This window comes from Coprococcus sp. TM115-187 (assembly GCF_027679115.1).
Classification (GTDB): domain Bacteria; phylum Bacillota; class Clostridia; order Lachnospirales; family Lachnospiraceae; genus Allocoprococcus; species Allocoprococcus comes.
Window position 1 is genome coordinate 1 of the sequence record NZ_JAQEKS010000010.1, and the last position, 57671, is coordinate 57671.

55 protein-coding genes and 6 tRNA genes are annotated in these 57671 nt (G+C 43.3%); 52 read left to right on the top strand and 9 right to left on the bottom strand.

Translation table 11 applies throughout. The features are described 5' to 3' along the window. The first annotated feature begins 100 nt into the window (after nt 1-100). The 13 genes from PGW42_RS08430 to PGW42_RS08490 all read left to right on the top strand — a co-directional run bounded on the left by PGW42_RS08430 (nt 101) and on the right by PGW42_RS08490 (nt 12312). Nucleotides 101-173, top strand: a tRNA-Val gene (locus PGW42_RS08430). Between the two features lie 7 nt (nt 174-180). After that, nucleotides 181-253, top strand: a tRNA-Thr gene (locus PGW42_RS08435). A gap of 55 nt (nt 254-308) precedes the next feature. Then, nucleotides 309-390: transfer RNA gene (locus PGW42_RS08440), tRNA-Tyr, on the top strand. A gap of 39 nt (nt 391-429) precedes the next feature. Next, nucleotides 430-503 (top strand) — tRNA-Met (locus PGW42_RS08445). Nucleotides 504-522: 19 nt separating this feature from the next. Next, nucleotides 523-595 (top strand) — tRNA-Phe (locus PGW42_RS08450). A 34-nt stretch (nt 596-629) separates the two neighbouring features. Continuing rightward, nucleotides 630-702: transfer RNA gene (locus PGW42_RS08455), tRNA-Lys, on the top strand. Between the two features lie 207 nt (nt 703-909). Continuing rightward, nucleotides 910-2622: an ABC-ATPase domain-containing protein gene (locus tag PGW42_RS08460; RefSeq protein WP_270203223.1), complete on the top strand. Its 1713-nt coding sequence runs from the start codon at nt 910-912 to the stop codon at nt 2620-2622. 27 nt (nt 2623-2649) lie between these two features. Further along, entirely contained in the window at nt 2650-4113 is a 1464-nt protein-coding gene (locus PGW42_RS08465; protein ID WP_117824582.1) for a D-alanyl-D-alanine carboxypeptidase family protein, read from the top strand. Nucleotides 4114-4578: 465 nt separating this feature from the next. Further along, complete coding sequence (gene ileS / locus PGW42_RS08470; RefSeq protein WP_118219792.1) at nt 4579-7740, top strand: isoleucine--tRNA ligase; 3162 nt, start codon at nt 4579-4581, stop codon at nt 7738-7740. Nucleotides 7741-7778: 38 nt separating this feature from the next. Next, a complete protein-coding gene (locus tag PGW42_RS08475) occupies nt 7779-10247 on the top strand; it encodes a glycogen/starch/alpha-glucan phosphorylase (RefSeq protein ID WP_008375560.1) in 2469 nt (822 codons plus the stop codon). Between the two features lie 42 nt (nt 10248-10289). Continuing rightward, entirely contained in the window at nt 10290-11189 is a 900-nt protein-coding gene (locus PGW42_RS08480; RefSeq protein WP_270203222.1) for a SpoIID/LytB domain-containing protein, read from the top strand. A gap of 43 nt (nt 11190-11232) precedes the next feature. Next, nucleotides 11233-12009, top strand: a complete 777-nt coding sequence (locus tag PGW42_RS08485) for a M23 family metallopeptidase (protein ID WP_270203221.1) — start codon at nt 11233-11235, stop codon at nt 12007-12009. Between the two features lie 45 nt (nt 12010-12054). Beyond that, complete coding sequence (locus PGW42_RS08490; protein ID WP_173689179.1) at nt 12055-12312, top strand: GIY-YIG nuclease family protein; 258 nt, start codon at nt 12055-12057, stop codon at nt 12310-12312. Nucleotides 12313-12427: 115 nt separating this feature from the next. On the opposite strand, the gene trhA is transcribed toward PGW42_RS08490, so the two are convergent. Further along, complete coding sequence (gene trhA, locus PGW42_RS08495) at nt 12428-13081, bottom strand: PAQR family membrane homeostasis protein TrhA (RefSeq protein ID WP_117824587.1); 654 nt, start codon at nt 13079-13081, stop codon at nt 12428-12430. A gap of 329 nt (nt 13082-13410) precedes the next feature. Between trhA and PGW42_RS08500 the strand changes: the two genes are divergently transcribed. Further along, on the top strand, nt 13411-15006 hold the full coding sequence (locus PGW42_RS08500; protein ID WP_270203220.1) for a DEAD/DEAH box helicase: 1596 nt from the start codon (nt 13411-13413) through the stop codon (nt 15004-15006). A gap of 141 nt (nt 15007-15147) precedes the next feature. On the opposite strand, the gene PGW42_RS08505 is transcribed toward PGW42_RS08500, so the two are convergent. Next, nucleotides 15148-15693 (bottom strand): NADH peroxidase, encoded by a 546-nt coding sequence (locus tag PGW42_RS08505; protein ID WP_008375550.1) that lies wholly within the window; start codon nt 15691-15693, stop codon nt 15148-15150. Nucleotides 15694-15848: 155 nt separating this feature from the next. After that, a complete protein-coding gene (locus tag PGW42_RS08510) occupies nt 15849-16238 on the bottom strand; it encodes a Fur family transcriptional regulator (RefSeq protein ID WP_117559496.1) in 390 nt (129 codons plus the stop codon). Between the two features lie 315 nt (nt 16239-16553). Here PGW42_RS08510 and PGW42_RS08515 point away from each other — a divergent pair, with 315 nt between their 5' ends. Both PGW42_RS08515 and PGW42_RS08520 read left to right on the top strand, forming a co-directional pair. Continuing rightward, nucleotides 16554-17474 (top strand): C40 family peptidase, encoded by a 921-nt coding sequence (locus PGW42_RS08515; protein WP_270203219.1) that lies wholly within the window; start codon nt 16554-16556, stop codon nt 17472-17474. A 233-nt stretch (nt 17475-17707) separates the two neighbouring features. Continuing rightward, nucleotides 17708-17917 (top strand): DUF1858 domain-containing protein, encoded by a 210-nt coding sequence (locus tag PGW42_RS08520; RefSeq protein WP_270203218.1) that lies wholly within the window; start codon nt 17708-17710, stop codon nt 17915-17917. A gap of 99 nt (nt 17918-18016) precedes the next feature. On the opposite strand, the gene PGW42_RS08525 is transcribed toward PGW42_RS08520, so the two are convergent. Next, entirely contained in the window at nt 18017-18811 is a 795-nt protein-coding gene (locus tag PGW42_RS08525) for an adaptor protein MecA (RefSeq protein ID WP_008375545.1), read from the bottom strand. Nucleotides 18812-19197: 386 nt separating this feature from the next. Here PGW42_RS08525 and PGW42_RS08530 point away from each other — a divergent pair, with 386 nt between their 5' ends. From PGW42_RS08530 to PGW42_RS08615, 18 genes are all read left to right on the top strand, one after another. Next, the gene (locus PGW42_RS08530; protein WP_117559053.1) at nt 19198-19431 is read left to right on the top strand and encodes a hypothetical protein; all 234 of its coding nucleotides are present in this window, start codon (nt 19198-19200) and stop codon (nt 19429-19431) included. A gap of 174 nt (nt 19432-19605) precedes the next feature. Further along, nucleotides 19606-21465 (top strand): glycosyl hydrolase family 18 protein, encoded by a 1860-nt coding sequence (locus PGW42_RS08535; protein ID WP_117559099.1) that lies wholly within the window; start codon nt 19606-19608, stop codon nt 21463-21465. Nucleotides 21466-21540: 75 nt separating this feature from the next. Next, nucleotides 21541-22284 (top strand): N-acetylmuramoyl-L-alanine amidase family protein, encoded by a 744-nt coding sequence (locus tag PGW42_RS08540; RefSeq protein WP_243034401.1) that lies wholly within the window; start codon nt 21541-21543, stop codon nt 22282-22284. 38 nt (nt 22285-22322) lie between these two features. Beyond that, nucleotides 22323-23861 (top strand): L-threonylcarbamoyladenylate synthase, encoded by a 1539-nt coding sequence (locus PGW42_RS08545; protein ID WP_270203224.1) that lies wholly within the window; start codon nt 22323-22325, stop codon nt 23859-23861. Then, nucleotides 23843-24472, top strand: a complete 630-nt coding sequence (upp, locus tag PGW42_RS08550) for a uracil phosphoribosyltransferase (RefSeq protein ID WP_022220333.1) — start codon at nt 23843-23845, stop codon at nt 24470-24472. Before PGW42_RS08545 ends, upp begins: the two co-directional genes overlap by 19 nt. Nucleotides 24473-24483: 11 nt before the next feature. Further along, nucleotides 24484-24972, top strand: coding sequence for a deoxycytidylate deaminase (locus PGW42_RS08555; protein ID WP_008375533.1), 489 nt, complete (start codon nt 24484-24486; stop codon nt 24970-24972). Between the two features lie 133 nt (nt 24973-25105). Next, nucleotides 25106-25312, top strand: coding sequence for a pro-sigmaK processing inhibitor BofA family protein (locus PGW42_RS08560; protein WP_008375529.1), 207 nt, complete (start codon nt 25106-25108; stop codon nt 25310-25312). A gap of 205 nt (nt 25313-25517) precedes the next feature. Further along, nucleotides 25518-26558, top strand: coding sequence for a hypothetical protein (locus PGW42_RS08565; RefSeq protein WP_182438623.1), 1041 nt, complete (start codon nt 25518-25520; stop codon nt 26556-26558). Further along, nucleotides 26533-27903: a CpaF family protein gene (locus PGW42_RS08570; protein WP_270203217.1), complete on the top strand. Its 1371-nt coding sequence runs from the start codon at nt 26533-26535 to the stop codon at nt 27901-27903. The genes PGW42_RS08565 and PGW42_RS08570 overlap by 26 nt, the downstream gene beginning before the upstream one ends. Beyond that, a complete protein-coding gene (locus PGW42_RS08575) occupies nt 27875-28447 on the top strand; it encodes a type II secretion system F family protein (RefSeq protein ID WP_055248076.1) in 573 nt (190 codons plus the stop codon). The genes PGW42_RS08570 and PGW42_RS08575 overlap by 29 nt, the downstream gene beginning before the upstream one ends. A 46-nt stretch (nt 28448-28493) precedes the next feature. Continuing rightward, nucleotides 28494-28631 carry a hypothetical protein gene (locus PGW42_RS08580; RefSeq protein WP_270203216.1) on the top strand — a complete coding sequence of 46 codons (138 nt, stop codon included), beginning with the start codon at nt 28494-28496 and terminating at the stop codon, nt 28629-28631. A 4-nt stretch (nt 28632-28635) separates the two neighbouring features. Further along, on the top strand, nt 28636-29763 hold the full coding sequence (locus tag PGW42_RS08585; RefSeq protein ID WP_270203215.1) for a hypothetical protein: 1128 nt from the start codon (nt 28636-28638) through the stop codon (nt 29761-29763). A gap of 11 nt (nt 29764-29774) precedes the next feature. Beyond that, nucleotides 29775-29975 carry a Flp1 family type IVb pilin gene (locus PGW42_RS08590; RefSeq protein WP_022220442.1) on the top strand — a complete coding sequence of 67 codons (201 nt, stop codon included), beginning with the start codon at nt 29775-29777 and terminating at the stop codon, nt 29973-29975. A gap of 37 nt (nt 29976-30012) precedes the next feature. After that, on the top strand, nt 30013-31380 hold the full coding sequence (locus PGW42_RS08595; protein ID WP_195548900.1) for a DUF5702 domain-containing protein: 1368 nt from the start codon (nt 30013-30015) through the stop codon (nt 31378-31380). A 32-nt stretch (nt 31381-31412) separates the two neighbouring features. Beyond that, a complete protein-coding gene (locus PGW42_RS08600) occupies nt 31413-32321 on the top strand; it encodes a pilus assembly protein (RefSeq protein WP_270203214.1) in 909 nt (302 codons plus the stop codon). Continuing rightward, entirely contained in the window at nt 32306-32731 is a 426-nt protein-coding gene (locus tag PGW42_RS08605) for a prepilin peptidase (protein WP_270203213.1), read from the top strand. Before PGW42_RS08600 ends, PGW42_RS08605 begins: the two co-directional genes overlap by 16 nt. Then, entirely contained in the window at nt 32725-33141 is a 417-nt protein-coding gene (locus PGW42_RS08610) for a TadE family protein (RefSeq protein ID WP_055261909.1), read from the top strand. The genes PGW42_RS08605 and PGW42_RS08610 overlap by 7 nt, the downstream gene beginning before the upstream one ends. Next, the gene (locus tag PGW42_RS08615) at nt 33138-33890 is read left to right on the top strand and encodes a DUF6382 domain-containing protein (protein WP_173826387.1); all 753 of its coding nucleotides are present in this window, start codon (nt 33138-33140) and stop codon (nt 33888-33890) included. The genes PGW42_RS08610 and PGW42_RS08615 overlap by 4 nt, the downstream gene beginning before the upstream one ends. Before the next feature lie 94 nt (nt 33891-33984). Here PGW42_RS08615 and PGW42_RS08620 read toward each other — a convergent pair whose 3' ends face one another. Continuing rightward, complete coding sequence (locus tag PGW42_RS08620) at nt 33985-34716, bottom strand: ATP-binding protein (RefSeq protein WP_243268052.1); 732 nt, start codon at nt 34714-34716, stop codon at nt 33985-33987. A 111-nt stretch (nt 34717-34827) separates the two neighbouring features. Between PGW42_RS08620 and PGW42_RS08625 the strand changes: the two genes are divergently transcribed. Both PGW42_RS08625 and PGW42_RS08630 read left to right on the top strand, forming a co-directional pair. Next, the gene (locus PGW42_RS08625; RefSeq protein WP_008374196.1) at nt 34828-35241 is read left to right on the top strand and encodes an HIT family protein; all 414 of its coding nucleotides are present in this window, start codon (nt 34828-34830) and stop codon (nt 35239-35241) included. A 17-nt stretch (nt 35242-35258) separates the two neighbouring features. Next, nucleotides 35259-35813 (top strand): RNA polymerase sigma factor, encoded by a 555-nt coding sequence (locus tag PGW42_RS08630; protein WP_173686103.1) that lies wholly within the window; start codon nt 35259-35261, stop codon nt 35811-35813. A 78-nt stretch (nt 35814-35891) separates the two neighbouring features. On the opposite strand, the gene PGW42_RS08635 is transcribed toward PGW42_RS08630, so the two are convergent. Continuing rightward, on the bottom strand, nt 35892-36959 hold the full coding sequence (locus PGW42_RS08635; protein WP_055155710.1) for an undecaprenyldiphospho-muramoylpentapeptide beta-N-acetylglucosaminyltransferase: 1068 nt from the start codon (nt 36957-36959) through the stop codon (nt 35892-35894). Nucleotides 36960-37102: 143 nt separating this feature from the next. On the opposite strand from PGW42_RS08635, the gene PGW42_RS08640 reads away from it, so the two are divergent. Next, the gene (locus PGW42_RS08640; protein ID WP_270203212.1) at nt 37103-38089 is read left to right on the top strand and encodes a DUF4367 domain-containing protein; all 987 of its coding nucleotides are present in this window, start codon (nt 37103-37105) and stop codon (nt 38087-38089) included. Between the two features lie 58 nt (nt 38090-38147). Then, nucleotides 38148-38618: a DUF6147 family protein gene (locus tag PGW42_RS08645; RefSeq protein WP_173692082.1), complete on the top strand. Its 471-nt coding sequence runs from the start codon at nt 38148-38150 to the stop codon at nt 38616-38618. A 450-nt stretch (nt 38619-39068) separates the two neighbouring features. Here the strand turns inward: PGW42_RS08645 and PGW42_RS08650 are convergent, their stop codons facing one another. Further along, entirely contained in the window at nt 39069-39320 is a 252-nt protein-coding gene (locus PGW42_RS08650; RefSeq protein WP_055261919.1) for a TIGR03905 family TSCPD domain-containing protein, read from the bottom strand. 190 nt (nt 39321-39510) lie between these two features. Between PGW42_RS08650 and PGW42_RS08655 the strand changes: the two genes are divergently transcribed. From PGW42_RS08655 to PGW42_RS08695, 9 genes are all read left to right on the top strand, one after another. Further along, on the top strand, nt 39511-40203 hold the full coding sequence (locus PGW42_RS08655; protein ID WP_117835348.1) for a 5'-methylthioadenosine/adenosylhomocysteine nucleosidase: 693 nt from the start codon (nt 39511-39513) through the stop codon (nt 40201-40203). Between the two features lie 138 nt (nt 40204-40341). Next, entirely contained in the window at nt 40342-41247 is a 906-nt protein-coding gene (locus tag PGW42_RS08660; protein WP_270203211.1) for a hypothetical protein, read from the top strand. Nucleotides 41248-41518: 271 nt separating this feature from the next. Beyond that, nucleotides 41519-42640 (top strand): ABC transporter ATP-binding protein, encoded by a 1122-nt coding sequence (locus PGW42_RS08665; protein WP_270203210.1) that lies wholly within the window; start codon nt 41519-41521, stop codon nt 42638-42640. After that, a complete protein-coding gene (locus PGW42_RS08670; protein WP_270203209.1) occupies nt 42624-43490 on the top strand; it encodes an ABC transporter permease in 867 nt (288 codons plus the stop codon). The genes PGW42_RS08665 and PGW42_RS08670 overlap by 17 nt, the downstream gene beginning before the upstream one ends. Nucleotides 43491-43502: 12 nt before the next feature. Continuing rightward, a complete protein-coding gene (locus PGW42_RS08675; RefSeq protein WP_270203208.1) occupies nt 43503-44957 on the top strand; it encodes a Gldg family protein in 1455 nt (484 codons plus the stop codon). A gap of 18 nt (nt 44958-44975) precedes the next feature. Continuing rightward, entirely contained in the window at nt 44976-45917 is a 942-nt protein-coding gene (locus PGW42_RS08680; protein ID WP_270203207.1) for a DUF4340 domain-containing protein, read from the top strand. 203 nt (nt 45918-46120) lie between these two features. Then, the gene (locus PGW42_RS08685) at nt 46121-48343 is read left to right on the top strand and encodes an alpha-galactosidase (RefSeq protein WP_270203206.1); all 2223 of its coding nucleotides are present in this window, start codon (nt 46121-46123) and stop codon (nt 48341-48343) included. A 103-nt stretch (nt 48344-48446) separates the two neighbouring features. Beyond that, the gene (locus PGW42_RS08690) at nt 48447-49862 is read left to right on the top strand and encodes an aminotransferase class I/II-fold pyridoxal phosphate-dependent enzyme (RefSeq protein WP_270203205.1); all 1416 of its coding nucleotides are present in this window, start codon (nt 48447-48449) and stop codon (nt 49860-49862) included. Next, nucleotides 49855-50442, top strand: a complete 588-nt coding sequence (locus PGW42_RS08695; RefSeq protein ID WP_270203204.1) for a guanylate kinase — start codon at nt 49855-49857, stop codon at nt 50440-50442. Before PGW42_RS08690 ends, PGW42_RS08695 begins: the two co-directional genes overlap by 8 nt. Nucleotides 50443-50737: 295 nt before the next feature. Here the strand turns inward: PGW42_RS08695 and PGW42_RS08700 are convergent, their stop codons facing one another. Both PGW42_RS08700 and PGW42_RS08705 read right to left on the bottom strand, forming a co-directional pair. After that, nucleotides 50738-51664 (bottom strand): SufB/SufD family protein, encoded by a 927-nt coding sequence (locus tag PGW42_RS08700; RefSeq protein ID WP_270203203.1) that lies wholly within the window; start codon nt 51662-51664, stop codon nt 50738-50740. Nucleotides 51665-51681: 17 nt separating this feature from the next. After that, nucleotides 51682-52407, bottom strand: a complete 726-nt coding sequence (locus PGW42_RS08705; RefSeq protein WP_022220430.1) for an ABC transporter ATP-binding protein — start codon at nt 52405-52407, stop codon at nt 51682-51684. 334 nt (nt 52408-52741) lie between these two features. On the opposite strand from PGW42_RS08705, the gene holB reads away from it, so the two are divergent. From holB to PGW42_RS08730, 5 genes are all read left to right on the top strand, one after another. Beyond that, a complete protein-coding gene (gene holB / locus PGW42_RS08710) occupies nt 52742-53731 on the top strand; it encodes a DNA polymerase III subunit delta' (protein WP_008374157.1) in 990 nt (329 codons plus the stop codon). A gap of 3 nt (nt 53732-53734) precedes the next feature. Beyond that, nucleotides 53735-54646, top strand: a complete 912-nt coding sequence (locus PGW42_RS08715; protein WP_117558723.1) for a PSP1 domain-containing protein — start codon at nt 53735-53737, stop codon at nt 54644-54646. After that, nucleotides 54636-55391 carry a tRNA1(Val) (adenine(37)-N6)-methyltransferase gene (locus PGW42_RS08720; protein WP_270203202.1) on the top strand — a complete coding sequence of 252 codons (756 nt, stop codon included), beginning with the start codon at nt 54636-54638 and terminating at the stop codon, nt 55389-55391. Before PGW42_RS08715 ends, PGW42_RS08720 begins: the two co-directional genes overlap by 11 nt. Nucleotides 55392-55393: 2 nt before the next feature. Beyond that, a complete protein-coding gene (rsmI, locus tag PGW42_RS08725) occupies nt 55394-56233 on the top strand; it encodes a 16S rRNA (cytidine(1402)-2'-O)-methyltransferase (protein WP_270203201.1) in 840 nt (279 codons plus the stop codon). A gap of 148 nt (nt 56234-56381) precedes the next feature. Then, nucleotides 56382-57494 (top strand): ABC transporter ATP-binding protein, encoded by a 1113-nt coding sequence (locus PGW42_RS08730; protein WP_117558729.1) that lies wholly within the window; start codon nt 56382-56384, stop codon nt 57492-57494. The last annotated feature ends 177 nt before the right edge of the window (nt 57495-57671 follow it).

Sequence of the window (57671 nt, forward strand, 5' to 3'; positions counted from 1 at the left end):
GTTAGAGCGCCGCCCTGTCACGGCGGAGGTCGTGGGTTCGAGTCCCATTCGGGTCGCTTGCAGGAAACACTTAGTGTTGATTGCTTAATTAAATTATCATGGGATCATAGCTCAGCTGGGAGAGCATCTGCCTTACAAGCAGAGGGTCATAGGTTCGAGCCCTATTGGTCCCATTGATATGCCGATGTGGCTCAATTGGCAGAGCAGCTGATTTGTAATCAGCAGGTTATCGGTTCGAGTCCGATCATCGGCTTGCATCAGACAGTTAATCTGAATGATGTCTGTTGGAAGACAGTAAAACTTCATATGGGTGGATTCCCGAGTGGCCAAAGGGGACAGACTGTAAATCTGCTGCAATTTGCTTCGGTGGTTCGAATCCACCTCCGCCCATTGCATATTTAGAAAAAATGTGCTATAATGAGATATCATCGCGGGATGGAGCAGTCTGGTAGCTCGTCGGGCTCATAACCCGAAGGTCGTAGGTTCAAATCCTGCTCCCGCAACTCACACATTAGTGTGTATGCCCAGATAGCTCAGTCGGTAGAGCAGAGGACTGAAAATCCTCGTGTCACTGGTTCGATTCCGGTTCTGGGCATTGTCTTCGAAAGAAGGCAAGCTGTATAACAGATGGAGCATTAGCTCAGGTGGTAGAGCACTTGACTTTTAATCAAGTTGTCCGGGGTTCGAATCCCCGATGCTTCATGATTTAGAAGATGTAAATCCTGTATAAATTGGGTTTACATCTTTTTTCGTTTTATAGAAAATTTAATATGCACCAAGTAAATTTTTGCTAGTAAAATAGAATGATACCAGGGTCAAAAGGTCAGAAAGCCGAAGCAAGCTTGCCTGCAAGAGGATTTTTGACCTCTTGACTCCAACATCATAGAATTTGATAAGAGGGAGCAGGATATGAAATCAGCAGCAGAATTAGAAAAAAATTTGATGAGTATCAATCGAAGAAGCTATCCAGCTTACAAAGATTTGAGAGGAAGCTATCAGTTTCAGGGATACCAGCTCAATATTGATCATGTACAAGGAGATCCATTTGCTTCTCCGTCAAAGCTGAGTATTCAGGTGAAGAAAATCCAGGCGAGATTTCCAGAAGAATATTATAAAGAAGAACACAGAAGAATTGCGCTTCAGGATTATCTGACAAGACAATTCGGAAAAGCTGTTTCCAAATTTATTTTCCAGGCAAAGGGTTCCGGAAAAAGTGGATTGATTGGGATAAGCCGCTGTGGACAGGAGGTTCTGGACAGGACTGCATTTGAAATTAAGGATGGAGATCTTCTGGTACGGTTTGAAGTTGGATTTCCGGCAAATGGACGGACGATCAATGCATTTGAACTGAGGAAGATTTTGTTTGAGTATCTTCCGGAAATAGCTGACAGATCTTTATATTATAAGAACCTGAATCAGCAGGAAGTGAAAAAGTGTATAGAACTTGCGGAAGATCAACATTATATAAGAAGAGAACTGACAAAGCGGAGACTTATTGCATTTGTGGCAAATGGTTCTATACTGCCAAGAGAAAGCGGTGTATCACAGAAGCCTATGAAAGGTGCAATTGCTTTTGAAGCACCGGAAAGTATGGAAGTAGAGATGGAACTTCCACACCGGGGTAAAATAAAAGGAATGGGAATCCCGGAAGGAATTACTTTGATCGTGGGTGGAGGATATCATGGGAAATCAACACTTCTGAAGGCACTCGAACAGGGAATTTACAATCACGTCGCCGGAGATGGAAGAGAATACGTGATTACTTCGGATACTGCGATGAAGATCCGGGCCGAGGATGGAAGATGTGTATCCCATATCAATATTTCACCGTTTATCAATGATCTGCCGAATAAGAAAGATACAGTAAATTTTTCCACAGAGGATGCCAGTGGTTCGACTTCGCAGGCTGCAAATGTGGTAGAAGCGGTACAGTCAGGTGCAAAATGTCTTTTGATCGATGAAGACACCTGTGCGACGAACTTTATGGTCAGGGATGAGCTGATGCAGGCTGTCGTATCCGGCGAACAGGAACCGATTACACCATTTACTCTTCAGGCAGGTAACCTGTATCAAAAGCAGGGAATTTCTATTATTCTGGTGGCCGGAAGTTCTGGATCTTATTTTTACATTGCTGATCATGTGTTGCAGATGGATAATTACCGAACGTACGATATCACAGAAAAAGTGAAAACGGTGATTGGTGAAAAAAGTGAGACCGGAGAGAAAAAGGTTCCGGTTGATGTAGCTGTCTTATTTGATAAAGATCATCACAGAAGCTTAAAGGCCGGAAAAATGGAAAAGAAGAGAGATCAGGTGAAGATAAAACAGTTTGGTAAAGATTCATTTTCTATTGGAAGAGAAAATGTGGATCTGAAATATGTAGAACAAATCCTGGATGCAGAACAGACAACGGCATTAGCGTACTGCCTAGAGAATCTTCTGGAAGAAATGGAACGGAAGGAACAGGATGTTGATCTTTGTGTGGAAAAGCTCTGGAGTCAGATTAAGAAGCAGGGTCTGGCATCCCTTTGCAAAGGAAGTTATCTTTCTGTATCAATGGCACAGATCCGTAAACAGGATATTTACGCATGCCTGAACAGATATCGGGGATTTATCGGATAAGATTAAAGAATTTGGAGGAGAAGATCCGTGAGGAGATGGAAGAAAATTTTAAGTGCATCGTTGGTGGCAGTGATGGTTGGAAGTCTTGGAATGACCGCATTTGCAGAAGATACGTCAGCAAATGAACCAATTGATACAACGGTCAGCAATTATAATCTGACAGAGGAAGAAACTTCCGGAAAAAATCAAGAAGAAATTAAAGCCCTGCAGCAGCAGAAAATCGATGAAGTAACACAGCAGGCATATGATATGAAGATTGCCAGCAATGAGCTGGAGAACTGGCCGGAAGGACCGGCTACTTACGGAGAGGCTGGGATTGTCATGGAGGCAAAAAGCGGTGCGATCCTTTATGCGAAAAACATTGACGGAAAGGCTTATCCTGCCAGTATTACAAAGATTTTAACGGCACTTGTCGCATTGGAAAACGGCAATCTTGATGACAAGATCACGATTACACAGAATAGTGTGGATTGTGTAGCAGAGGGGGATGCTTATATAGGAATGATCGCGGGGGAGGAAATTTCTTTAAATGATGCGCTTCACGCACTTCTGATGGCATCTGCAAATGAAGTTGCTTATGCGATTGCTGAAAATGTGGGTGGTTTAGGATATGATGGCTTTATTGCAAAGATGAATGAACGCGCAAAAGAGCTGGGAGCAGTAAATTCTGATTTTGAAAATCCGAATGGGCTGAATGCGCAGAACCATTATACGACGGCACGTGATATGGCACTTATTACACAGGAACTGCTTGAAAATCATGAAGAATTCAAGACGATTGCCCAGACACAGCAGTATACGATCGGTGCAACCAATCTGGTAAATCAGGCGAGAACCTTTCAGCAGAGTGATCTGATGTTTTACGAGGGAAACGACTATTATTATCCAAAGACAATAGCCGGAAAAACCGGTTATACAGATGAAGCACTCAACACGTTGGTATCCTGTGCGGCAGATGATAATCTGGAGCTGATCAGTGTTGTCTTGAAGACACATGGGAAAAATGTATACCCAGACTCCATCAATTTATTGGAGTATGGATTTAATAATTTCGCAAAATATACGATTGCGGATTATGAAGACTCCGCAGATTTTAAAGAAATTGATCCGAATGCATATGTTGTACTTCCGGAAAATGTAAATTTCCAAAGCCTGGATTACGAAATTACGCAGGATGACACGAACAGCAGCACCGGAACAGTAACTTATACTTATCAGGGCAACCCGGTCGGAAAAGCAGCTGTGACATTAAGTGATGAATATCTGCAGAAGGATAACACAGAAAATGAAGCACAGGTGTCCGGCGATAAGTCAGACAGTGAAACACAAAAGCAGGCTCAGAGTACAATACCACGAGAGGTAATCCTTGTAATCTGTGTGATTGCAGCAGTACTCATTCTTATTATTGTATGGAGGGCTGTTCTGAAACACTTGAGAAAGAAGAAAGTGGAAACAAACAGAAAGCGCAGAAGAGAAGTTGACAAAGATTAACGTCTGGTCAGTCAAATATAAGGAAAGAATCACGAAATCCCGCAGAACCCCTTGACGAAGCAAGGGGTTCTTTATTATAATAACCTAGAAATGGTGAAAAAAGATCAAAAGACATTGACGAAGACAGTAAGGTTTATTTGAAAGGTAAAGCGAACCGGAGATGGTGGAAGACCGGTGCAAGTAGGGTAGATCTGAACATCACTTCCGAGTTGCAGTAACTGAAAGTAATCTGGCGAGTAAGTTCTGACGGTTATTTCCCCCGTTACAGGAAACTCATATGCTGGTATGCAGTAACAGGTGGTTAACGATGTACAGACTTTCGTCCTTTTACGGGTGAAAGCCTTTTTTAATTTTACAGGAAATTCCAAATACTTCTTGCAAAATTAAGGGCACTACGTGCCGGGGCACATTTTTCTATATACCCAAAAATGCATACAAAGTCATTGATTCAGAAAGGAGCTTATCATGGCTAAGTACAAAAAAGTGGATACAGACCTGAAGTTTGTAGACAGAGAAAAAGAAGTTGAAAAATTCTGGAATGAAGAAGATATTTTCAAGAAAAGTATGGAGAACCGTAAAGAAGGAGAAACTTATACTTTCTACGATGGACCTCCGACAGCAAATGGAAAACCGCATATCGGACACGTTCTTACCCGTGTAATCAAAGATATGATCCCGAGATACCGTACAATGAAGGGCTACATGGTTCCGCGTAAGGCAGGATGGGATACTCACGGACTGCCGGTAGAGCTGGAAGTAGAAAAGCTGCTCGGCCTTGATGGAAAAGATCAGATTGAAAAATATGGTGTAGAACCATTTATCAATAAATGTAAAGAAAGTGTCTGGAAATACAAAGGAATGTGGGAAGATTTCTCTTCTACAGTAGGTTTCTGGGCAGATATGGAAAATCCATATGTTACTTATGATAATAACTTTATCGAGTCTGAATGGTGGGCTCTGAAGAAAATCTGGGATAAGGGACTCCTTTACAAAGGATTTAAGATCGTTCCGTATTGTCCACGTTGTGGAACACCACTTTCAGCACAGGAAGTTGCACAGGGATATAAGGACGTCAAAGAACGTTCTGCTATCGTTCGTTTCAAAGTGAAAGACGAAGATGCATACATCCTTGCATGGACAACCACACCTTGGACTCTTCCGTCTAATATCGCACTCTGCGTAAACCCGGAAGAAGATTACGCCAAAGTAAAATGTGCAGACGGATATACTTATTATATGGCATGCGCTCTGCTTGACACCATTCTTGGGAAATTTGCAGAAGAAGACAAACCGGCATACGAAGTTCTGGAAACTTACAAAGGAAAAGATCTGGAATACAAAGAATATGAACCGCTTTACCAGTGTGCATATGACTGCGCAGCAAAACAGAAAAAGAAAGCATTCTTTGTTACCTGTGATGATTATGTAACCCTGACAGATGGTACTGGTGTTGTTCATCTGGCACCAGCATTTGGTGAAGATGATGCGAAAGTAGGACGCAAATATGACCTTCCATTCGTACAGCTCGTTGACGAGAAAGGGGATATGGGCGAAACAACTCCATTTGCAGGACTTTTCGTAAAGAAAGCAGATCCGGAAGTACTTAAAGATCTGGATGCTCGTGGACTGCTCTTCGATGCTCCGAAGTTTGAACACAGTTATCCACACTGCTGGAGATGTGATACTCCACTGATCTACTATGCAAGAGAATCATGGTTCATCAAGATGACAGAAGTTAAAGATGACCTGATCGCAAATAACAATACTATCAACTGGATCCCGGAAAGCATTGGTAAAGGCCGTTTTGGTGACTGGCTTGAAAATGTTCAGGACTGGGGTATCAGCCGTAACCGTTACTGGGGAACTCCACTGAATATCTGGGAATGCGAATGCGGATGCCAGCACTCGATCGGAAGCATTGAAGAACTGAAATCCATGTCAGACAACTGCCCGGATGATATCGAGCTTCACCGTCCATATATTGATGATGTAACAATCAAGTGTCCGAAGTGTGGAAAACAGATGCACCGTGTACCGGAAGTTATCGACTGCTGGTTCGACAGCGGATCCATGCCGTTTGCACAGCATCACTATCCATTTGAAAATAAAGAAGTATTTGAACAGCAGTTCCCGGCGCAGTTCATTTCTGAAGCCGTTGACCAGACAAGAGGATGGTTCTATTCTCTGCTGGCAATTTCAACCCTGATCTTCAACAAAGCACCATACCAGAACGTAATCGTTCTCGGACATGTACAGGATGAAAATGGTCAGAAGATGAGTAAATCCAAAGGAAATGCGGTTGATCCGTTTGATGCTCTGGAAACATACGGTGCAGATGCGATCCGCTGGTATTTCTATGTAAACAGTGCACCGTGGCTGCCGAACCGTTTTCATGGAAAAGCGGTTATGGAAGGACAGAGAAAGTTCATGGGAACACTCTGGAACACCTATGCATTCTTCGTATTGTATGCCAATATTGATGATTTTGATGCAACAAAATATGCACTTGAATATGACAAATTATCTGTAATGGATAAATGGCTCTTATCAAAACTGAATACACTGATCAAGACAGTAGATAATCATCTTGCAAATTACCGGATTCCGGAAGCTGCAAGAGCACTTCAGGACTTCGTAGATGATATGAGTAACTGGTATGTAAGACGAAGCCGCGAACGTTTCTGGGCAAAAGGAATGGAACAGGATAAGATCAATGCTTACATGACTCTTTATACAGCACTCGTTACTGTATCAAAGGTTGCAGCACCGATGATCCCGTTCATGACCGAAGAAATTTATCAGAACCTGGTAAGAAGCGTAGATGAAAGCGCTCCGGAAAGTATCCACCTTTGTGATTATCCGGTTGCAAATGAAGCTTATATCGATAAGACTCTGGAAGAGAACATGGATGAAGTCCTGAAGATCGTTGTAATGGGACGTGCATGCCGTAATACAGCCAACATCAAGAATCGTCAGCCGATTGGAAAGATGTTCGTAAAAGGTGCTTCCGATCTGCCAGAGTTCTATCAGGATATCGTGACAGATGAGCTGAATGTAAAAGAAATCGAACTTACAGATGATGTTCGTGCATTTACTTCTTATACATTTAAACCACAATTAAAGACAGTTGGACCAAAATATGGTAAATTGTTAGGTGGAATCAAGAATGAACTCAGCAATTTGGACGGAAATGCTGCTATGGACGAACTGAATGCGACAGGTGTTCTGAAGCTTCAGGTAAATGGACAGGAAATTGAACTTGCAAAAGAAGACCTTCTGATCGACATGGCACAGATGGAAGGATATGTATCTGAGAGTGACTATGGTATCACCGTTGTACTGGATACAAACCTGACAGAAGAACTTCTGACAGAAGGATTTGTACGTGAGATCATCAGCAAGATCCAGACTATGCGTAAGGAAGCCGGATTTGAAGTTATGGATAAGATCAAGGTAACTTACGACGGAAGCGAAAAGGCAGAAAAAGTATTTGCAGAGTATGCAGAGCAGATCGGACAGGAGACACTTGCGGTAGCAGTTGAAAAGGCTGAACCTGCAGGCTATGTGAAAGACTGGAAGATCAACGGTGAAGCTGTAAATATGGGCGTAGAAAAGCAGGGAGAATAATCCCTGCCGCTGCGCAAAAATGAGAAGGGAATATAGGCATGTACAGTAAAAGATTTGAAAAAGAAACTTTTAAAAATGATGTGAAAGAAAATGTGCGGACACTGTATCGTAAAGAGATTGAAGAAGCAACTCCGCAGCAGATTTTCCAGGCAGTATCTTATGCAGTAAAAGAAGCAATTGTAGATGACTGGCTTGCGACACAGAAAACATACGAAAAAGAAGATCCAAAGACCGTATATTATATGTCAATGGAATTTCTTATGGGACGTGCACTTGGCAACAACCTGATCAACATGACTGCATATAAAGAAGTAAAAGAAGCCCTTGATGAGATGGGCATTGATCTGAATGTGGTAGAAGATCAGGAACCGGATGCGGCACTTGGTAATGGTGGTCTTGGACGTCTTGCAGCTTGCTTCCTGGATTCACTTGCATCTCTTGGATACGCAGCTTACGGCTGTGGAATCCGTTACCGCTACGGTATGTTCAAACAGAAGATCAAAGATGGCTATCAGGTAGAAGTACCGGATAACTGGCTCAAAGATGGCAATCCGTTTGAAATCCGTCGTGACGAGTATGCAAAGGAAGTCCGTTTTGGTGGTACCATTCGTGTACAGTATAATGAACAGACCAAGAAAGAAGATTTCATCCAGGAAAATTATGAATCCGTACTTGCTATTCCATATGATATGCCGATCGTAGGATATGGCAACCACGTAGTTAACACACTGCGTATCTGGGATGCACAGGCAATCACAGACTTTAAACTGGATGCATTTGACAGAGGAGAATATCATAAAGCGATCGAGCAGGAAAACCTTGCAAAAACGATCGTCGAGGTTCTTTATCCAAATGACAACCACTATGCAGGAAAAGAGCTTCGTCTGAAACAGCAGTATTTCTTTGTATCTGCCAGTCTTCAGGTTATGCTTGATAAATATAAAAAGAAACACAAAGATGTGCGCAAACTGTATGAAAAAGTTACGATCCAGATGAACGATACTCACCCGACTGTAGCAGTTGCAGAGTTGATGCGTCTGCTCATTGACCAGGAAGGTCTTGGATGGGATGAAGCATGGGAAGTAACAACGAAGACGGTTGCTTACACCAACCATACGATCATGTCAGAAGCACTTGAAAAATGGCCGATCGACCTGTTCTCAAGACTGCTTCCGCGTGTATACCAGATTGTACAGGAAATTAACCGCCGTTTTGTAGAACAGGTTCGCCGTATGTATCCGGGCAATGAAGATAAAGTCCGTAAGATGGCTATCCTGATGGACGGTCAGGTAAGAATGGCACATATGGCTATTATTGCAGGCTACTCCGTAAATGGTGTTGCAAGACTTCATACAGAGATTCTGAAACATCAGGAATTAAAAGATTTCTACGAAATGATGCCGGAGAAATTCAACAACAAGACCAATGGTATCACACAGAGAAGATTCCTTCTTCATGGAAACCCGCTGCTTGCAGACTGGGTAACAGACCACATCGGAGACGGCTGGATCACAGATCTGTCCCAGATGTCAAAATTAAAACCGCTTGCGGATGATCCGAAGGCAAGAGCAGAATTTATGGATATCAAATACAAGAACAAAGAACGTCTTGCAAAATATATTCTGGAACACAATGGAGTAGAGATCGATCCGAGATCTATTTATGATGTACAGGTTAAGCGTCTTCATGAATATAAGAGACAGCTTCTTAATATTCTGCATGTAATGTATCTGTACAACCAGATCAAAGAACATCCGGAGATGTCCTTCTATCCGAGAACATTTATCTTTGGTGCAAAAGCTTCCGCAGGATATGTCCGTGCAAAAGAGATCATCAAACTGATCAACTCTGTAGCAGATGTGGTAAATAATGACCTGAGCATCAATGGAAAGCTGAAAGTCGTATTTATCGAAGATTACCGCGTATCCAACGCAGAATGGATCTTCGCGGCAGCAGATGTCAGCGAACAGATTTCTACCGCTTCCAAAGAAGCTTCCGGAACAGGTAACATGAAGTTTATGCTGAACGGTGCACCGACACTTGGAACTATGGATGGAGCCAATGTAGAGATCGTAGAAGAAGTTGGAATTGAAAATGCATTTATTTTTGGCCTCAGTTCTGACGAAGTTATCAACTATGAGAATAATGGCGGATATAACCCGCAGGAGATCTACTTCAATGACTGGGATATTAAGAGAGTCGTTGACCAGTTGATGGATGGAACTTATTCACATGGTGACCATGAGATGTTCCGCGACCTGTATAATTCACTTCTGAATACACAGGGTGGAGACAGACCGGACAGATACTTTATCTTGAAAGACTTCCGCTCTTATGCAGAAGCACAGAAGAAAGTGGAAGAAGCTTACAAAGATCCGGATCGTTGGGCTAAGATGGCACTTCTGAATACAGCAAGCTGTGGTAAATTTACTTCAGACAGAACCATTCAGGAATATGTTGATAATATCTGGAAACTGGATTATGTTACAGTTAAACCAGAAGCATAATCAGTCAAAACCTCTCATACAGTGGTATGGGAGGTTTTATTTATGCGAAAATACTTCAGACAGGCAGGCTATTTTGCTGCCATTCTTATATTACTTCCGTATGTGGTTACGATTCTGCTGAATGGCAGAAGCAGTTTGGCGCAGGACAATGGGACGAGCCCGTATGTGACCGTAAAAAGTGACGAAAAGAGCAGAAAAATTTCACTGGATGAATATGGGATCGGGATTCTGGCTAAAGAAATTGAGGGAGATGCGGAGGAGGAAGCGTTAAAGGCACAGGCAGTGTTGATCCGGACCAGCATTTACAAAAGCATCCAGGATGAGGGCACCAGCACTGTCCTGACGAAGGAATACTGGACCAGGCAGCAGATGGAGAGCAACTGGGGAGCAGATCATTATGGAGAATATTATGAGAAGATGAAAGCTGCGTGGGATGAGACGAGGGGACAGGTTCTGATGTATGACGGAAAGCTGATTCTGACCCCGTATCACCGGTTAAGCAACGGAAAAACAAGGTCTGGAAATGAAGTGTTTGGTTCGGAAGAGTATCCGTATCTTCAGAGCAGGGAATGTCCCGAAGATGTGGAGGCAAAAGAGGAGATGACAGTGTCCATGATCCAGGGAAGCGACATGGAAGTGACAGGAACAGACAGTGCCGGGTATGTGACAGAGGTCCGTTGTGGCAGTGAAACAGTAAATGGTGAAGAATTCCGGAGAACCTACCATCTTGCCTCGTCATGTTTTGCGCTTCAGGATTATGACGGGCAGACAAGGGTTACGGCGAAGGGAATCGGGCACGGTCTTGGGATGAGCCAGTACACGGCAGAGAAGATGGCAGAGGAAGGGAAAACCTGTGAAGAAATCCTGCAATATTTTTTCACTGATGTCAGTCTGGAAGAGGTCACGGATATTGTGATCGAAAAAAACGAAAAGGGAGAATAAGTTGGTCATTTTCTGGCAAAAATATTGTCAGAGGTGATAAAATATGAATAAAAAGCAGCAGTCCTCTAATAAGAGGAGAAAAAGAGCGTCGATCGGTCTTGCGGTCTGCTTTGCCGCTGCTATTGTGCTTACAGGAGCCTATACATGGAGAAATTACCGGGCAAATGTGAAGGATGAGCAGGCAAAGATCGAGGAAGAACAGCAGGCGAAAGAGGAAGAAATCAAAAGAAATGCGGAAGAGACAAGCAGTATTGCAAAGAAAGCGCTGGAAGATGAAGAGCCTGTGACAAAAGAGGACAGCCAGGCTGCAAATACGGCAGCAGATGGAAGTACAGAGAACCGGATGGATACTTGGGAAACGGACAGCACGCAGACCGCAGGAACGGCAATGAACCTGAATTTCGGGGAGGACAGCCAGCTTCTGTGGCCGGTGGACGGCAATGTGCTGATGAGCTACAGTATGGATAAAACCGTATATTTTTCTACATTGGACCAGTACCGATATAATCCGGCGATGATCATATCCGGTGCGGTGAACGATAACGTGATCGCAGCAGCACCAGGTATTGTCAAATCCATTGATACCTTTGCGCAGACGGGAATCACGGTGACACTGGATATGGGAAATGGCTACGAGTGCGTGTATGGACAGCTCAAAGAAGTGCAGGTGAAAGTCGGTGATTATCTGGAAGCGGGAAATGTGATCGGATATCTGGAGATTCCGACCAAGTATTACAGTCTGGAAGGCTGCAATCTGTATTTCGAGATGTTAAAAGATGGTCAGCCGGTCAATCCGATGGACTATCTGGCTGAAGAATAAGAGCAGAAGAAAGGAAGAGGGGCTTTTTAGTCCCTCTTTGAAGCGATGAATTATACATATATTTTAAAATGCAAGGATGAAACATTATACACCGGGTGGACGAATGATATTGAGAAGCGTCTGGAAGCGCATAATGCCGGGAAAGGCGCAAAATACACCAGATCCCGGAGACCGGTAGAGCTGGTGTATCTGGAACAGTTTGAGACGAAGGAAGAGGCGATGCGGCGGGAGTATGCGATCAAGCATATGACGCGGAGGGCGAAGCTTGGACTGGTGATGAACTATAAAGAGACGGGGCAGTAAGGCATGAAACAGGAGAAGCAGATTAGCTTCTCCTGTTGGCATTTTGTGCAGAATAAAAAATTACTTTCGCAGCTTTAGTGGGGCGAGATTTCTGGATTTTTCGAGGATGCAAGGTTTACAATAAAGAATACATTACAACAAAGTGGCATGCACTTCCGCCCATCACGAAGAGGTGGAAGATTTCGTGGCTGCCGAAATTCTTATGCTTACTGTTGAAAATCGGAAGCTTCAGTGCATAGATCACACCGCCGATTGTGTAAATGATTCCGCCGGCGAGAAGCCATCCGAATTCTGTACGTGTCAGATTGTTGAGGATCTGACTGAATGCGAGGACACAGATCCATCCCATACTAATGTAGAGGACGGAGGATACCCATTTCGGGCAGAATACCCAGAACCCTTTAATAATAATTCCGGTGATTGCAATACCCCATACAAGTGCGAGCATGATAAGTCCGGTTCTGCGTTCCAGTACCAGCAGGCAGATCGGTGTGTAGCTTCCGGCGATCAGTACGAAGATCATCATATGGTCGATCTTTTTCAGGATCGTGTTGACACGTTCGGAAAGATCAAAGGTATGATAGGTTGTGCTTGCGGCGTATAAAAGAATCAGGCTGACTGCATAGATTGCAAGCGAGATCAGGTAAATCCGGCTCGGTTCGTGGGCTGCTTTTATTAAAAGTGGAAATGCGGCAAAAATTGCCATCAGCATGCCGATAAAATGTGTGATTGCACTTCCTGGATCTTTAATATGTTTCTTTTTCATCATAAATCCCTCCTTAGAGATGAATAATTAAAACCATTACACGTAGTAATCAATACTACATTAAGTATATGAGTATATTATACCGTTTATGCATAAAATGCAAGTGAAAATTGACTTTTTAAAAATTATTTGTTAGAATATAACGCGAATGTTACGATGCTCTTTACTTGTATTGTCACCAAGTAAGGAGTTTTTTATTGTGCATTGCGACGGATAAGGAAGTTGGCGCAAGCGACCGCCGCAGGCGCGAGAATGCGCCCCGGCAGATTTTATATGATGGAGTTTAAGGTCATATTTGTAATTGGTAATGTATTTAATAGAAAGGATAATGGATGGAAACAGTTAGATTTGAAGAAATGGGACTTTCGGAAGAGATTCAGAAAGCAGTAAGATACATGGGATTTGAGGAGGCTTCACCGATTCAGGCGAAGGCGATTCCGGCGATGATTAGCGGGATCGATCTGATCGGGCAGGCACAGACCGGAACCGGTAAGACCGCAGCATTCGGAATCCCGCTTCTGGAAAAGGTAGACCCGAAGCTGAAAAAGCTGCAGGCGATCGTTCTCTGCCCGACCAGAGAGCTTGCAATCCAGGTGGCAGACGAGATCCGCAACCTGTCCAGATATATGCATGGAATCAAGGTTCTGCCGATTTACGGAGGACAGGATATCGTAAAGCAGATCCGTTCCTTAAAGAGTGGAACACAGATCGTCATAGGAACTCCGGGGCGTGTGATGGACCACATGCGCAGAAAGACGATGAAGCTGGATTTTGTACACACGGTTGTGCTTGATGAAGCAGATGAAATGCTGAATATGGGATTCCGTGAGGATATCGAATTTGTATTAAGTGGTGTTCCTGAGGAGCGCCAGACCGTGCTTTTTTCGGCAACCATGCCGAAGCCGATCATGGAGATTACGAAGAAATTCCAGAATAACGCAAAAGTGATCAAAGTTACAAAAAAGGAACTGACTGTTCCGAATATTGAGCAGTATTATTATGATGTAAAGCCGAAGAAGAAAGAGGAAGTTCTTTCCAGACTTCTTGATATTTATTCACCAAGGCTTTCGGTTGTATTCTGTAATACGAAGAAGCAGGTGGATCTTCTGGTAAATGCACTTCTCGGACGCGGATATTTTGCAGCAGGACTTCACGGGGATATGAAGCAGGAACAGAGAGACCGCGTGATGCAGGGCTTTCGGACCGGTAAGACAGAGATCCTGGTAGCGACGGATGTGGCGGCCCGTGGAATTGATGTAGATGAAGTGGAAGCAGTATTTAATTATGATCTCCCGCAGGATGATGAATATTATGTACACCGTATCGGGCGTACCGGACGCGCAGGACGCGAAGGAAGAGCATTTTCTTTCGTATCAGGAAAAGAAGTTTACAAACTGAAAGAGATCCAGAGATACTGCAAGACGAAGATCTATGCACAGAAAGTTCCGTCACTGAATGACGTTGCGAATACTAAGATGGAAAATATTCTGGATGATGTGGAGCGTGTGATCGAGCAGGAAGATCTGGACATGATGATCAATGCAATCGAAGAACGTGTCAATAATTCTGAATTTACAGCAATGGATATGGCGGCTGCATTTTTAAAGATCTGCTGTGGAATGACAGAGGATAACAAAAATACAGAGGAAAATGACTGGGAATTTGGAGATACCGGTGCAGGTGAGGACGGAATGGTACGTCTGTTCATCAATATTGGAAAGAAGCTGAGAGTACGTCCGGGAGATATTCTTGGTGCAATCGCCGGGGAAAGCGGAATGGATGGAAAACTGATCGGAACGATTGATATGTATGATAAGTATACATTTGTTGAGGTGCCGAGGGAATATGCCCGTGAGGTACTGAATGCGATGAAAAATGTGAAAATTAAAGGGAAGACGGTGGCTGTGGAGCCGGCGAACCAGAAATAGGAGGTCGAGCCAGCTCGAATGCGCTGCGCTACTTCTCGCTGTAGGCTGTCGCCTAATAGGGATAAATAGAAGAGCCCCTGGAAGAATGAATAAATTCGTTCTTCCAGGGGCTCTTCTATTTATCCCTGCTCGGCTTGTAGCTTAGCCAAAGTAGCGTTTGAGTAATCCTTCGAATGCTTTTCCGTGTCTTGCTTCGTCTCTTGCCATTTCATGAACTGTGTCATGGATCGCATCGAGGTTTGCAGCTTTTGCACGTTTTGCAAGGTCGAATTTACCTGCTGTTGCGCCGTGTTCTGCTTCTACTCTCATTTCAAGGTTCTTCTTTGTGCTGTCTGTTACAACTTCGCCAAGAAGTTCTGCGAATTTAGCAGCGTGTTCTGCTTCTTCGTGAGCAGCTTTTTCCCAGTAAAGTCCGATTTCCGGATAGCCTTCTCTGTGAGCTACTCTTGCCATTGCAAGATACATTCCTACTTCTGAACATTCACCTTCAAAGTTTGCTCTGAGGTCGGCAAGGATGTCTTCGCTTACGCCTTTAGCTACTCCAACTACATGCTCTGCAGCCCATTCTCTTTCGCCTTCTTTTACTTCTGTGAACTTGTCAGCGCCTACGCCACATACTGGACATTTCTCCGGTGCTGCTTCGCCTTCGTATACATAACCACATACTGTACAAACAAATTTCTTCATAATAATAATCTCCTTTTCTTTTTTTGATAGTATATTTGATTTCTTTTAGTTAGCAATATTAGTAACTGTTACTGATATTAAGATAACATATACATCCTTCTTTGTCAACTATAATTGATAAGTTTTTTCAAAATTTCTGAATTTATACTACATAGTCAGGACTTTCTTAAACAATCACCGCAGATACCGTAGAAAAGCATGGTGTGTGATTCAATCTGACCGTCGAAACTTTCGGATGCGAGATGGTTGATCTTATCCATGTGATCAAAATCCATATCAATCATTCGCTTGCAGCACTTGCAATAGAAATGATAATGCGGATTGGTACGTGCATCAAAACGATCGCCGCCATCGGGTGTTGTAATTTTAATTGCCTCGCCTATGTCGGCAAGCAGATTTAAATTGCGGTAAACGGTTCCGAGACTGATATTTGGAAATTCTTCTTTGATATGCATATATACAGTATCTGCTGTTGGATGTGTTGTAACAGAGGAAAGATAATCCTTAATTGCCTCACGCTGTCTGCTGTATTTTAAACTTGCCATTGATGTCACCTCCTACAAATAGATAATAATAATAATTACTAAAATCATATTATAATAATATTCTTATAATGTCAATAAAAAATTGTATATTGAATAAAAGAATAAAAAATGGAAATACTGTTAAGCGAGATGTAATAATTTGTAACAAATATGACGAAAAAACAAAGCGTATAAAGAACGGTGTAGAACTGTGTACTACGAAATAACTGAGGAAAACTTGACAATGTGAAATTTGATTGATATAATATCACCGTAACAAATGTAACAATTCTGTAATATTTACAAAAGATAAGAATACATGAAGGAGGGAGATTTATGCATTCAAATCTAAAAAAAGGATTGTTCCTAGTTACTTTTCTGGGGATGACAGTATCTCCGGGAATTTCGGTTATGGCAGCAGATGGAGACACCGCAGAAGCTGCAAAGATGCCGGGCGTAGGGATAGAAGCGGTATTGAATGATCTTTATTCTCAGAACAGGGAGATTAAAGCTGAGGATTATCTGGTACCGGAAAATAAGGGTGAGTATTTAGATATGGCATTTGCCAATGTAACAAGTTTTCTGTATGTCAGAAGCGAACCGACGAAGGAAAGTGAATATGTCGGAAAGCTGTATCCGGGATACGCGGCGAAGATCACAGGTCCTGTGGGAGAATGGACGGCAGTTGAATCGGGAGATGTCACCGGATATGTAAAAACAGAATATATACTGACAGGAGCAGAGGCGCAGACGTATGCGGAGAATCTGGTAACGGAAGCGCAGCAGGAAGGAAAAGAAGAAGCAGAAGCATTTAACTATGCAGTGTCCAGGGAATCCGAAGAAGCGCAGATGACGCAGGAAGTCCAGGGGAATGTACAGCAGACGGAGACTACCGAAGTTTCCGCACAACCGGCGTCAAATGGACAGGCGATCGTTGATTATGCATGCCAGTTCATTGGGAATCCGTATGTCTGGGGCGGCACAAGTCTGACAGATGGGGCAGACTGTTCCGGATTTGTACAATCAGTATTTGCGCATTTTGGAATCAGTCTTCCACGGACAACGTATGACCAGATTAATGCAGGCGTGGAGGTAAGCTATGATCAGGCGATGCCGGGAGATCTGATCTGTTATGATGGCCACATCGGAATTTATATTGGGAACGGTCAGATCGTCAATGCACAGAACCCGGAACAGGGAATCGGGATTTCACCGGCGACTTATACGACAATTCTTTCAGTAAGAAGAATCGTGTAAAAGCTTGGAAACACCAGTGAAAGCAGGCATTTGAAAAATGTGAAAATGCTGAATATTTGTGGGTTATCCACATTGTCCACATAAAAACATACGTTTTTTGTGGAAAACGGGGGAAAATATTTTACAAAAGCAAAGAACCCTTAATATCCGAGCAATACAGTCGGATATTAAGGTTGTTTTTTGGGATAAATGGTATTATAATAAGGGATACGAAAAGCAAAGGAGGAAGAAAGATGGCAGTCGAAGTAACAAAAACAATGACAATTGGCGAATTACTTCAGGTAGCTCCACAGACAGCACCGATTCTTATGGAAGTTGGAATGCATTGTCTTGGATGCCCGGCTTCACAGGGTGAGTCTCTTGAAGAAGCAGCAATGGTTCATGGAATTGATGCAGATCTTCTTATCGCAAAGATCAACGCACTCTTAGCAGCTGAAGCATAGACCGTGAATAAATAAAAGATATAATTTAACGGGGACGACAGATCATTAATCTGCCGTCCCCGTCTTTTTTCGCCAAGTTAAAAATTGTGGATTTGTCTGTTATTTAAATGAAGTCAGAGTCTGTATTGCGTTTTTGGCAAGGATCATATCACAGTGTTCTTCCAGAAATGCGAGTGATATACCACCACCCTGTTCCGGTGAACCATACTCGGAGAGCATATTACAGATACGGTTAAAATCAGAAGACGGATGCTCTCCCTGTGCAAGTGTCAGGATGTACATGTTCTCTGCTTCATCCTTGTAAAGTGTGTTCGGACCATCATACATCTCAGCTAAAAAATGACTGGCATGAATCACACTGTCAAGTCTTGAGAAAGAGAAAAGCCGGACCGGTGGAACAGAAGGTTCAGCAGGAGCTGCTTCTTTGGCTTCTGAAGCAGGAGCCTGTTCCTGGACCGGAGTATCGGCAAGTGCTTCCGGGTTCTCCGGGAGCTGGGATACAGCTTCTTTCATCTGGCGGAGAATGTCGAGAAAATCTTCGGCTCCGTCAAGCTTTTTCAGATGTTCCAGCACGGATTTGTGCTTATCAGCAGCTTCGTCCGCAGGAGTAGGTGTGAATCTGGAAAAACGGGTATCCAGTTCATCCGGATCATCAACTTTGGTTATATTCAGAACAATAGAATCACCGGCGGTCGGGATTGCTTCGATCATCAGTGGCAGATTGTCGCTTTCGAATCCAAATTCAGAAGCGGCCTGCTGCATCATCTCGCGGAATAAAGACTTTGCCTTCTCGGAGCCGTAAGCAAGCTCGCTGAGCTTTAACTGTCTCTGGGCGAGATCATCACGGGTAAGTGTGCAGCGGATCTGATTATCATTTATCTTTTCTATCTTCATAAAGTATCACTTCCTATTCAATCAAAAATCTATCTGAACAATTACTAATAGTATAAACAAAAAACGGAACGATGTAAACAAAATAAAAAATAAAAAATGCTTGCTTTTTTATAAACTCTTTCTTATAATGGCGTTACAGGAAAATAAGACAGACCAGTCAATCGCACAAATCTTGAATTTATCATACGCATTTCGCACACAGCGTACAGAATCAAGTACATTCAGGTCATATCAGACGATTTATCAACAGAACCTAACAATTGAACCGAAGTATGGACAGTGATCATTTTCTTGTCATCGGAAAAAGCACAGGAGAAGTAATATATCACAAGTGTTGCCTTATGGTCGCTTTTTGCCGTAAAAACTGTCTGACTCAAGGGGGAAATATGGACGAGCAAGAGAAAAAGTATCAGGATTTATTTACGGAACTGACAAATTATGAGCGTAGCGGTGTCCGGATGCAGATGAATGGCTTTCCGGCAAGTCCGCTTCAGATCGTGTCAGCGCATATGGTAAGAGAAGAAAGTAATTATATGCGGGATTATATTCTGGATGAACAGGGAATGATCCGGGAACTGGATTTTAACAGTATAGGAACAGACCATTCACAGGTGGAATGAAAAAAGCAGAGCCCCCTCGCCAAGACATGACCTGTGGGGAATGGAAATAGTTTTCAGATGTGTACAAATGGCAGATATATGTGGTATAATAACCTAAAGTGTGCGCATATTACAAGCTTAGTTAAGCTGTGAAAATATGCTGCAAACAGGAGGTGTCATGTGGACGAAAGAAGAATGACCAATGAGCAAAGGGAAAGAGAGCGCAGACGCAAAGCTGCGGCAGCAAGAAAAGCTGCTGCAAGATACGAGGATCCGGGCGTAGGTTATCAGAGACGGAGAAGAGCAAGAAAAAGACGTCGCCGTGTCAGAAAAGTGTGTATTGCATTGCTGGTGATCTTTATAGTTGTCATTGGGCTTGCCGGTGGAACAATATACTGGATAAAGTATGGGCCGACAAAAGAAACCTATGATTTGAATAAATATTTTGGAATTACGGCAAAGTCGCAGATGGGTGTAACGATCAACAACGAGGTACTGGATGCTCAGGCAATTACAGAAGGCGGAACTGCATATCTGTCTTATAACTTTGTACAGGATTATATCAGCGATCGTTTCTACTGGGATTCCAATGAGCATATACTTTTGTATACACTGCCGAGAGATATGGTAAAGGTAGCGGCAGACAGTAAGGATTATTCTGTTTCAGATACTGTGAACAGTGAGGATTATACAATTGTAAAGACAGAAGGAGATACAGCATATATTGCACTGGATTTCCTGCAGAAATATGCAAATTTTGACTACGAAGTTTATAAAGATCCGGCAAGAGTCGTGATCACCAGTAAGTTTGGAGAGCGTCAGACGGCAAAGGTTAAGGATGATTCCCAGGTAAGGATTCTGGGAGGTGTAAAAAGTCCGGTGCTCGAAGAAGTGAAAAAGGGAGATAAGCTTACGGTTCTTGAAGATGTAAGTGACTGGAAAAAAGTCTGTACAAAGTCCGGAATTGTCGGGTATATTCAGAAGTCAAAGCTGAAGGATGCCAAGAAAGAGACAATCTCAAGAGAATTTGAGGAACCGGATTATACAGGAATCAAGAAAGATTACAAGATCAATCTGGTATGGCATCAGGTCACAAGTGAAGCTGCCAACGAAGGGATTGAAGATGCGCTTGCAGCTACAAAAGGACTCAATACGATTTCCCCTACATGGTTCAGTGTAACGGATAATTCCGGAAATATCAGTTCCATTGCAAGTACAGACTATGTGGATTATGCACATCAGTGTGGAATGGAAGTATGGGCGCTGGTTGATAATTTCGACCAGAATGTAGACGATATGGAGCTGCTCAGTCATACTTCAAGCAGGGAGAATCTGGAGAATCAGCTGGTAAATGCAGCACTTCAGAATGGAATTGACGGAATTAACGTGGATTTTGAACAGATACCGACGGATGTCGGAGATCATTACATTCAGTTTATCCGGGAGCTTTCTGTGCTGTGCCGGGTGAACAATCTGGTCCTTTCTGTAGATAATTATGTGCCGAAGGGTTATAACACACATTATCACAGAGAAGAACAGGGGGTTATGGCAGACTATGTGATCATTATGGGATATGATGAACATTTTGCCGGTTCCTATGAAGCAGGTTCTGTGGCATCTTACAATTATGTAAAAGAGGGAATTGAAGAAACCCTGCGGGATGTACCGGCAGATAAGGTGATCAATGCAGTGCCATTCTATACAAGGCTGTGGAATGAGACACCGAAGACGGACGAAGAGCGTGCGGAAGATCAGGGAACCGAGGCTGCAAGCTATTCAATGAAAGTTACCAGCGAAGCACTTGGCATGGAAGAAGCGGCACAGCGGGTAAGCGAAGCCGGAGCAACTGTGACATGGGATGATACGGCGAAGCAGAACTATGCAGAGTGGCAGGGAGATAACGATTCAACCTACAGGATCTGGCTGGAGGATGCTTCTTCACTTGAAGTCAAACTCGGACTTATGAAGGACAATAATCTGGCAGGAACGGCGGCATGGAAACTTGGATTTGAGACTTCCGATATCTGGGATTTGATTCAGAAATATGTAAACTGATTACATAATGAGAAAGGTATAGAAAAGAGCTTTCCATGCATATATTTGTAAAAATATATGCAGGAGGCTCTTTTTTTGAATAAAAAAATCAGTGAAATGGTAAAAAGGGGGAAAACTATTTTCAAGAGCAAAATAAAGTGGATTCTGGCTCTTATTTTACTGACGGGATGTATTTATGGCAGCTATACATTAAGCAGGTATACCGAGGCGGATCAGGTGGAGGCAAAGCAGGCTCAGGTAATCCTGGATGCCGGACACGGGGGAAGTGATCCGGGAAAAATCGGGCTGAATAACCTTCTGGAAAAGGATATCAATCTGGCGATTACTGAGAAAGTGAAAAAATGTCTGGAAAAGGAAAAGATAACAGCAGAGCTTACAAGAAAAGAGGATAAAGGGCTTGTAACAACAGGAGACGGAAGTAAAAAGACAGAAGATATGCAGGCAAGAGTGAAGATGATCAACGAGACGAAACCTGTCCTTACAGTGAGTATCCATCAGAACAGCTATGAAGACCCGGAAATTCATGGAGCGCAGGTGTTTTATTACAGCCATTCCCGGGAAGGAGAGGCTGTTGCGAAGATCCTGCAGGAAAGTTTGCAGGAGATTGATCCGGAAAATCACAGGCAGGCAAAAGCAAATGAGACCTATTATCTTCTTAGGCGGACAAAAGTGCCTACGGTGATCGTGGAATGCGGTTTTCTGACTAATCCGGAAGAGGCAGAAAAATTGTCGGGAGAAGAATATCAGGAGCAGGTTGCAGAAGCTGTTGCCAAAGGAATCGCAAAATGTCTGGAATACCTGAACGAGTATGGAAATTAAAATTGCCATGCCATGTGGATAATGCTATAATGAAACACATGGAAACAATAATAAAAAAAATAGACAGAAACCAAATAGATCAGGTGATTATGGAAGAAGCCGGTTCAATCCTGAAGAACGGCGGTCTGGTGGCATTTCCGACAGAGACAGTCTACGGACTGGGGGCAAATGCGCTTGATGAGGAGGCAGCGAAAAAGACCTATGCAGCAAAAGGACGCCCGTCAGACAACCCGCTTATCGTCCATATTGCGAGACTGGAGGATCTGGGTGCGATCGTTGAATCTGTACCACTTATTGTAGATGAGATCGCGGCACATTTCTGGCCAGGGCCACTTACGATGATTTTCAATAAGAACGAAAAAGTTCCGCTAGGAACAACCGGTGGTCTGGAAACGGTCGCTGTGCGTATGCCGGATGATGAGATTGCCCGTGAACTGATCCTTGCAGGAGGCGGATATGTATCAGCACCAAGTGCCAACACATCCGGAAGACCGAGCCCGACGACAGCACAGCATGTGGCAGAGGATTTAAGTGGCAAGATCGAGATGATCCTGGATGGAGGAAGTGTAGATATCGGAGTAGAGTCTACGATTCTGGATATGACGGTGACTCCACCGATGATCCTGAGACCGGGAGCGATCACAAAAGAGATGTTAAGTGAAGTGATCGGTGAGGTGGCTGTGGATGAAACTTTGATTTCAGAGAACAGCACAAAAGCACCGAAAGCACCGGGAATGAAGTACCGTCACTACGCGCCGAAGGCAGAGATGATCATTGTCGACGGAGAGCCTGAAGAGACTGTTCGGGCGATCAAGCAGATTGCTTACGAGCAGGTAAGACTTGGATATAAGGTGGGGATCATTGCGTCTAATGAATCGGTTGATCAGTATACGACCGGTGTAGTAAAATGCATAGGTTCCCGTGTGAATGAAAAGACGGTTGCGAGAAACCTTTATAAAGTCCTACGTGAATTTGATGAAGAGGAAGTTGATTACATTTACAGTGAAGCATTTCCGGAGGCAGGTATCGGAACTGCGATCATGAACCGGCTGGGCAAAGCAGCAGGACATCATGTACTGCAGGCATCTGAGATCACGAAGCTTCAGGATTACCGCAGGATCGTATTTGTGAGCAACAGCGCGAACTGTCGTGCTCCGATCGCAGCAGCAATTCTGAAAAAGCAGCCGCTTTTCCAGGAATACGAGGTGTGTGCGAGGGGACTTGTGGTTCTCTTCCCGGAGCCACTGAATCCGAGAGCAGAAGAACTTCTGGCGAGACATCATATTGAGACAGAAGGATATGAGACTGTTGCATTATCAGAAGAGAAATTTGGGGAAGATACGCTTGTTCTGGCAATGCAGGACAGTATCAAACAAAAGATACAGAATGATTATCCGGGAAAAGGACAGGTTTATACACTATGTGAATTTGTAAATGGAAGCAAAGAGATTCCGTCTGTATATGGTCAGACACAGGAACAGTATGAGCAGATGTATGAGCTGATCCAGGGGTATGTCAAAAAACTTGCCAATAAGTTAAACGAGGAGGCAAAAAACAAATGTCAAATGTACACGTAATGGATCATCCGCTGATTCAGCACAAAATCGGGATTATCAGAAGAGAGGAAACAGGTTCAAAGGATTTCAGAATGATGATCGGTGAGATCGCAATGCTGATGTGCTATGAGGCAACCAGAGATCTGAAATTACAGGATGTCGAGATCCAGACACCGATCTGCAAGATGACAGCAAAAGAGCTTGCAGGAAAGAAGCTTGCTGTTGTTCCGATCCTGAGAGCAGGACTTGGAATGGTAGAAGGTATGCTTGCGATGATTCCGGCTGCAAAAGTAGGTCATATCGGTTTGTTTCGTGATCCGGAAACTCTTGAACCGGTAGAATACTACTGCAAACTTCCGGCTGACTGTGAAGAAAGAGAAGTATTTGTAGTAGATCCGATGCTTGCTACGGGAGGATCCTGTATCGCAGCGATCCAGATGCTGAAGAACAGAGGCGTAAAAAATATCCGTTTTATGTGTATTATTGCAGCACCGGAAGGAGTAAAGAAGCTTCAGGAAGCTCATCCGGATGTTGAAGTGTATATTGGAGCATTGGATGAAAAGTTAAATGAACATGGATATATTGTTCCGGGGCTCGGAGATGCCGGAGACCGTATTTTCGGAACAAAATAGAGGAAACGATCATGAGTGGAAAAAGACAGGATTATATTTCCTGGGATGAATATTTTATGGGAGTTGCCATTCTCTCGGGAAGACGGTCAAAAGATCCGAATACCCAGGTGGGATGCTGTATCGTAAGTGCAGATAACAAAATTCTGTCAATGGGATACAACGGTCTGCCACGAGGCTGTTCGGATGATGAATTTCCGTGGGAACGGGAAGGTGAGGATCCGCTGAAGACAAAGTATGTATACACCGTACACAGTGAACTGAATGCAATCTTGAATTACAGTGGAGGAAGTCTTGAAGGAGCCAAACTTTATGTATCGCTTTTTCCGTGCAATGAATGCGCAAAAGCGATCATTCAGAGTGGAATCAAAGAAGTAATCTATGATTCAGACAAGTATGCAGATACAACTTCTGTAAAAGCATCTAAAATGATGTTTGACTGTGCCGGGGTGCGATACCATCAGTATCACCGGACCGGGCGAAAAGTGGAAATTGAATTATAAAAGATATGTGGAAGTGCCATTGGACTGCGAAGTGCAGACAGTGGCGCTCTTTTTTTCGTAGGAAATTCTTTTCAGAGGTAAAAAACATATCTGTGTGAAAAAGTTCATAAGATAGAGTAGGAGGTGGCGGAGCATGAAAAGAAGAGGATCATGGCAGATAAACTTTATTGTCAGGGCTTTGACAGGAATGGGCAGTATTTTTCTGGTCAATCAATGGATGGACTATAGAAACATTCCTGTTTCTGTCGGACTAAATGTCCTGTCATTTTTTGTGTCCGGATGTCTTGGAATTCCGGGAGTTGCCATGCTTTATGGGATTATGTTTTATCAGTTTATGTAGGTGTTGCGCAAAACGTTTTTTTCTGGTTTAAAGCTATGGACAAAGGGAAAAGTGGCGCATATAATACGTCTTACAAGAGAGGCAAAGCAATAAGTTAGAAAATCAAAAAATCAGTTTCAGCAGTATTTATATTCTGATAAATACTGTGTCAAAAAAGGAATGCAAACGTGTTCCGTCATATGCCATTCGGCATTTGATTCAAAGTTTGAAAGAAAAAGGGCGGACATGCCGGAAAGGAGCAGAGCAAAGAATCGACAGAGAAATTTTAATTTGTGATCCAGAAGAAGAGTATGTCAGAAGACTTGCGGAGGCGCTGCTTTTGAAAAAAGAGGTGACAGCAGGAGTGCGAATCTGTTCGTCGCCGGAAATGGTACAGGAGTTACTGAAGATTGGTCTGATAAAGGTATTGTTGATCAGTGAGGATGTTCCATATGAAAAAAGAAAGCAGATTTTTACCGGGAAGAGAATTATTCTGACGAGACAGCATTGTGTGGATCTGGGAGAGGAGGAAACGGAGCTTCGGAAATATCAGCCGGTTGACGGACTGATGACCGGGATTTTAAAAGGCCTTCAGGAGGAGAAGTTTCCGGGATCGTGTGCGGATAACGGAAATGGAAGAATCCTTGGAGTATATTCACCGGTTCACAGAATTGGAAAGACAACGTTTTCACTGAAACTTGGGAAAGCACTGGCACAGTCAGAGGACGTGCTGTATCTGAATCTGGAAACCTATGCAGGCATGGGAGGATATTTCCGGGATCAGGATGCTCCTGATCTGGCAAATGTTCTTTACTATGCAAAACAGGAAAGAGATGATATCGGGATACGGATTGCATCCATGGTAAAAAGAATGGGTGATCTGGACTATATCCCACCAATGAAAGTATGGACAGATCTTCGTGCTGTGCATACAGAGGAATGGAAAACTCTATTTGAAAGACTGATCAGCCAAAGTGTATACAGCGTGATCATTCTGGATATCGGAAATGGGATGGAGGATGTGTTTCAGCTGTTAAGGCTGTGTGACCAGATTCTCATGCCGTGTGCGGAGGATGTATATGCGATGGCAAAAATTGCGCAGTACCAGCATATGTTGAAGGTACTGCGGTATCAGGAGCTGGAGTCGCGTACCATGTATATCAATATGGGGAAAAATATGCGTCAGACAGTAAAAGAAACAGTTGAGTTATTAAAAGAAAGTACAGAAAAGAGGTTCTTCTATGCGGAGGGCAGAACAACTTCATGAAGAAATTCTGGCGCAGATGGATCTGTCGAAGGAAGCAAGCGATGAAGAGCTGCTGGAACTGATCCACAGGATACTGGAAGAAAAATCGAAAGAAGAGTTCATTCCGCTTGGAGAAAAGGCAATTCTCGGGAGAGAGCTTTTTAACGCGTTCAGGAAGCTGGATATCTTGCAGGAGCTGATCGAGGATGAAGAGATTACGGAAATTATGATCAATGGAACGCAGCCGATTTTCATCGAACGTAACGGAAGGATTTATGAAACCGATAAAAAGTTTCTTTCAAAGGGAAAGCTTGAAGATGTGGTTCAGCAGATGGTAGCAGGCTGTAACAGGGTTGTCAATGAGGCAACACCGATCGTAGATGCGAGACTGGAGGATGGATCCAGAGTAAATGTGGTGCTGCCGCCGGTTGCGCTTAATGGACCGATTGTTACGATCAGAAAGTTTCCGAAAAGCAGGATTACGATGGAGACGATGATCGACACAGGTTCTATCGGAAAAGAAGCGGCGGCAATGCTGATCCAGGCCGTGAAGGCAAAGTATAACATTTTTATCAGCGGAGGGACAGGATCAGGAAAGACAACCTTTCTGAATGTATTGTCGGATTTTATTCCGAAAGAAGAACGTATTATTACCATTGAGGACAGCGCGGAACTGCAGATCACAGGGATTCCCAATCTGGTGCGGCTTGAAGCACGGAATGCAAATGTAGAAGGAACAGGGGAAATCAATATCCGTGATCTGATCAGGACAGCGCTCCGGATGCGACCGGAGAGGATTATTGTCGGTGAAGTCAGAGGAGAAGAAGCACTGGATATGTTACAGGCACTTAATACAGGTCATGACGGGTCGATCAGTACCGGCCATGCGAACAGTCCGGATGATATGATGAGCAGACTGTCTACAATGGTACTGATGGGGATTAAACTTCCGCTGGAAGCAGTTATGCGTCAGATCGCTTCCGGAATCGATATCCTGGTACATCTGGGACGCCTTCGGGACAAGAGCAGGAAAGTATTGGAAATCATGGAGGTATTGGGATATGAAAAAGGAGAAATCAGGCTTCAACCGTTATTTTCCTTTCAGGAGACGGGAAGTAAGGATGGAAAAATCCAGGGGGAGTGGGTGAAAAGGTCCACACTTACACGGACGGAAAAACTTATGGCGGCAGGGTATCAGCCGGAAGGAGTATGCCCTGGCGATAACGGAAAGCATTCTTCTGGTGTTTCTGATCGCCATGCTGTTCTATTCAAGACTATGGATGATGGCAGTGCTTTTTCCTCTGGGAATGAAGTATTACGAAAGGATGATCTGTCAAGTGGAGGAAAAAGGGAAGAGACGTTTTGAAAGACAGTTCCAGGATGCGCTTCAATCACTGGAAGCGCAGCTGAATGTGGGATACTCTATGGAGAACGCGATCAAAGAGGTACAGAGAGACCTGCAGATCATGTATGACAGGCATACACTTATTGTACGGGAATTTACGTATATGGTAAGGCAGCTGAATCTGAACGTAACCGCGGAAGCTGCCTGGAAGGATTTTGCTGCAAGGGTAGCACTTCCGGAGGTGGATACATTTGTCACTGTATTTTCCCTGGCAAAGAGGAGCGGAGGCGACAGTATTCTGATCATTAAAAATGCGGTTAGACAACTTGGTGATAAAGCGGAAGTGAAAAGAGAAATCGATACCGTAATTGCAGCGAAAAAAATGGAATTTCAGATTATGTCAGTGATTCCTTTGGGAATTATTGGTTATATGCGTCTAAGCTTTCCGGAATTTATGGCGGGGTTATACGGGAATCTGCCAGGAGCGGCTTTTATGAGTATTTGTCTTGGAGCTTATATTGCTGCCTGGAGACTTGGATGCAAGATTGTGGAAATCGAGGTATAGAAATGTGGTTTTGTATCGGAATGTATTTCTTTCTCGGAGCTTGTGCATGGATGTATTTCAAGAAGAAATCACTTTTCAGAAAATGGGACAGGCTTCTCAGGCAGATATTTCTTTTGATGGTGGTGATGACAAGTCTGGCATTTTTGTCGGAAATCGTGCAGAAGACAGGGAAGGAAAACTCTGAAACCATGCAGATAAAGCGGAACGGGTACGGGGAAGGACAAAAAGAAGCGGCGCTTTCTATGCAGGTTGAAGGAGAAAAAAGGCAGGATATAGAAATTCAGGTATCACCGAAGATTTACAGTGAAAAGCGGCTAGAAAAGGAGTTCCAGAAAGCGAGGGAAGAGCTTGTAAAAGTGATTTCCGGGGAAAATAAGGATCTGTCGCATATAAAGACAGATCTGGATCTTGTAACAGCATTGGACGATTTTCCGTTTTCGGTTTCCTGGGAACTTAGCAGATATGATGTAATGGATTCACTTGGGAGACTGGATCAGGAAAAAATCCGGGAAGAAGATCCGGAGAATCAGGGGATTGGGATGAATATTACCGGGGTTCTGCATTATGAAGATAAGGTATATCCGTGTGAGATGGATCTGGTTATTTTTGCAGGACAGGAGAAAACGCTTTCCACGAAAGAGCGGGTTCTGGAACTGGTAAGATCACAGGACAGTGCTACGAGGCAGAAAGCATATCTTATACTGCCTTCCAGTCTGGACGGAAGAAAAATTGCCTGGACAGAGGAGAAAGATTCAAAAGTGATTCCGATTCTGATGCTCGGAATAGCGATAAGTATTCTGCTTGTCGGAAGAGAAATACAGAAAGAAAGCAATCGGAAGAAGACGAGAAAAGAGCAGATGATACTGGATTATCCGGAAATTATCACAGAGTTTACGATGCTGACCGGTGCCGGAATGACAGCAAAAAATGTGTGGAAAAGGATTGCGGAAGATTACGGGATCACCAGGGGAAAAACGGGAAGAAAAAGAGAGGCATATGAAGAAATCTGGAGAACCTGGCAGGAAATGAAAAGTGGGATTCCGGAGATGGAATGTTATGAAAGATTTGCAAGAAGATGTGATCTGATCCCGTATATGAAAATGGGAGCACTTCTTTCACAGAATCTGAAAAAGGGTGCAAAAGGAGTTTCTGAAATGCTTCGTATGGAGGCAGTACAGGCACTGGAGGACAGAAAGAGCAGGGCGAGACAGCTGGGAGAAGAGGCAGGAACCAGACTTTTGATCCCAATGCTTTTGATGCTGATCATCGTGATTACGATCGTAGTTGTACCGGCATTTTTGTCGATCCAGGTGTAGGAGGTGAGAGAATGAAGGCGGTAAAAAAGAAGCTGTGGACAGGATGGATCAGAATTCAGAAGATTCTGACGGAAAAAGACGGGATATCAACGGTAGAATTGATTCTTGTACTGGTCGTCATTATTGGTCTGGTTATCATTTTTAAGAAACAGCTTAATGAACTTGTAACTAAAATATTTGAAAAAATAACGAATGAAAGTTCAGGAATCTAAAATAAAAATTTTATTTCAGAAATGAGTGTGTACAGAGATGAAAAAAATGGTAAAGGGAGAGATTACTGTGTTTCTAAGCCTGGTCTTTCTTCTGCTTCTTACTCTGGTTGGGGCTTTGCTGGAAAGTGCCTCGATCCAGCTGGCGAAGAATGAGAGAAGAGCAGACGCAGGCAGGGCAGTGGAATCTGCGTTTGCAGAATATCAGAAAGATCTTCTGGAGCGATATGGTATTTTTGCAATAGAAGGCAGTTATGAATCCGGAACAATGTCTGAAGAAAATATTTTAAACCGACTGTCCTTTTACGGGGCAGAAAATATAGAAACAGAGATTGCGGCAATCCGTTATCTGACAGACCAGAATGGGAAAGAATTTCTGCGGCAGGCGGTTGAATACGAGAAAATGAAGACAGGAGCTGCGGCGATAGAGAATCTGACGGGAAAGGTATCCGAATGGAAGGAGCAGGAACTGAAAGCAAATGAATATGGGAAAGAGAATATAGAGACGAGTAAAGAACTTGACCAGATGCTGGAAAGTGAAAAAGAAGAACTTCCTGCAGAAAATAATCCATTGGCGGATATTGTAGATATACAGGCGCAAGCACTGTTAAATCTGGTCAGCCCAGAAGGATTTACGCTGTCATCGAAAGCTGTAAAGTCAGAAGAGACTGTATCGAACCGAAAGCTCAGGCAGGGATACGGAACCATGAAGGAAAAAGATAATGGAGCCGGAGATACCATTTTTTTCAATCTGTACCTTATAGATAAGTTTGGCAATGCTGCAAATAAGAAAAAGAATACGGTACTTGACTATGAGATGGAGTATTTGTTAGGAGGAAAGGCGAGCGACAAGGACAATCTGGAATATGTGATCGGGAGAATCCGAATCCTTCGATTTGCAGTGAATTATGGATATTTGCTGACCGATAAGGACATGCAAATGGAGGTGGATACCCTTGCAACGACACTGAGTGCGGTGTTTCTTTCACCGGAGATCGGACCTGTGATCAAGCATGCGCTGCTTCTTGCATGGGCTTATGGAGAAAGCCTTACGGATGTTAAGACGCTTCTGGCAGGGAAGAAGGTTCCGGCTGTAAAGAGTAAGGAGAGCTGGAATCTGACGCTGGATGGTCTGCTTGAACTGGCAAAGAACAGAAGTATTCCGGAAGGGAAGGAGACAGAAGAGGGAAATTCTTATGAGCAGTATCTGCAAATGATGCTGGTTTTAAAATCAAAGGAAGAACTGTCGATGAGAGCATTGGATCTGGTGGAAATAAATCTGCGATCCGGAATGGAGAAAACGTTTTTTCGGGCAGATGCCTGCGTATCAGGAGCAGACTTTGACATGACATGTTATCTGAGAAGAGGAATCCGGTATCAGTATCATATTTTATATCAATATCAGTAACAAAAAATGAAAATGTTAGGAGGTGGATACAGGTGTCTTTTCTGAGGACAATCGAAATAATAAATAAAATTCCTTTGATGATGTATAGAAAAATATTGAATTACAAACACATATTTGATATTCGCAGAAAGGAGGAAGGATTTGATTTTCTACCTGATTTGATCGCCATATCTTGTGTCAAAGAAAAGGCATCTGTATCTGCCTCGGTAACAGTAGAAGCTGTACTTTGTGTTCCGTTGTTCCTATATGCGGCGGTGAGTTTGATCTGGATGCTGGAGCTCAGAAGCATCCAGTCTGCAGTAAGATGCGGACTGCAGAGTGCAGGAAAGCAGGTGGCAGAGAGTTTTGCAGAAATTCCGGTGCTGGACCCGATAAGTCTGCATGCAGATCTTGTAAATGCGGTCGGGAAAGAAAGAATGGATCGAAGTATGATTGTTGGCGGAAGCGGAGGAGTCAGCTGTAAAAGATCCTGGGCGATACCGGGAATGGGAGTGCTGGAACTGACGGCAGAATATGAAGTAAAATTGCCGGTTCCTGTCTTTCATATTCCGGTACTGTATTATAAAGAAAAAATGAGGATGAAGACATGGACCGGTTATGTAAAGACCTACGAAGCAGGAATTGGGGATAATGAACTTGTATATGTGACAGAAACAGGGATCGTATATCACCGGAATTATCAGTGCACTTATCTGGAACCGTCCGTGCGCAGTGTTGCGAAAACACAGTTAGGGGAACTGAGAAACAGCAGTGGAGGAATTTATCATTTGTGTGAACGGTGTGGATGGATGCCGGGAAATGATGGCAACTGCTATGTCACAGATTACGGGGATCGTTATCATACTTCATTATCATGCAGCGGACTGAAGAGAAAAGTTTATACAGTTCCGCTGTCAGAAGTAAAAGGAAAAGGAGCATGTTCAAAATGTGGTGGAAAATAGCAAAATTGGCAGGATTATTTTTTTTAGGATTCGGAGCAGCACAGGATATAAAATATCAGAAAATCTCGACAGAATATCTGCTCGCAGGAAGCTGTGCGGCGATTCTGTACCGTGCGTTATTTGGACGGATGCATTGGAGTGTATGGGTTGCCGGACTGGGATGTGGAATTGTATTTCTCATGATATCGAAATGGTCACAGGAGGGAATAGGGTACGGAGACAGCTGGATGATCTTGAATATGGGTATTTTTCTTGGGATCTGGAATCTGCTTGGAATGCTGATGCTTGCATTTTTTGTGGCTGCGATGGCAGCAGGAGCAGGTCTTTGGAGCGGAAAATGGAAACGGACGACAAGAATGTCATTTTATCCTTTTCTTCTAATCGGCTATCTGGGGACATTTATATGGTAAAGCTAAAAGGAAGTACAGTAGTTGAGATGGCGTATCTGATGCCGGTAGTATTGCTTTGTTGGATGGCAGTCATTTTCGCACTTTTTTATTACCATGATAAAAATATTATCGGTGGGGCGGCATATGAGACTGCGATTGTCGGAAGTGAAGAATGGCGATGGAAAAAGGAAATAGAAGATGGAAAAATGGAGCAGTATTTTCAGAAAAGAATTGAAAACAAACTGATATTTTTTGATACAGTATCGGTGGAAACTGCGGTAGTAAAAGATGAATTTGAAGTGACAGCAGGAGCGCAAAAGAGAAAAATGCGCGTATCTGTTAAACGCAGTGCGGCACTGACCGTGCCAGAGGAAAAAATACGCAGGAAAAAAGTATTGCAGGAGATTGTAGAAAGGAACCAGGAGGAATGAGAGAAGAGTACGAAAGAGATTTACATCATGCCTGGATGATTCTGGAAACAGATGAGCTATATAAAGAAGATTATCAGATGCGGATGCTGATGGAAAATGCGATTCCCGGACTCTTGTCGGTAAGAGGGCAGGGAAAAGATGATAAAAGCCAGTACCGCTACGAGATCAGTGGGAAGATATCCGTGAAGGCAAAGAGAGAAAAAGAGCACTGGAAATTTGCAGATCTGGAAAAATTTATGAGACAGTTTATCCAGGTGCTTTATGCAGTGAAGAATTATCTGCTGGACGTGAACTGTCTGAGCCTGGATCCGGGACATATTTATGTATCGGATGAAATCTATTACTTTTGTTATTGTCCGGGACTGGAAGGTAATATTCTGGAAAAGTTTCATGAGCTTACAGAGTATTTTGTCAGGGAGACAGATTATGAACAGAAAGAGGCAGTCTATCTGGCATATGAATTACATAAGGCTTCAATGGAAGAAAATTATAATATTGAGTATGCGCTGGAGCGGATACTGGAGAAAAAGGAGAATGAAATGGAGAGTATACAGCCGGAGAAAAAAGCAGGATATGATCTGCAGGAGGAATTGATCCTAGATGACTGGATTGCAGAACAGGAAATGAAAGGGCAGGTTGTAAAGGACAGGCAGAGCGTCTGGGGATTTCTGAATCAGCGCCTTCAGAAACGTAGAAAAAAACGGGAATCCCAATGGGATGAGATAATGGCGGATGATTCAGAGGAATAAGTAAGATAGGACATGTTTTTCTTTTTACTACATTTTCCAGTTTATGGAAAGAAGTACTTGTAAAACAATTACGTGTTTTTTATAATAAAAATGATTATGTAATTGGTAACAAAAGCAAAAAAGAAGTGCCTTTTCCACAGGAGGAAGTAACTGTTACTGTTCCGGCGTGAGCTGTGATTGTCCGGTTGACAATGGCAAGACCAAGACCGGTGCCGTCTGGTTTGTAAGTGACAAAAGGATCAAAAATCGTGTCGAGATATTCCGGTGAGATTCCACATCCGGTATCAGATATGGTAATCTGAAGCATTTGATCTTTGAGGACTGCTTCCAGACGGATTGAACCAGCAGACGAAATGGCTTCACGGGCGTTTCTTAAAAGGTTGAGAATCGCTTCATGCAGCTTTAATCTGTCGGCCGTCAGAGATGGAAGATCAGGGGCTATCAGAGAAGAGAATCCAATGTCGGTATCTACGCAGGAGGCGGCAAAGGACAGGCAGATCTGTCCCAAAAAGTCCTGTGCAGAAAACGTGCTCAGATGCAGATGTTCACTGTTATTATAGGCAGACAGCTCCTGCAGCAGAGAGATTGTGTATTCGATGTCTTCGCGAAGCTCTGACCAGTGGCTGAAATCTCTGGTTTCAGGGTGACTGGACTCTATGAGCTGAAAGGTACTGTAGATCAGCGTCAGTGGATTGCGAACTTCATGACTGATCTTGCTGATTGTATATTGCTGTGAATCCAGGAGTTTTTGAAGTAATTCACGAATTTCCGGACTGGAATTCATAAGCTGATGTAACTTTTCATAATCATTTGCAGTAAATGGCATGGTAACGACCATCCTTTCCATGATATAAAGTAATTGTAGTTTATCATTGAAAGTCTGGTTCGTAAACAAATTCGAGATTAATCGAAGAAAATGTAGAAAGAAGGAAAAAACATGAGGGATGAGAACTGTATTTTTTGTAAAATCGCAAATGGAGAAATTCCATCTGCAACCATATATGAGGATGATGATTTCAGAGTAATTCTGGATCTTGGACCGGCGACAAAGGGACATGCACTGATCCTGCCAAAAGAACATGCGGCAGATATTTATTCTATTGATGAAGAACTGGCAGGAAAAGCATTTAAGCTTGCAAAGAAGATCACAACAAGATTAAAAGATGTACTTGGATGTGACGGCTATAATATCGTACAGAATAACGGGGAAGTGGCCGGTCAGACCGTATTCCATTTCCATATGCATCTGATTCCGAGATATAAAAATGACAAGAGCGGATTCGGCTGGAAACCGGGTAAACTTACAGATGAAGATCGGGATGAAATCCTGGAAAAACTGAAAGAAAAATAAAATAGTGAGGTACTGGAGTGAGTTTTCAGAATAAGAATAAAAAGGAATTCGAGAACGTGTACTATAAAAATAAGTTCAACGTTTATCGGATAGCAATGGATTATTCTGGCAGTCACAAAGAGTCAGCGGAAGAGATATTCCAGGAGGTTTTTCTAAAACTATATACACACTTTGATACAGTGGATGAAGAATACATGGCAGCATGGCTGGTAACAACAACGAAAAATACAGCTATCAATTATATGAAGAAGCGGGCAAGAGAATGTCCGAAGGCAGATATTGAGCTGTTTTCGGATCTGTACTCGAAGGAATATGCGGAAAGTGCAGAGGAGCATGTATTCCACAAAATTTTACAAAAAGAAAAAGTGGGTTATGGATGGACGATTCTGGATGCATTGTACGAAGAAAATGAAAACTGGTACGAAGCAATTACCATGGTTTACTGTCTGGAGAGAAAACAAAAAGATGTGGCTGAATCTATGGGGATCAGTATCCAAGCACTGACGGGTGTACTGTACAGAGCAAGAAAATGGGTAAAGATACATTACAATTCTGATGATTACACAAAATAGCACCGATGGATATGTAAAGAAAACAGGTGTCGTTCCGGCACCTGTTTTTGAACAATGTAAATAACTGTTGTTAAAAAATTATTTGGAAGCAGCATCTTCGATCAGACCGATAATTGTCTTGATCGGATCCTGCTGAGAAGACTGATTCATTGCATTTATGAAGTCTTCACGGGAATCATAAAGCTTGTGGACAGCTGCGAGAAGCTTTTCATCTGTAAGCTCTTCTTCTTCCATAACCATACTGAATCCCTGACGTTCAAAAGAACGGGCATTCAGAATCTGGTCACCACGGCTTGCGTTAGCTGAAAGTGGAATCAGAAGATTTGGTTTGCGAAGAGCAAGCAATTCGCAGATTGCATTTGCACCTGCTCTTGAGATTACAACATCGGCAAGAGCGAAGAGATCTTTCAGTTCATCCTGAATATATTCAAATTGAACATAGCCGTTCAGACCGGTGAGCTTTTCATCGAGCTTGCCTTTACCACAGAGATGAACAACCTGGAAATCTTTTAACAGTTCAGGAAGGATCTTGCGTACTGCGTTATTGACTGCGACTGCGCCAAGACTTCCTCCGACGATCAGGATAACTGGTTTTACTTCCTTGAAACCACAGAAAGCGCGGGCTTTTTCTTTATCTCCGGTGAAAAGCTCCTGACGGATTGGGGATCCGGTAAGGACTGCTTTATCCTGAGGAAGAGAACTTAAAGTTTCCGGGAAGTTACAGCATACTTTTGCAGCTGAAGGAATGGAAAGCTTATTAGCCAGTCCCGGAGTCATATCCGATTCGTGAATGATAACAGGAACATGGTTCTTCTTTCCGGCAATCACAACAGGAACACTTACAAATCCACCTTTTGAAAAAATTACATCCGGTTTTAACTGCTTGATCAGGCGGTTGGCTTCACTGAAGCCTTTCAGGACGCGGAACGGATCCGTAAAGTTCTGAAGGCTGAAATACCGGCGGAGCTTACCGGAAGAGATACCATGATATGGAATTCCCTGCTGTTCAACCAGCTGCTTTTCCATACCGTTGTAAGAACCGATGTAATGTATGTCATACTGCAGTTCCCGAAGACGGGGAAGCAGTGCAATATTAGGTGTAACATGTCCGGCAGTACCTCCGCCGGTCAGAATGATGCGTTTCATAATAAAAATCCTCCCATTGATGGTGCGAATTAAGATTCGCAGTTGATACAGGCAGAGAGACTGCCCTGATATCATAATATTAAACAGGTGAAGGAAAAAGGTCAAGTTAAAGGGAAAAGAAATCCAAAAGAATGAGGTTTAAAATGGAAAAACATGAAGATAATCTGGATAAGCTTTTAAAAGCTGAACTGGAAAAAGAAGCCGGGGAAATCATGGAAGAAATGGACTCGGACGAATCACTGCAGGACATTTCCTTTCCAGAAGACCTGGATGAAAAGATGTGGAGTAAAATCCAAGAATATGAAGAACAGCAGAAAGCATATGAAAAACTGTCAGATGACGACAAGGAGGCAATCCGTCTCGGACGAGAGGTTCAGGCACTTCGCGGCGGGGAGAATACGAAAGATCATCTTAAGAAAGATGTGGAGAGTGACAGTTATATAGATAATGTTGTGCCAATTGAGCATGTGAAGCATGAAACAGATAATAAAGCAAGTGACGACGGTACAAATGGAGAGACCGGGAAGAAGAAAGTTAAGAAGAGAAAACGGCACTGGAAGGCATATGGAATCGTGGCGATCGTAGCTGTGCTTGCTATGATGTGGAGTATGGTGAGTATTGGTGGGACGCCGTTCTTTGGAAACCTGTGGACTCAGACTATTGGAGATAGGAAGATGACACAGGTAGATACGGAGAGAGAGGATGGGGATAAGAATAAGGTTGATGATTATGATGAGTCAAAAGTATATGAAGAAATAAAACAAAAGTTTGGTGTTGATGTTGTTAGATTAAAAAGAAATTCAGATGGAATGATGTTGGTACAGAGTGATATTGATGAATCGTTGAAAAGAGTTTGCTTAATTTACAGTAATGAAGAAACTATAATAGAATATCAAATGGTTTTCAATTATAAGGAACAATCGCATGGGTATGATGTAGAAGATAAGAAAATTAAAGAAGAGCAAATAGAAGTAGATGGGAATAAAATTGATATTATTCAGTATGAATTATCAGATGGAAGTGAGGAAAACATTGCGCAGTTTAAGTATGAAGATGTTTTTTATATTTTAAATACAACTATGAAAGAAGAGGAATTTAAAAAAATTTTAAAAAATTTATTTTTTTTCTAAAAATGGCGTGAGTTTTTTCTCTCTCGATTGTTAATATAGTGTAGAGAGGAGGCGAAAGGTGAAAAAAAGCAAAATTTTGTCACTGATTATGACAATGATTATGGTTTGTACATTGTTTATCAGTACGCAAGGAGTTGCAAAGGCATCAGATGTACCGGAATGTGTTGATGGTTCTTACCTAACCAATGAAGATTCTTCAGAGGTAACAGTGGGATCGATGAGTAGAGGCGTGTATTTAAAAAGTGGCTCATCAACAATTACAAAAGCTGGACCTGGTAAGATTGCGGCAGGAGGAAACACGGTAGGGCAGAAAGTTGTTTCCAAAATTACAGTGGATGTAACAGTAGAAAGATATGTGAATGGAAAATGGGGTTATTATACTTCATGGATTGAAACAAATTATAATTCCGTTTATGTAGGTACAAGTAAAACATTATCTGTACCAACTGGATATTATTATCGAGTATGCTGTGTACATTACGCAAACTCAGATGTAAGCGATTCATTCACCAACGGCATTTACATCTAAAAATCACAAACCAAACATCCCAACCCCTTACCCACCCTAACTCACCACGCACCACCAAAAAAAATATTTTTTATAAAATATTCATACGACTATCAACCGGTGCGGCAGTTAGCGAAAGTAAGGACAAGGGAACAATATGAGGGAGGGAGATGGGAAGATTCCTTTTAACACCTGTCTGAATTGCAGGTTGATAAAGTTCAACATCTCCGGTCTTGCAGACTGACATGAGGGCGAACAGAATTGTAAAGACCACAACTAATAAACGTATTTTCTGATTGGACAGAAAGCATATGACCAAATAATACAACCCGGTCGCGAAGTATGTGAGTATGGAACATCAGAGCAAGCAAGAAGCCTAACTAATGTTAAACTGAATTAGACCAAAACAAGCAGGTCGGGATAATTCCTGACCTGCTTGTTTTGACGCAAAATTGCGAAAAAATTATTTGATTACTGGTTATTGTTTAAATATTCTTTTAAAGCAAGTGAAAGCTGATCCGGGCAGGATGTTGCTTTGTATCCGCATTTGATACCTTCGATACGTGAAATTGCTTCGTGAATATCCATTCCTTCAACGAGGCGTCCGATGCCCTGTAAGTTACCGTTACATCCGCCTGTGAACTCAACATTGTGAATACGTCCAGCTTCATCTACTTCTAAGTGAATATTCTTAGAACAGACGCCGTGTGGTGTAAATTCCATGAGTATAGTCCTCCTTTATATTTATACTATTATTGTGCCTTATAAAATTGCTTCAATGATTATAACACAGCCTTATAAGAAAATGCTAGTGCATATTATAAGAAATCTGATATAATAGCTATTGTAATTTTGAAGGGGAATCTATAGATATAGATAAAAACAATATGTAGGAAAAGCGGAGGATTTTCAAATGATAGGAATTATCGGAGCAATGGATGAAGAGGTTGCAATCTTAAAGGAATCGATGGAAGTTCAGGATATGATGGAACGTGCCGGAATGACTTTTGTCAAAGGTATTATGAGTGGCAAGGAAGTTGTAGTTGTAAGAAGTGGTATCGGAAAAGTCAACATGGGAATCTGCGCACAGATTCTGATTGACTGTTTTGGTGTGGATACGCTGATCAATACAGGTGTGGCAGGTTCTCTGGATGCAGATATCAACATCGGGGATATCGTGATTTCTACAGATGCAGTTCAGCACGACATGGATGTAAGTATGCTTGGCGATCCGGTAGGACAGATTCCGAGAATGGATACCTTTTCTTTCCCGGCAGATGAGAAGCTTGTGAAGCTGGCAGTGGAAGTAAACAAAGAAGTGAATCCGGACATTCAGACATTTACCGGAAGAGTGCTCAGCGGAGATCAGTTTATTTCCGGCAAGGAAAAAAAGGAATATCTGGTAAAGACATTTGATGGAAAGTGTGCGGAGATGGAAGGCGCAGCAATGGCGCAGACCGCATATCTGAATAAAGTTTCGTATGTCATTATTCGTGCAATTTCGGACAAAGCTGACAACAGTGCAACGATGGATTATCCGGAGTTTGTGAAGATGGCAATCACCCATTATGTAGGGCTTGTCAAAGGTCTTGTAGAAAGAATGTAATGCGTAAGGCAGCAAAGTAAAATAGAAAAGCAGCGTCATTTTCCAGACAGGATGTCGGATTGTGGCGAACGATTAGGGAATCCAAATTCGGAGGTTTACGGTATAATGACGGTAAATCTAAGAAGGAGGATTCTTTTTATGTTGGAAATGTTCGTGGTGAGAGAAACGGTATTTTTTCTGACGGGAGTGATGATCGGGATCGGCGCGATTACAAGACTGATTACCGGGATTTCACTGAAAAAGCTGGTAAGAGCAGCAAGTAACATGAGTAAAAGCAATCATCCGCTGATGCGGCTTGTAAGGGCGAAATTTGAGCATGGGTGTATGGTGAGTGATAAAGTACAGAATGTTGGTGCATTTGTAGAGAAATATTTGTATGAATACCGGGTGCTTGGCGTGAGGCTGCATACCTGGAGGCAGTGGGCGAAGGGGAGCATCTGGCTCTGCCTTATCTTTGGAGCCACAGGAACAGCGCTTGCTTATGCAGCGGGGGAGAGGGAACAGGGACTTTACAGATATGGTATTTTGGGCGGTATGGGAGCTTTGGCGCTCTTTCTACTCCGGATGCTTGCGGATGATGCCTATCAGCTGGAGGCAGCGAAAACCTATATGGTAGATTTCCTGGAAAATACATATGCTCATCGCTATGAGAAGACCAATCAGAAAGAAATCCAGGTTACGGTTCAGAGAGCGGATGAGATTCCGGAGAAAATGGATGCAGAGGAAAATGAAGCGGCGCATTCTGGTCAGGTGCAAAGACCATTTTCAGAAGAAACCGTGCCAGCAAGCGCAGCTACGGTAAATGCGGTTTCTGTGAACGAAAAACGGTATACAGAAGATGGACAAATGCAGCAGACCGTGCAGACAGTAGCAAAAGTGGGACAGGCGAATGCAAATCAGGCTGATGAAATGCGGACGCAGCAGCCGGGAGTACGGATGGAAGATACAGCCGGTTCCAGATTTAAGCAGGAAGATACCGGCGAAAAGCTGGAGCCGACAAAAGAGGCAAGAATCCGGGAAATTCTGGAAGAATTCCTTGCCTGACTGGTGTGGATAATCGCGAGTTAAGTGAAATCTGCCCAGTATATAAAAAAGTCTTTTTTGGGTAAAAAATGATTTAAAAATATAAAATACCGATATGTGGAAAAGCTGATTCCAGATATCGGTATTTCTATTATTATCGGGCAGGTGGTACACTTTTACAATTTACAGTTTCACAGAAAAAACACAGAATGAACACAGATTGCCCCCAGAAGTTTCACAAATCATCCGTATAATTGAAAAACATGAAATTTTGTAGTCAGGAGGAACAACATTGATTGAGGTAAAAAATCTTGTAAAGAAATACGGCTCACATCTGGCTGTAGATCATTTGAATTTTACTGTAGATACCAGGCAAATCTATGGATTTCTGGGACCGAATGGTGCCGGAAAGTCCACAACAATGAATATTATGACCGGCTATCTTGGCGCCACAGAAGGTGAAGTGCTGATCAACGGGCACAATATACTGGAGGAACCGGAGGCGGCAAAAAAATGTATTGGTTATCTGCCTGAGATGCCACCGCTTTACACGGATATGAAGGTAAAAGAATATCTGAGGTTCGTGGCGGAATTGAAGAAGATCCCGAAAAAGAAACGGCAAGAGCAGATTGAGAAGGTCATGCTGATGGTGAAAATCATGGATGTGCAGGACCGGCTGATCAAGAACCTGTCCAAAGGTTATAAGCAGAGAGTCGGACTTGCGCAGGCGATCCTTGGATTCCCGGAGATTATCATTCTGGATGAACCGACGGTCGGACTGGATCCGAAGCAGATTATTGAGATCCGTGAACTGATCCGCGAGCTGGCAAAAGAGCATACCGTGATCCTGAGCTCGCACATTTTGGCAGAGATCCAGGAAGTCTGCGATTATATTATGATTATTTCCAAAGGGAAACTGGTGGCAAGTGATACACCGGAGAATCTGGAAAAGCTTCTGACGAATCAGCAGACTGTGGAAATCCTGGCAAAGGGAAATGAAGATACGGTACGGAAAGTCATCGGCACAATCGGTAATGTGCAGAAGGCATCCGTGGAACACGGAAAAGAAGAAGGAACGGTAAAAGCGAGTCTGTTCCCGAAGGATGGAAAAGATATCAGGGAAACAGTATTTATGGCATTTGCACAAGAGGGATGCCCGTTACTTATGTTGTATCACAGCCGCACGACGTTGGAGGATGTATTCCTGGAGCTGACGCAGGGAAGCACACCTGCAGCAGCAAAAGCGATGAAGGACGGCGAAAAGAAAGGTCGGATGGTAAAGCGGCGCAAGAAAAATGCGCAGGAAGAGGCAGAAGAGAACGAGCTGACTGAGATGGATGAAGAGCCGGAAGAAAATGCCGTTCCGACAAGTGAGGATGAAAAGGAGGATCTCGAAAATGACAGCAATTTATAAACGAGAATTAAAATCCTATTTTCAATCAATGACAGGCTATGTGATGATTGCATTCCTTGTGATCTTCACGGGAATCTATTTTATGGCGTACAACTTAAATTCGGGATATCCCTATTTTTCATATGTTCTGATGAATATCAACTACGTGTTGATCATCATTATCCCGATGCTTACCATGCGTTCCTTTGCGGAGGAACGGAAGAACAAGACAGACCAGCTTCTGCTTGCCGCACCGGTAAAATTATTTGATATCGTGATGGGGAAATACCTTGCGATGGTGACGGTATTTGTGGTACCGTGTCTGATTTTTTGCATTTTCCCAATTATCATTAAGAGCTTTGGAACGGCGTATCTGAAGGTGGATTATCTGTCGATCCTGATGTTCTTCCTGCTCGGATGCGTGTATCTGGCAATCGGAATGTTTCTTTCGTCACTCACAGAAAGTCAGATCATTGCGGCAGTAACAACCTTTGGCGTTTTGCTTCTGATCTATCTCTGGGGAGGACTGATCAATTTCCTTCCGACATCAGCTACAAGCGGCATGATCGGCATTGTGGTACTCGTTACCATTGTAGCACTGATCATTTACCGGATGACGGGAAACTGGATGATCGCAGGAATTATCGAAGCGACCGGAGTTGTTGCGGTTGTGATCGTAAGCTTTGTAAAATCTTCATTATTTGAAAATATTCTGGTCAACATCATGAAGAAGCTGTATCTTGCAGATATATTTGATAACGTAGCGTATAACAAGCTTTTCGATGTGAGCGGACTGATCCTGTATCTGAGTGTGGCAGGTGTATTTATTTTCCTGACCATGCAGTCCATTCAGAAAAGACGTTGGAGTTAGGAGGGAGAAGACATGGAAAAAATCAAAAAAATGTTCAGCAGCAAGTCTTCCCGGAACGGAACTTACAGCGTAGGGCTTGCAGTGATCGTGATTGCAATCGCGATCGTGATCAATCTGGTGGCAGGACAGCTTCCGGAAAAAGTAAGAAATATTGATATCAGCAGCAACAATCTGTACGATATCAGCAGTGTGTCCACAAAAATGCTGAAGAAGCTGGATAAAAAAGTAGATTTGAAAGTGATCGCAGAACAGGATTCTGTGGATACCAGGATCAAGACTTTTGTGAAAAAATATGCGGCGCTTTCCGGCAAAGTAAAAGTGGAATGGGTGGACAGCGTACTGCATCCGTCCATTCTTCAGAAATATAATACCGATGGGAATGTAATCGTTGTGTCCTGTGATGCAACCGGAAAGTCTACAACGATTTCATTTTCAGATATTATCCAGTCGGATTATTATTCTTATTATACGACCGGAAGTGCCAGTGAAAGTTCTTTCGACGGAGAAGGACAGCTTACCAGTGCGATCAATTATGTAACCAGCGAGGAAACAAGCAAGATTTACCGAACCAGTGGTCACGGAGAAGCGACATTTTCAAGTTCGGTAAGTGATCTGCTTACTAAGAATAATCTGGAGACGGAAGAAATCAACCTGAGCATGAATCCGGAAATCCCGGATGACTGTGACCTGTTGTTCCTCTATGCACCGACATCGGATATTACAGATGATGAAAAGACAATTATTGAGAAATATCTGAGTGACGGCGGAAAGGTTTATCTGATCCTTGGAGATACGACTTCAGACACACCAAATCTGGACGGAATTATGTCGGATTATGGACTGAAAAAAGTCAGCGGTTATATTGCAGATACCCAGAGATGCTACCAGGGAAATTATTATGCAATCTTCCCACAGCTTTCTCTGAGTGGTGACCTGGGAAGCGGTATCAGCAATCAGATGGTACTTCTGCTGAATTCACCTGGTATGGAGAAAACAGATACGGATAATGATAATCTGACGGTTACCCCATTTATGCAGACATCAGACAGTGGATATGCAGTGACAGAAAATGACCAGACACAGGGACAGTATATCCTGGGAGCCGTTTCTACCAATGCGATTTCTGCGGATTCTTCAGATTCGGACAGCGAGGATGAAGACGATGAGAGTGATGCAACGGATACAGACACAAAGACAGCAAGACTTACGGTGCTTGCTTCTGCATCTATGATCAGCTCGGATATCACAGATCAGCTGACGACACTGGATAACCTGACTTTGTTTGTAAATTCAGTGACAGAGAATTTTGATAATGTAAACAATGTTGCGATTGAAGCGAAGAGTCTTTCGACTGAGACCAACACACCGATGCATGCAGGTGCATTCAGCATCCTTGTGATCTTTATTATTCCGCTTGCAATTCTGATCCTTGGATTTGTGATCTGGATGAGAAGACGGAAAGCGTAAGAGGCAGGAGGAAAAAAGATGGAGAAAAAAACAAGGACAATAGGAATCCTTCTGCTCGTACTGCTTGTTCTGCTCATTACATTTTTCGGGCTGAAAAAATGGAATACATCTAAGTCAGAGGCAGAAGAGAAGAAAAAAGAAAATGCAGTGGTGCATATTTTTGAGACAGATTCGCTGGAGTCGATCGAGTATAAAGAAGCATCTGGGGAAGAAATGTCCTTTGTAAAAGAGGATGATACCTGGGAGTATGCGCCGGACACCACGATCGCACTGACGGAGAGCAGTATGCAAAATATGGAAGATGCATTTTCGGATATTCGGGCGGTAAAAGAGATCAAGAATCCGGATGGCCTTTCAGACTATGGATTTGATTCACCGGAATATAATCTTACGCTGACCGGAAAGGATGGCGAGGCACATAAATTTCTAATCGGGAATGCTTCCGGAGAAAATTATTATTTCATGGAAGATGGAACAGAAAAAGTGTACACGGTATCGGCAGATCTGATTTCGGAAATGGTATGGCAGCTTGCAGATGGTGCTGAAAAGGACAGCTTTGTAACAGTTACATCTGATAACTTTGTAAAAGAGACTGTGACAAAATCGGGTGACGAGGTAAAAACCTACGAAGCGGACAATGAGGATCAGGAAGATACTGTCACAAGTATTATGACAGCACTTTCCGGATTCTATTTTACAGATTGTGCAGATTATCATGTGACGGACGCGACGCTTGGCAATTACGGGCTTGCGGAAGATCAGCGGACGAAGGTGGAGCTGACTTACAAGGATACGACGGATGATGATAAGAAAAAGACAGTTACATTCTATGTGGGAAGCAAGGACGACAGTGCGACCTACTATTATGTACAGATGGACGGTTCACAAAGAGTAAGCCGGGTACTGATCGATACGGTAGAGAAAGCGCTTGGATGGAAAGTGGATAGTAGTGCAGAGTAGAAGAATACAAAGAGAAAATTAAATAAATCTGCTAAGAAAGGAAAAGGGATGATGTCTTTTAGGAAAGGACAGAGTCCCTTTTTTGAGTGTACGTTTTTACAAATTTATCCGCAGGAATCATTGACGCTGAAAAACCAACAGTGATACTATACAGATAATACGGAAAAATGAACGTTATACAATACGGAATGAGGAGAAACGATATGCCAATCATATACAATGAAAAAACAAGAGAGTTTCATCTCTACAACCAGGAGATCAGCTATATCATCAAGATCCTTGACAACGAACAGCCGGGACAGCTCTACTATGGGAAACGCCTGACACACAGAGAGGATTTTGGACATCTTTTTGAATATGCGATGCGTGATATGTCACCGTATGCTTTCGAGGGAAATTCTACATTCTCACTGGAGAATATCAAGCAGGAGTATCCGACTTTCGGCTGCGGAGATATGCGTTTTCCGGCATATGAGATCGAGCGGGAGAACGGAAGCCATGTAGTCGAGTTTGTATATAAAGAGCATAAAATTTATGATGGCAAACCAAAGCTTGAAGGACTTCCGGCGACTTATGTAGAAAGTGATGATGAGGCGCAGACTCTGGAACTGGTTCTGGAGGATACAAGTATCAATACAAGAATTGTCCTTTTATATACGATCTATGAAGCATTTCCGGTGATCGCGAGAAGTGTACGTTTTGAATGTGATTCTGACGAAAAGATCACACTTCTTTCTGCAATGAGCGCCTGTGTGGATCTGCCGGACAAGGATTATGAGATGATCGATCTTGCCGGTGTGTGGGCGAGAGAGCGCCATGTGAGAAGACATAAGCTAGATTACGGTATCCAGAGTATTTACAGTATGCGCGGATGCAGCAGCTACCAGTTCAATCCGTTCCTTGCACTTGCGCGTGAAAATGCAGACGAGTTCCAGGGGCAGGTCTACGGTTTCAGCCTGGTTTACAGCGGAAATTTTCTTGCACAGACAGAGGTAGACAATTATGATACCGCCCGTGTGCTGATGGGAATCCATCCAAATGGATTTAAGTGGACACTTGGAAAAGGCGAATCCTTCCAGACACCGGAGATGGTAATGGTATATTCGGAAGCCGGACTTAACGGAATGAGCCAGACCTTTCACAAGCTGTACCGCACACGTCTGGCAAGGGGAACCTGGAGAGATAAGGTTCGCCCGATCCTGATCAACAGCTGGGAAGCATTTTATTTTGATTTTGATGCGCCAAAGCTTCTGGGACTTGCGGATGCGGCAGCAGATCTTGGAATGGAGCTTTTTGTATTGGATGATGGATGGTTTGGAAAGAGAGATGACAGTACTTCTTCCCTTGGCGACTGGTATCCGAATGAGGAAAAGCTGAAAGGAACGTTAAAGGAGCTGGCAGAAAAGATCAATGCCAAAGGTTTAAAATTCGGGCTCTGGATTGAACCGGAGATGACGAACAAGGACAGTGATCTGTACCGTGCACATCCGGACTGGCTTCTGGCTGAGCAGGGCAAGCGGATCTGTCACAGCCGGAATCAGTATGTTCTTGATTTTTCAAAAAAGGAAGTTCGGGAATATATCGGGGATATGTTGGAAAATCTTCTTGCAGAAGTGCCGGTATCTTATATCAAATGGGATATGAACCGTACATTTTCAGAGGTGTTCTCCAATGGAAATGACAGAGAGTATCAGGGAAAGGTCTGCCACAAATATATCCTTGGTGTGTATGAACTGTATGAGCGCCTGACCAGCCGTTTTCCGCATGTATTGTTTGAATCCTGTGCAAGTGGTGGGGCAAGATTTGATCCGGGAATGCTTTACTACGCACCGCAGGGATGGACTTCGGATGATACTGACGCAATCGAACGTCTGAAAATCCAGTATGGAACTTCAATGGTTTATCCGGTAAGCTGCATGGGAAGCCATGTATCAGCTTCACCGAACCATCAGACAAACCGTGTGACACTGATCGAGACAAGAGCAGATGTGGCTTACTTCGGAACGTTCGGATATGAGCTTGATCTTTTAAAACTCAGCGAGGAAGAAAAGGAAGAAATCCGCCGTCAGATCGCATTCATGAAGGAGAAGAGAGATCTGATCCAGAAAGGAACTTTCTATCGACTGAAGAGTCCGTTTGAGGGAAATGAGACCGCATGGATGATCGTATCGGAGGATCAGAAGAAGGCGCTGGTCGGTTATTACCGGGTAATGCAGCCGGTCAATGTTGGATTTAAGAGACTGAAGCTGAAAGGGCTGAAAGAAGATATCTGTTATAAGGTCAGCGGATATGATTATGACTGCTATGGCGATGAGCTGATGCAAGTCGGAATGATCCTGTCCGGTTCTGCGTCCGGTGTATGGAAGAAGGGCGTGAATGATAAGGGAGATTTCCAGGCGAAAGTGTTTGAGATTGTGGCTGTGTAAGCCGGAATATATGGAAAGGACGAAATGGGAGAACTGTTTCGTCCTCTTGCGTTTTTGGAAGAAAAATTATATGATGTTTCTAAAAGACTTAAAGAGGTTTAAAATGGAACGACTATACGATAAATTAAAAGCATATTCCGAGAGCGATTTTTACGCATTTCACATGCCGGGACATAAGAGAAACAAGGCACTTCTTGGAATTGAACTCCCATACGATCTGGATATCACGGAAATCGATGGTTTCGATGATCTGCATCACGCAGATGGTATTTTAAAAGAAGAGCAGGAAAGAGCCGCAAGGGTATTTGGGGCAGAGGAAAGTCATTTTCTGGTAAATGGAAGTACTGCCGGAATTTTAAGTGCAGTGATGGGATGTACGCACCGGGGAGATAAGATTCTGGTGGCACGCCATTGTCACAAATCCATTTACCATGCAATCTATATGAATGGTCTTGTACCGCGCTATGTGTATCCGGAATTTGATATTTCCATGCATATGAACGGGGAGATCAGCAAAGAAGATGTGGCAAAAGCACTTGCTGCAGAGCCGGATATCAAAGCCGTTGTGATCGTATCTCCAAATTATGATGGCGTGGTATCGGATGTGAAAGGAATTGCAGAAGTGGCACATTCGTATAGGATTCCACTGATCGTAGATGAAGCACATGGACCGCATTTCGGATTTCATCCGGCATTTCCGGGGCGCGCAAATGATCTGGGAGCAGATGTGGTGATCAATAGTCTGCACAAGACATTGCCGTCCCTTACCCAGACAGCGATCCTGCATATCAATGGGAAATTTGCAAATCGTAGAAGAATTAAGAAATATCTGGATATGCTGCAGAGCAGCAGTCCGTCGTATATTTTCATGGCAAGCCTGGATGCCTGTGTAGATTTCCTGGATGGAAAATGTGAGGAAGCATTTGAACTTTATGTAGAGAGGCTGCAAAAGTTCAGAGAAGAGCTGGAACCATTACAGCATTTACAGATTCTCCGTACAGAACATTATGATATTTCCAAAGTTGTGATTTCCACAGTAAATGCAAATATTACAAGTCCGGAACTTGCGGACCGGCTGCGAAAAGAATATCATCTGGAAATGGAAATGACCGGAGGAACCTATGTACTTGCGATGACGACCGTGGCAGATACGCAGGAAGGACTGGACAGGTTAAAAGCTGCGTTACTGGAAATAGACGGTCAGCTGGAAGCAAAAACAGCCGTTTCCGGAAGCATAGAGATTTCCGGAGAGCTTCCTAGACTGGAGCAGTATTTTACACCGCAGGAGGCAGCAGACCGGGAAGAAGACGGAGAAGCAGAAGAGATTCCGTGGAAAGAAAGTGAAGGACACATTTCTCTGGAATACGCATATCTCTACCCACCGGGAAGCCCGGTTATCGTACCCGGAGAGCGGATCAGCCGGGAAGCAGTAGAACTTCTTTGCTATTATGAAACACAGAATCTCCAAATAGAAGGAATACAGACGGAAGGCAAGATAAAGGTATGGAAACATGAGTAAAATATATTATCTGATGGGAAAAAGTTCAACGGGGAAAGACACAATCTACAAAGAGCTGAGAAAAAGAATACCACAGTTAAAAAATGTAACAATCTATACAACCCGTCCACGGCGTGAGGGAGAAAAAGAAGGCGAAGAATATTTCTTTACAGACGAAACTGAACTTGAAAAGTTCAAAACAGAAGGCCGATTGATCGAAGAACGTGCCTACGATACAGTTTATGGAATCTGGCATTATTTCACCGCTGATGATGGACAGTTCAATTTTGAACAGAAAGATCAGGATTATCTCATGATCGGAACACTGGAATCCTATGAAAAATTGAAAACCTATTTTGGAAACGAAAAAGTAGTTCCACTTTACATTGAAGTAGAAGACGGAGAGCGTTTAACCCGAGCCCTCGCCCGTGAGAAAACCCAGAAAGAACCCAAATACGCTGAAATGTGCCGCCGTTTTCTCGCCGATTCCAAAGATTTCTCCGAAGAAAACCTCGCCCACGCCGGAATCACAGAACGCTACGAAAACACAGACCTTGAAGACATCCTTGAGAAAATCTGTAAAAAGATACTTGAACAGTAGAGATTTCAACACCCAAGCGAGACAGGCTCCGCCTGTCCATATGAACTTCTCATTGAGAAATTCATGAAGTTTATTAAATAAGATTTTATAATGTAGTGGAGTCAATATCCAGAAAAAAAGGAATCCATCTTCGGTATCAGCGCCTTTGCACTATGGAACCGAGACTTAATCAATTGTGGAAGCCATTGCTGACACAATTGATGCTTTCAAAGGCTCGGTGGAATGCTTAGTGCAACGAAGCAGATACCGAAGATGGATTTCGTTTTTTCGTCATATTTTCACGCTACGTATGACTCTAATTCAAGAAGTTCTCAATAATCACCCCTTCTGCTTCCTCTTCCGTCATTCCAAGAGTCCGCAGCTTGATCAACTGCTCATCATTGATCCTTCCGATCGCAGCTTCGTGGATAATAGCCGCATCCACATGCTTCGCATTGATCTCAGGAATTGAACTTACTTCTGCATGATCCATGATAATAGAATCACACTGAACATGTGCATGGCAACGGTTCTTTCCGACAGCCCTCGGATGGAAGACCTGTCTGGATTCGCCTTTTGCAACCGAACGGGATACGATCTGCGCAGAGCTGCCTTCTCCGAGCAGTTCCACCATCATATTTGAAGTAGCTTCCTGTTTTCCATGTGTCATCAGTTTTTCAATGACATAAAGCTTGGAGCCGGCTTCCAGATGTACATTATTTTCACGAACCGTAGAATCGACTCCTTTGATCTGAGCAGTATCCAGTGTAAATACAGAATTTTCACCAAGATAAACTTCGGTAACAGGATTGAGTACACGGGTTCCGGTGCCTTCGCCCTCTCCGTAATGCTTTTCTACATAGCGTACATTTGCATTTTTTTCCACATGGAAAGTATGAATACCATCATGGCGGCTTTCGTTACATCCGCTGTTGTGGATACCACATCCGGCAACGATAGTTACATTTGCACCTTCTGCTACATAAAAATCATTGTAAACAACGTCCGTCATTCCGCTTGCATCAACAACAACCGGAATATGAACTTCTTCGCCGTCTGTTTTTCCATCGATGAAAATATCGATTCCCGGCTTGTCCTGTTTTTTCTTGATTTTAATATGCTCACTGTCTCCGTGGCAGAGAGCGATTCCATTATGTCGTAAATTGAATGCACCGGACTGTGTAAAACCGGTGTCATCGATCTGTGCTAATACTTTTTCTGTAATTTTATCCAATAAAGTCATTGTATGTTCCTCCCCTGTTATCTACATTTCAGACAGCTGTAAGAATCGGCTGTCTTTCCTAATAATTGTGGAAGGATATCCGCAGTCTGTCCGATCGAAGCAATCTTTCCGCCTTCGATCACCATGATCCGGTCAGCCATCTGGATGATTCTCTCCTGATGAGAAATAAGAATAAGACTCTGTTTTTTCTCTTTGTGCATTTTTTCAAACTGTTCGATCAGCATAGAAAAACTCCAGAGATCGATTCCGGCCTCCGGTTCATCGAAAATACAGAGTTTGTGCGGCTTTGCGAGAACGGTTGCAATTTCCAGACGCTTCATTTCACCGCCGGATAAGGTTCCGTCTACTTCACGTTCAATGTATTCGTTGGCACAAAGTCCAACGGTACTTAAAAGTCTGCAACAGACATCTCTTGTCAGATCTTCTCCAGCCGCAAGTGATAAAAGCTTGCTTACCGTCATTCCTTTGAAGCGCGGTGGCTGCTGGAATGCGTAACCGATTCCGGCTTCTGCCCTGTGATTGATATCATAATCACTGATATCGGTTCCGTCTAAGATGATCTGTCCGGCACTTGCCTGATCAATCCCCATTAGCACTTTTGCAAGTGTGGATTTGCCACCGCCGTTCGGACCGGTGATCACCAGCATTTCTCCGTCTTCTACGTTAAAACTGATATTTTCTACAATGCTGCGTTCTATTCCGTTTTCATTCACCTGGAATGTAAGATTTTTTACTTCCAGCATGAGTTCATCCCCTTTCTGTGTAAGAAACTTATATAAAGTTTGTCTGGTTAAAAAATTTATATTCATAAATTGTATGATGTAAGTATCAAAAGAATAAATTGCGTAACAATAGAGCAATCTGATTACATCATTGGATACAGAATCTTTATATATTTATGTCTATTATAAAACATATCGAAAAAGTTGTCATCTTTTATTATTGAAAAGCATACCTGCAAAGCGAAATTCGCAGAATTTTCAGAAATAATTCAGAAAGACCACAGGAATTTGCTCTAGGTATCTGCATAAATTTATGTTATACTAATGGAATAGTAAGAAAGAAGAGGGTGATAATATGTCAGGATTTAAAGATGTCGTAGGACATAGCGAGATCATTCAGTATATACAGAACGCAGTTACAGAAGATAAAGTATCACATGCTTATATTCTGAACGGCGAGAAGGGATCTGGAAAGAAGATGCTTGCAGGTCTTTTTGCACAGACTCTGCAGTGTGAAAAGGGCGGAGCAGAACCGTGCTATGAGTGCCATTCGTGCAAGCAGGCAGTCAGCGGCAATCATCCGGATATTATCTGGGTAACGCATGAAAAGCCGAACAGCATCAGTGTAGATGATATCCGGGTTCAGATCAATGGGGATATTCAGGTGAAGCCTTATAATGGAAAATACAAGATCTACATTGTGCCGGATGCAGATATGATGACTGTACAGGCACAGAATGCTCTGTTGAAGACAATCGAAGAGCCACCTGCTTATGCGGTAATTCTGCTTCTTACAGAGAATGCGAACAGTCTGCTCCCAACGATCTGCTCAAGATGCGTTATGCTGAAGCTCCGTAACATTAAGGATCAGCTTGTGAAAAGGTATCTGATGGAGCAGCTTCAGGTTCCTGATTACAAGGCAGACGTGTGTACTGCATTTGCACAGGGCAATATTGGAAAAGCTGCTATGCTGGCAGGCTCTGAGCATTTTAATGAAATTAAAGATGAGGCAGTTCGTCTGCTGAAGAATATCGATACCATGGAACTCGGTGATCTGGTGGAAGCTGTGAAACGGATTTCCGCTTACAAGATTGAGATCACAGATTATCTGGACATCCTTATGATCTGGTATCGTGATGTTCTGATCTATAAAGCAACAATGAATATCGACAGACTGATTTTCGGTGAAGAGATCGACAGTATCAGGGAGCGTGCGAAAAAGAGCTCTTATGAAGGAATTGAGACAATTCTGGAAGCACTTGAGAAAGCAAAGGCGAGACTGCGCGCCAATGTCAACTTTGATCTTGTCATGGAACTTCTTCTGTTGACAATAAAGGAGAACTAGGGAATGACAAAAGTAATTGGAGTCCGTTTTCGGACTGCAGGAAAGATCTATTTTTTCTCACCGGGCAAATTTGAGGTGAAGCGTGGCGATCAGGTAATTGTAGAGACTGCGAGAGGAGTAGAATTCGGTAACGTTGTGATGGGACCGAAGGAAGTGAAGGATGAAGAGATCACCCAGCCTCTTAAGACAGTGATCCGCCTGGCGACAGAGGATGACCGCCGTGTAGAAGAAAAGAATCGCAAAAAAGAAAAAGAAGCATTTCAGATTTGTCTGGAAAAGATCCACAAGCATGAGCTGGAGATGAAGCTGATCGATGCAGAATATACCTTTGACAACAATAAAGTGCTGTTTTACTTTACCGCAGACGGGAGAATTGATTTTCGTGAACTGGTAAAGGATCTGGCAGCGGTATTCCGTACCAGGATTGAACTTCGCCAGATCGGTGTAAGAGACGAGACGAAGATCCGCGGAGGAATCGGGATCTGTGGACGAGAGCTTTGCTGCCACACCTATCTGTCTGAGTTTGCACCGGTTTCAATCAAGATGGCAAAAGAACAGAATCTGTCGCTGAACCCGACTAAGATTTCAGGTGTATGTGGCAGACTGATGTGTTGCCTGACAAATGAGGAAGAGACATACGAGGAACTCAACAATAATCTTCCGTCTGTAGGTGAGTCAGTGACAACTCCGGAAGGCCTGAAAGGTGAAGTACAGTCATTAAGCGTACTGCGTCAGCTTGTCAGGGTTATTGTAACTCTGGACAATGATGAGAAAGAAATCCGTGAATATCCGGCAGCTGACCTGAAGTTCAAACCGCGCCGCCGGAAAAAGGATGTGAAACTTTCCAAACAGGAAATGAAAGAGCTTGCAGCTCTGGAGAAAGGTGAAGGAGCGTCAAAGTTAGATGACAAATAATCTTAAGCCGGGAGAACGGCTCGATGATTTACAGATAAAAGGCTATGAGATCATCCAGAGCCCGGGGCGGTTCTGCTTCGGAATGGATGCAGTGCTTTTAAGTGCCTTTGCCAAAGTAAAAGCGGGAGAATGCGTTCTTGATCTTGGAACAGGAGCGGGAATTCTCCCGATTCTTTTGGCCGCAAAGACAAAAGGAAAGCATTTTACAGGGCTGGAGATCCAGGAAGAGAGCGCAGATATGGCGCGCCGGAGCGTCCGGCACAACCAGCTTGAGGAGCAGATCGACATTGTGACGGGAGATATCAAAGAAGCGTCACAGATATTTGGACACGGTTCCATGGATGTGATCACAACGAATCCGCCGTATATGATCGGTGGGCATGGGCTTGCCAATCCGGAGAGTGCCAAGGCGATCGCAAGGCATGAAGTCCTTTGTACATTGGATGATATTATCCGGGAAAGTGCGCGGACTTTAAAAGCCGGAGGCAGATTTTACATGGTACACAGACCGTTCCGGCTTGCCGAGATCCTGACGGCAATGTGCGAGGCGAAGCTGGAGCCGAAGCGGATGCGCTTGGTGTATCCATATGTGGATAAGGAGCCAAACATGGTTTTGATTGAGGGAATCCGTGGCGCGAAATCGCGGATGACCGTGGAGCCGCCGCTGATCGTTTATGAGAAAGATGGCAGTTATACACGGGAAATCCTGGAACATTACGGAATGACAGGGACTGGAAAGGAGTAACTATGGCAGGAACATTATATTTGTGCGCAACGCCGATCGGCAATCTGGAGGATATGACGTTCCGGGTGATCCGGACGCTGAAAGAGGTTGACCTGATTGCAGCGGAAGATACCAGGAACAGTATTAAACTGCTGAACCATTTTGAGATCAAAACACCGATGACCAGTTATCATGAATATAATAAGATAGACAAAGGACATGCTCTGGTGGAGAAACTTCTTGCAGGGACAAATATTGCACTGATCACCGATGCCGGCACACCGGGAATCTCAGATCCGGGTGAGGAACTGGTGAAAATGTGCTATGAAGCCGGAATTACGGTCACTTCCCTTCCGGGAGCCGCTGCCTGTATTACGGCACTGACACTTTCCGGGCTTTCCACCAGAAGATTTGCATTTGAAGCATTTCTTCCAACGGACAAAAAGGAAAGACAGGCAGTCCTGGGTGAGCTTGTAGATGAGACAAGAACGATGATCGTTTACGAAGCACCGCACCGTCTGGTGAGAACCTTGAGAGAGCTTGGAGAAGTTCTTGGCGGGGACAGACATCTGACTGTGTGCCGGGAACTTACAAAAAAGCATGAGACTGCATTTTGCACCACGTTTGCGGAAGCGGTTTCTTATTACGAGAGCAACGATCCGAAGGGGGAGTGTGTGCTTGTGATCGAGGGCAAGAGCCGGGAGAGCATTTTACAGGAAGAGCGTGCGAAATGGGAAGAAATGACGGTTCAGGAGCATATGGATTACTATACGAATCAGGGAATTGATAAGAAAGAAGCCATGAAAAAGGTGGCGAAGGATCGCGGAGTCGGAAAGAGGGACATTTACAAAGAACTGTTGTAAGGTTTTCGTCAATTTGTACACCTTCTTAAAAAATCTTTGTTCAACCCGGTCATAGACCGACGAAGTAAAAACAGATATACTTTATTTCAGAAACAAGAACAGCGACAGCGTGTGTAAGAATCGCACAAAGATTTAGGAGGAAAAATAAATGGCAAGCTTATCATTAAAGCATATTAACAAAACATATCCGAACGGATTTGAAGCAGTTAAAGATTTCAACCTTGAAATTGAAGATAAAGAATTTATCATTTTTGTAGGACCATCTGGATGTGGTAAATCTACCACACTTCGTATGGTTGCAGGTCTGGAAGAGATCACAAGCGGTGAACTCAAGATCGGTGACAAAGTGGTAAATGATGTAGAACCAAAAGACAGAGATATCGCGATGGTATTCCAGAACTATGCTCTGTACCCACATATGACTGTATATGATAACATGGCATTCGGACTTAAATTAAGAAAAGTTCCGAAACCGGAGATTGATAAGATGGTTCGTGAAGCAGCTAAGATCCTTGACCTTGAACCACTGCTTGACCGTAAACCAAAAGCTCTTTCAGGTGGACAGAGACAGCGTGTTGCTATGGGACGTGCAATCGTTCGTAACCCGAAGGTATTCCTTATGGATGAACCACTTTCCAACCTGGATGCTAAACTTCGTGGACAGATGCGTATCGAGATTTCCAAACTTCATCAGAGACTTGGTACAACAATCATCTACGTAACACATGACCAGACAGAAGCTATGACACTGGGAACCAGAATCGTAGTTATGAACGCAGGTGTTGTTCAGCAGGTAGATACACCACAGGTACTTTATGATACCCCATGCAACCTCTTCGTTGCAGGATTCATCGGATCACCACAGATGAACTTCCTTGATGCTGTATGCCAGAAGAAGGGTGACAAAGTTGTCCTCAAAGTTGGACCGGCTGATATTGAACTTCCACCGTCAAAAGCAAAGAAACTTATCGATGGAGGATATGAAGGAAAGACTGTTGTCCTTGGAATCCGTCCGGAAGATGTACATGATGAGCAGATGTTTATCACATCTTCACCGAATACAGTTATTCAGGCTAAGATCCGTGTATATGAAATGCTTGGTGCTGAAGTTTATCTCCACTTCGATTATGAAGGAGCTACAATGACAGCCCGTGTTGATCCTAGAACAACAGCAAGAACAGGGGATACAGTTACATTTGCATTCGATGCTGAAAAGATCCATGTGTTCGACAAAGAGACAGAAAAGACAATTACAAACTAAGATATGAAATTATTTGCCGGAGTTTCCGATTTTGGAGACTCCGGTTAAAATTTTCTTGACAATCGGGCTATTCGTGGTATATAGTTACGTTAATAAAGGGGAGTAACCTACGCAAGGGAATCCGCGTTTGTGGTGTCGTCAGTACGGTGGAAGCATCCGGTGCCACAAGAAAATGGT

What these genes read in the sequence shown, in the direction of transcription:
- PGW42_RS08560 (WP_008375529.1), top strand. Translation starts at nt 25,106, where the DNA reads ATGAAAAGAAGAGGATCATGGCAGATAAACTTTATTGTCAGGGCTTTG.
- PGW42_RS08605 (WP_270203213.1), top strand. Translation starts at nt 32,306, where the DNA reads ATGTGGTGGAAAATAGCAAAATTGGCAGGATTATTTTTTTTAGGATTC.
- PGW42_RS08580 (WP_270203216.1), top strand. Translation starts at nt 28,494, where the DNA reads ATGGATGTATTTCAAGAAGAAATCACTTTTCAGAAAATGGGACAGGCT.
- PGW42_RS08570 (WP_270203217.1), top strand. Translation starts at nt 26,533, where the DNA reads ATGCGGAGGGCAGAACAACTTCATGAAGAAATTCTGGCGCAGATGGAT.
- rsmI (WP_270203201.1), top strand. Translation starts at nt 55,394, where the DNA reads ATGGCAGGAACATTATATTTGTGCGCAACGCCGATCGGCAATCTGGAG.
- PGW42_RS08610 (WP_055261909.1), top strand. Translation starts at nt 32,725, where the DNA reads ATGGTAAAGCTAAAAGGAAGTACAGTAGTTGAGATGGCGTATCTGATG.
- PGW42_RS08695 (WP_270203204.1), top strand. Translation starts at nt 49,855, where the DNA reads ATGAGTAAAATATATTATCTGATGGGAAAAAGTTCAACGGGGAAAGAC.
- ileS (WP_118219792.1), top strand. Translation starts at nt 4,579, where the DNA reads ATGGCTAAGTACAAAAAAGTGGATACAGACCTGAAGTTTGTAGACAGA.
- upp (WP_022220333.1), top strand. Translation starts at nt 23,843, where the DNA reads ATGTCAAATGTACACGTAATGGATCATCCGCTGATTCAGCACAAAATC.
- PGW42_RS08705 (WP_022220430.1), bottom strand. Translation starts at nt 52,407, where the DNA reads ATGCTGGAAGTAAAAAATCTTACATTCCAGGTGAATGAAAACGGAATA.
- PGW42_RS08635 (WP_055155710.1), bottom strand. Translation starts at nt 36,959, where the DNA reads ATGAAACGCATCATTCTGACCGGCGGAGGTACTGCCGGACATGTTACA.
- PGW42_RS08650 (WP_055261919.1), bottom strand. Translation starts at nt 39,320, where the DNA reads ATGGAATTTACACCACACGGCGTCTGTTCTAAGAATATTCACTTAGAA.
- PGW42_RS08525 (WP_008375545.1), bottom strand. Translation starts at nt 18,811, where the DNA reads ATGAAGATAGAAAAGATAAATGATAATCAGATCCGCTGCACACTTACC.
- PGW42_RS08625 (WP_008374196.1), top strand. Translation starts at nt 34,828, where the DNA reads ATGAGGGATGAGAACTGTATTTTTTGTAAAATCGCAAATGGAGAAATT.
- PGW42_RS08490 (WP_173689179.1), top strand. Translation starts at nt 12,055, where the DNA reads ATGAATTATACATATATTTTAAAATGCAAGGATGAAACATTATACACC.
- PGW42_RS08660 (WP_270203211.1), top strand. Translation starts at nt 40,342, where the DNA reads ATGTTGGAAATGTTCGTGGTGAGAGAAACGGTATTTTTTCTGACGGGA.
- PGW42_RS08500 (WP_270203220.1), top strand. Translation starts at nt 13,411, where the DNA reads ATGGAAACAGTTAGATTTGAAGAAATGGGACTTTCGGAAGAGATTCAG.
- PGW42_RS08475 (WP_008375560.1), top strand. Translation starts at nt 7,779, where the DNA reads ATGTACAGTAAAAGATTTGAAAAAGAAACTTTTAAAAATGATGTGAAA.
- PGW42_RS08655 (WP_117835348.1), top strand. Translation starts at nt 39,511, where the DNA reads ATGATAGGAATTATCGGAGCAATGGATGAAGAGGTTGCAATCTTAAAG.
- PGW42_RS08515 (WP_270203219.1), top strand. Translation starts at nt 16,554, where the DNA reads ATGCATTCAAATCTAAAAAAAGGATTGTTCCTAGTTACTTTTCTGGGG.
- PGW42_RS08545 (WP_270203224.1), top strand. Translation starts at nt 22,323, where the DNA reads ATGGAAACAATAATAAAAAAAATAGACAGAAACCAAATAGATCAGGTG.
- PGW42_RS08505 (WP_008375550.1), bottom strand. Translation starts at nt 15,693, where the DNA reads ATGAAGAAATTTGTTTGTACAGTATGTGGTTATGTATACGAAGGCGAA.
- PGW42_RS08720 (WP_270203202.1), top strand. Translation starts at nt 54,636, where the DNA reads ATGACAAATAATCTTAAGCCGGGAGAACGGCTCGATGATTTACAGATA.
- PGW42_RS08535 (WP_117559099.1), top strand. Translation starts at nt 19,606, where the DNA reads ATGACCAATGAGCAAAGGGAAAGAGAGCGCAGACGCAAAGCTGCGGCA.
- PGW42_RS08680 (WP_270203207.1), top strand. Translation starts at nt 44,976, where the DNA reads ATGGAGAAAAAAACAAGGACAATAGGAATCCTTCTGCTCGTACTGCTT.
- PGW42_RS08685 (WP_270203206.1), top strand. Translation starts at nt 46,121, where the DNA reads ATGCCAATCATATACAATGAAAAAACAAGAGAGTTTCATCTCTACAAC.
- PGW42_RS08675 (WP_270203208.1), top strand. Translation starts at nt 43,503, where the DNA reads ATGGAAAAAATCAAAAAAATGTTCAGCAGCAAGTCTTCCCGGAACGGA.
- PGW42_RS08690 (WP_270203205.1), top strand. Translation starts at nt 48,447, where the DNA reads ATGGAACGACTATACGATAAATTAAAAGCATATTCCGAGAGCGATTTT.
- PGW42_RS08460 (WP_270203223.1), top strand. Translation starts at nt 910, where the DNA reads ATGAAATCAGCAGCAGAATTAGAAAAAAATTTGATGAGTATCAATCGA.
- PGW42_RS08555 (WP_008375533.1), top strand. Translation starts at nt 24,484, where the DNA reads ATGAGTGGAAAAAGACAGGATTATATTTCCTGGGATGAATATTTTATG.
- PGW42_RS08480 (WP_270203222.1), top strand. Translation starts at nt 10,290, where the DNA reads ATGCGAAAATACTTCAGACAGGCAGGCTATTTTGCTGCCATTCTTATA.
- PGW42_RS08485 (WP_270203221.1), top strand. Translation starts at nt 11,233, where the DNA reads ATGAATAAAAAGCAGCAGTCCTCTAATAAGAGGAGAAAAAGAGCGTCG.
- PGW42_RS08590 (WP_022220442.1), top strand. Translation starts at nt 29,775, where the DNA reads ATGAAGGCGGTAAAAAAGAAGCTGTGGACAGGATGGATCAGAATTCAG.
- PGW42_RS08640 (WP_270203212.1), top strand. Translation starts at nt 37,103, where the DNA reads ATGGAAAAACATGAAGATAATCTGGATAAGCTTTTAAAAGCTGAACTG.
- PGW42_RS08670 (WP_270203209.1), top strand. Translation starts at nt 42,624, where the DNA reads ATGACAGCAATTTATAAACGAGAATTAAAATCCTATTTTCAATCAATG.
- PGW42_RS08715 (WP_117558723.1), top strand. Translation starts at nt 53,735, where the DNA reads ATGACAAAAGTAATTGGAGTCCGTTTTCGGACTGCAGGAAAGATCTAT.
- PGW42_RS08730 (WP_117558729.1), top strand. Translation starts at nt 56,382, where the DNA reads ATGGCAAGCTTATCATTAAAGCATATTAACAAAACATATCCGAACGGA.
- PGW42_RS08595 (WP_195548900.1), top strand. Translation starts at nt 30,013, where the DNA reads ATGAAAAAAATGGTAAAGGGAGAGATTACTGTGTTTCTAAGCCTGGTC.
- PGW42_RS08520 (WP_270203218.1), top strand. Translation starts at nt 17,708, where the DNA reads ATGGCAGTCGAAGTAACAAAAACAATGACAATTGGCGAATTACTTCAG.
- trhA (WP_117824587.1), bottom strand. Translation starts at nt 13,081, where the DNA reads ATGATGAAAAAGAAACATATTAAAGATCCAGGAAGTGCAATCACACAT.
- PGW42_RS08700 (WP_270203203.1), bottom strand. Translation starts at nt 51,664, where the DNA reads ATGACTTTATTGGATAAAATTACAGAAAAAGTATTAGCACAGATCGAT.
- PGW42_RS08530 (WP_117559053.1), top strand. Translation starts at nt 19,198, where the DNA reads ATGGACGAGCAAGAGAAAAAGTATCAGGATTTATTTACGGAACTGACA.
- PGW42_RS08620 (WP_243268052.1), bottom strand. Translation starts at nt 34,716, where the DNA reads ATGCCATTTACTGCAAATGATTATGAAAAGTTACATCAGCTTATGAAT.
- holB (WP_008374157.1), top strand. Translation starts at nt 52,742, where the DNA reads ATGTCAGGATTTAAAGATGTCGTAGGACATAGCGAGATCATTCAGTAT.
- PGW42_RS08615 (WP_173826387.1), top strand. Translation starts at nt 33,138, where the DNA reads ATGAGAGAAGAGTACGAAAGAGATTTACATCATGCCTGGATGATTCTG.
- PGW42_RS08510 (WP_117559496.1), bottom strand. Translation starts at nt 16,238, where the DNA reads ATGGCAAGTTTAAAATACAGCAGACAGCGTGAGGCAATTAAGGATTAT.
- PGW42_RS08585 (WP_270203215.1), top strand. Translation starts at nt 28,636, where the DNA reads ATGCAGATAAAGCGGAACGGGTACGGGGAAGGACAAAAAGAAGCGGCG.